The organism is Streptomyces sp. CNZ287, assembly GCF_007827615.1.
The window spans coordinates 57,672-113,368 of sequence record NZ_VISV01000025.1 but is presented as its reverse complement, the minus strand read 5'-3'; the positions used below and the strand labels follow the sequence as shown (position 1 = coordinate 113,368).

At 74.0% G+C, this 55,697-nt stretch carries 54 protein-coding genes (2 of these 54 cut by a window edge); 33 read left to right on the top strand and 21 right to left on the bottom strand.

The window, feature by feature from the left end; translation table 11 throughout:
* A protein-coding gene (locus tag FB457_RS32115) for an AfsR/SARP family transcriptional regulator (RefSeq protein ID WP_047019584.1) crosses the window boundary here: on the bottom strand, positions 1 to 978 show its 5' end (the start). 1,038 nt of this gene lie to the left of the window's left edge; the window shows 978 of its 2,016 coding nt (coding positions 1–978); its start codon is at positions 976 to 978; the stop codon falls past the left edge of the window.
* A gap of 47 nt (positions 979 to 1,025) precedes the next feature.
* Between FB457_RS32115 and FB457_RS32110 the strand changes: the two genes are divergently transcribed.
* Complete coding sequence (locus FB457_RS32110; protein WP_047019585.1) at positions 1,026 to 2,543, top strand: MFS transporter; 1,518 nt, start codon at positions 1,026 to 1,028, stop codon at positions 2,541 to 2,543.
* Between the two features lie 55 nt (positions 2,544 to 2,598).
* Here FB457_RS32110 and FB457_RS32105 read toward each other — a convergent pair whose 3' ends face one another.
* The gene (locus FB457_RS32105) at positions 2,599 to 2,982 is read right to left on the bottom strand and encodes a VOC family protein (protein ID WP_047019586.1); all 384 of its coding nucleotides are present in this window, start codon (positions 2,980 to 2,982) and stop codon (positions 2,599 to 2,601) included.
* 140 nt (positions 2,983 to 3,122) lie between these two features.
* Positions 3,123 to 4,295 (bottom strand): MFS transporter, encoded by a 1,173-nt coding sequence (locus tag FB457_RS32100; RefSeq protein ID WP_047019587.1) that lies wholly within the window; start codon positions 4,293 to 4,295, stop codon positions 3,123 to 3,125.
* Positions 4,296 to 4,348: 53 nt separating this feature from the next.
* Here FB457_RS32100 and FB457_RS32095 point away from each other — a divergent pair, with 53 nt between their 5' ends.
* Positions 4,349 to 5,107: an AraC family transcriptional regulator gene (locus FB457_RS32095; protein WP_047019588.1), complete on the top strand. Its 759-nt coding sequence runs from the start codon at positions 4,349 to 4,351 to the stop codon at positions 5,105 to 5,107.
* Positions 5,108 to 5,123: 16 nt separating this feature from the next.
* Here the strand turns inward: FB457_RS32095 and FB457_RS32090 are convergent, their stop codons facing one another.
* From FB457_RS32090 to FB457_RS32080, 3 genes are all read right to left on the bottom strand, one after another.
* Entirely contained in the window at positions 5,124 to 5,885 is a 762-nt protein-coding gene (locus tag FB457_RS32090) for an aminoglycoside adenylyltransferase family protein (protein WP_047019589.1), read from the bottom strand.
* Positions 5,886 to 5,922: 37 nt separating this feature from the next.
* Complete coding sequence (locus tag FB457_RS32085; protein ID WP_347614584.1) at positions 5,923 to 7,290, bottom strand: family 43 glycosylhydrolase; 1,368 nt, start codon at positions 7,288 to 7,290, stop codon at positions 5,923 to 5,925.
* A gap of 234 nt (positions 7,291 to 7,524) precedes the next feature.
* Entirely contained in the window at positions 7,525 to 10,815 is a 3,291-nt protein-coding gene (locus FB457_RS32080) for a family 78 glycoside hydrolase catalytic domain (RefSeq protein WP_145784126.1), read from the bottom strand.
* 241 nt (positions 10,816 to 11,056) lie between these two features.
* On the opposite strand from FB457_RS32080, the gene FB457_RS36590 reads away from it, so the two are divergent.
* The 3 genes from FB457_RS36590 (at position 11,057) to FB457_RS32060 (ending at position 12,397) form a co-directional block, all read left to right on the top strand.
* The gene (locus FB457_RS36590; protein WP_347614587.1) at positions 11,057 to 11,182 is read left to right on the top strand and encodes a 3-oxoacyl-[acyl-carrier-protein] synthase III C-terminal domain-containing protein; all 126 of its coding nucleotides are present in this window, start codon (positions 11,057 to 11,059) and stop codon (positions 11,180 to 11,182) included.
* Between the two features lie 400 nt (positions 11,183 to 11,582).
* Positions 11,583 to 11,963, top strand: a complete 381-nt coding sequence (locus tag FB457_RS32065; protein WP_047020662.1) for a hypothetical protein — start codon at positions 11,583 to 11,585, stop codon at positions 11,961 to 11,963.
* A gap of 23 nt (positions 11,964 to 11,986) precedes the next feature.
* Entirely contained in the window at positions 11,987 to 12,397 is a 411-nt protein-coding gene (locus tag FB457_RS32060; RefSeq protein WP_253911559.1) for a MarR family winged helix-turn-helix transcriptional regulator, read from the top strand.
* 96 nt (positions 12,398 to 12,493) lie between these two features.
* Here FB457_RS32060 and meaB read toward each other — a convergent pair whose 3' ends face one another.
* The 3 genes from meaB to FB457_RS32045 are packed head-to-tail and all read right to left on the bottom strand — an operon-like array spanning position 12,494 to position 17,472.
* Positions 12,494 to 13,471, bottom strand: coding sequence for a methylmalonyl Co-A mutase-associated GTPase MeaB (meaB, locus tag FB457_RS32055; RefSeq protein WP_047019594.1), 978 nt, complete (start codon positions 13,469 to 13,471; stop codon positions 12,494 to 12,496).
* Positions 13,472 to 13,483: 12 nt separating this feature from the next.
* Positions 13,484 to 15,661, bottom strand: coding sequence for a methylmalonyl-CoA mutase (gene scpA, locus FB457_RS32050; protein ID WP_145784125.1), 2,178 nt, complete (start codon positions 15,659 to 15,661; stop codon positions 13,484 to 13,486).
* On the bottom strand, positions 15,658 to 17,472 hold the full coding sequence (locus tag FB457_RS32045) for a methylmalonyl-CoA mutase family protein (RefSeq protein ID WP_145784123.1): 1,815 nt from the start codon (positions 17,470 to 17,472) through the stop codon (positions 15,658 to 15,660). Before FB457_RS32045 ends, scpA begins: the two co-directional genes overlap by 4 nt.
* Positions 17,473 to 17,622: 150 nt before the next feature.
* Here FB457_RS32045 and FB457_RS35530 point away from each other — a divergent pair, with 150 nt between their 5' ends.
* The gene (locus tag FB457_RS35530) at positions 17,623 to 17,775 is read left to right on the top strand and encodes a hypothetical protein (RefSeq protein ID WP_186462077.1); all 153 of its coding nucleotides are present in this window, start codon (positions 17,623 to 17,625) and stop codon (positions 17,773 to 17,775) included.
* A 9-nt stretch (positions 17,776 to 17,784) separates the two neighbouring features.
* On the opposite strand, the gene FB457_RS32040 is transcribed toward FB457_RS35530, so the two are convergent.
* Entirely contained in the window at positions 17,785 to 18,243 is a 459-nt protein-coding gene (locus FB457_RS32040) for an SRPBCC family protein (protein WP_145784121.1), read from the bottom strand.
* Between the two features lie 90 nt (positions 18,244 to 18,333).
* On the opposite strand from FB457_RS32040, the gene FB457_RS32035 reads away from it, so the two are divergent.
* Positions 18,334 to 18,729, top strand: a complete 396-nt coding sequence (locus tag FB457_RS32035) for a helix-turn-helix domain-containing protein (protein ID WP_347614592.1) — start codon at positions 18,334 to 18,336, stop codon at positions 18,727 to 18,729.
* Between the two features lie 226 nt (positions 18,730 to 18,955).
* On the opposite strand, the gene FB457_RS32030 is transcribed toward FB457_RS32035, so the two are convergent.
* The gene (locus FB457_RS32030; protein ID WP_047019598.1) at positions 18,956 to 19,615 is read right to left on the bottom strand and encodes a GNAT family N-acetyltransferase; all 660 of its coding nucleotides are present in this window, start codon (positions 19,613 to 19,615) and stop codon (positions 18,956 to 18,958) included.
* A gap of 310 nt (positions 19,616 to 19,925) precedes the next feature.
* Between FB457_RS32030 and FB457_RS32025 the strand changes: the two genes are divergently transcribed.
* A complete protein-coding gene (locus FB457_RS32025) occupies positions 19,926 to 20,813 on the top strand; it encodes a prenyltransferase/squalene oxidase repeat-containing protein (RefSeq protein WP_047019599.1) in 888 nt (295 codons plus the stop codon).
* Between the two features lie 15 nt (positions 20,814 to 20,828).
* Here the strand turns inward: FB457_RS32025 and FB457_RS32020 are convergent, their stop codons facing one another.
* Positions 20,829 to 21,809 carry a LysR family transcriptional regulator gene (locus FB457_RS32020; RefSeq protein WP_047019600.1) on the bottom strand — a complete coding sequence of 327 codons (981 nt, stop codon included), beginning with the start codon at positions 21,807 to 21,809 and terminating at the stop codon, positions 20,829 to 20,831.
* A gap of 83 nt (positions 21,810 to 21,892) precedes the next feature.
* Entirely contained in the window at positions 21,893 to 22,621 is a 729-nt protein-coding gene (locus tag FB457_RS32015; RefSeq protein WP_047019601.1) for an SDR family NAD(P)-dependent oxidoreductase, read from the bottom strand.
* A gap of 214 nt (positions 22,622 to 22,835) precedes the next feature.
* Here FB457_RS32015 and FB457_RS32010 point away from each other — a divergent pair, with 214 nt between their 5' ends.
* Positions 22,836 to 23,834, top strand: coding sequence for a GNAT family N-acetyltransferase (locus tag FB457_RS32010; RefSeq protein ID WP_253911560.1), 999 nt, complete (start codon positions 22,836 to 22,838; stop codon positions 23,832 to 23,834).
* 23 nt (positions 23,835 to 23,857) lie between these two features.
* Here the strand turns inward: FB457_RS32010 and FB457_RS32005 are convergent, their stop codons facing one another.
* Positions 23,858 to 24,691 carry a helix-turn-helix domain-containing protein gene (locus FB457_RS32005; RefSeq protein ID WP_047019603.1) on the bottom strand — a complete coding sequence of 278 codons (834 nt, stop codon included), beginning with the start codon at positions 24,689 to 24,691 and terminating at the stop codon, positions 23,858 to 23,860.
* A 103-nt stretch (positions 24,692 to 24,794) separates the two neighbouring features.
* On the opposite strand from FB457_RS32005, the gene FB457_RS32000 reads away from it, so the two are divergent.
* The 3 genes from FB457_RS32000 (at position 24,795) to FB457_RS31990 (ending at position 26,408) form a co-directional block, all read left to right on the top strand.
* The gene (locus FB457_RS32000) at positions 24,795 to 25,562 is read left to right on the top strand and encodes an SDR family oxidoreductase (RefSeq protein ID WP_047019604.1); all 768 of its coding nucleotides are present in this window, start codon (positions 24,795 to 24,797) and stop codon (positions 25,560 to 25,562) included.
* A gap of 58 nt (positions 25,563 to 25,620) precedes the next feature.
* The gene (locus tag FB457_RS31995) at positions 25,621 to 26,031 is read left to right on the top strand and encodes a GatB/YqeY domain-containing protein (RefSeq protein ID WP_047019605.1); all 411 of its coding nucleotides are present in this window, start codon (positions 25,621 to 25,623) and stop codon (positions 26,029 to 26,031) included.
* A 125-nt stretch (positions 26,032 to 26,156) separates the two neighbouring features.
* On the top strand, positions 26,157 to 26,408 hold the full coding sequence (locus FB457_RS31990) for a hypothetical protein (protein WP_145784119.1): 252 nt from the start codon (positions 26,157 to 26,159) through the stop codon (positions 26,406 to 26,408).
* Between the two features lie 17 nt (positions 26,409 to 26,425).
* Here the strand turns inward: FB457_RS31990 and FB457_RS31985 are convergent, their stop codons facing one another.
* Positions 26,426 to 27,985: a carboxylesterase/lipase family protein gene (locus FB457_RS31985; protein ID WP_047019607.1), complete on the bottom strand. Its 1,560-nt coding sequence runs from the start codon at positions 27,983 to 27,985 to the stop codon at positions 26,426 to 26,428.
* A 270-nt stretch (positions 27,986 to 28,255) separates the two neighbouring features.
* Between FB457_RS31985 and FB457_RS31980 the strand changes: the two genes are divergently transcribed.
* A complete protein-coding gene (locus FB457_RS31980) occupies positions 28,256 to 28,816 on the top strand; it encodes a hypothetical protein (RefSeq protein WP_047019608.1) in 561 nt (186 codons plus the stop codon).
* Between the two features lie 153 nt (positions 28,817 to 28,969).
* Here the strand turns inward: FB457_RS31980 and FB457_RS31975 are convergent, their stop codons facing one another.
* Positions 28,970 to 29,776, bottom strand: a complete 807-nt coding sequence (locus tag FB457_RS31975; protein ID WP_145784117.1) for a TrmH family RNA methyltransferase — start codon at positions 29,774 to 29,776, stop codon at positions 28,970 to 28,972.
* 247 nt (positions 29,777 to 30,023) lie between these two features.
* On the opposite strand from FB457_RS31975, the gene FB457_RS31970 reads away from it, so the two are divergent.
* The 4 genes from FB457_RS31970 (at position 30,024) to tpg (ending at position 33,869) form a co-directional block, all read left to right on the top strand.
* On the top strand, positions 30,024 to 30,239 hold the full coding sequence (locus FB457_RS31970) for a hypothetical protein (RefSeq protein ID WP_145784116.1): 216 nt from the start codon (positions 30,024 to 30,026) through the stop codon (positions 30,237 to 30,239).
* Between the two features lie 160 nt (positions 30,240 to 30,399).
* On the top strand, positions 30,400 to 31,056 hold the full coding sequence (locus FB457_RS31965) for a hypothetical protein (protein ID WP_047019611.1): 657 nt from the start codon (positions 30,400 to 30,402) through the stop codon (positions 31,054 to 31,056).
* Between the two features lie 167 nt (positions 31,057 to 31,223).
* Positions 31,224 to 33,308, top strand: a complete 2,085-nt coding sequence (gene tap / locus FB457_RS31960; RefSeq protein WP_078898582.1) for a telomere-associated protein Tap — start codon at positions 31,224 to 31,226, stop codon at positions 33,306 to 33,308.
* A gap of 3 nt (positions 33,309 to 33,311) precedes the next feature.
* On the top strand, positions 33,312 to 33,869 hold the full coding sequence (gene tpg, locus FB457_RS31955) for a telomere-protecting terminal protein Tpg (RefSeq protein ID WP_047019612.1): 558 nt from the start codon (positions 33,312 to 33,314) through the stop codon (positions 33,867 to 33,869).
* Between the two features lie 44 nt (positions 33,870 to 33,913).
* Here the strand turns inward: tpg and FB457_RS31950 are convergent, their stop codons facing one another.
* Positions 33,914 to 34,381 (bottom strand): MarR family winged helix-turn-helix transcriptional regulator, encoded by a 468-nt coding sequence (locus tag FB457_RS31950; RefSeq protein WP_047019613.1) that lies wholly within the window; start codon positions 34,379 to 34,381, stop codon positions 33,914 to 33,916.
* Positions 34,382 to 34,677: 296 nt separating this feature from the next.
* Between FB457_RS31950 and FB457_RS31945 the strand changes: the two genes are divergently transcribed.
* The 5 genes from FB457_RS31945 (at position 34,678) to FB457_RS31925 (ending at position 38,050) form a co-directional block, all read left to right on the top strand.
* Entirely contained in the window at positions 34,678 to 35,334 is a 657-nt protein-coding gene (locus FB457_RS31945) for a hydrolase (protein WP_047019614.1), read from the top strand.
* Positions 35,335 to 35,468: 134 nt separating this feature from the next.
* On the top strand, positions 35,469 to 35,777 hold the full coding sequence (locus tag FB457_RS31940) for a GNAT family N-acetyltransferase (RefSeq protein WP_047020665.1): 309 nt from the start codon (positions 35,469 to 35,471) through the stop codon (positions 35,775 to 35,777).
* Positions 35,778 to 35,806: 29 nt separating this feature from the next.
* Positions 35,807 to 36,229, top strand: coding sequence for a (4Fe-4S)-binding protein (locus FB457_RS31935; RefSeq protein WP_047019615.1), 423 nt, complete (start codon positions 35,807 to 35,809; stop codon positions 36,227 to 36,229).
* A gap of 93 nt (positions 36,230 to 36,322) precedes the next feature.
* On the top strand, positions 36,323 to 36,637 hold the full coding sequence (locus FB457_RS31930) for a Rossmann-fold NAD(P)-binding domain-containing protein (protein WP_486589213.1): 315 nt from the start codon (positions 36,323 to 36,325) through the stop codon (positions 36,635 to 36,637).
* 114 nt (positions 36,638 to 36,751) lie between these two features.
* Positions 36,752 to 38,050 carry a glutaminase gene (locus FB457_RS31925; protein WP_145784113.1) on the top strand — a complete coding sequence of 433 codons (1,299 nt, stop codon included), beginning with the start codon at positions 36,752 to 36,754 and terminating at the stop codon, positions 38,048 to 38,050.
* 12 nt (positions 38,051 to 38,062) lie between these two features.
* Here the strand turns inward: FB457_RS31925 and FB457_RS31920 are convergent, their stop codons facing one another.
* Together FB457_RS31920 and FB457_RS31915 are read right to left on the bottom strand one after the other, a co-directional pair.
* Positions 38,063 to 38,752 carry a hypothetical protein gene (locus FB457_RS31920; RefSeq protein ID WP_047019618.1) on the bottom strand — a complete coding sequence of 230 codons (690 nt, stop codon included), beginning with the start codon at positions 38,750 to 38,752 and terminating at the stop codon, positions 38,063 to 38,065.
* A gap of 109 nt (positions 38,753 to 38,861) precedes the next feature.
* Positions 38,862 to 39,875, bottom strand: coding sequence for an acetylxylan esterase (locus FB457_RS31915; RefSeq protein WP_486589214.1), 1,014 nt, complete (start codon positions 39,873 to 39,875; stop codon positions 38,862 to 38,864).
* A gap of 221 nt (positions 39,876 to 40,096) precedes the next feature.
* Between FB457_RS31915 and FB457_RS31910 the strand changes: the two genes are divergently transcribed.
* The 9 genes from FB457_RS31910 to FB457_RS31870 all read left to right on the top strand — a co-directional run bounded on the left by FB457_RS31910 (position 40,097) and on the right by FB457_RS31870 (position 52,742).
* On the top strand, positions 40,097 to 41,164 hold the full coding sequence (locus tag FB457_RS31910) for a LacI family DNA-binding transcriptional regulator (protein ID WP_047019619.1): 1,068 nt from the start codon (positions 40,097 to 40,099) through the stop codon (positions 41,162 to 41,164).
* Positions 41,161 to 42,762, top strand: coding sequence for an FAD-dependent oxidoreductase (locus tag FB457_RS31905; protein ID WP_222439528.1), 1,602 nt, complete (start codon positions 41,161 to 41,163; stop codon positions 42,760 to 42,762). The genes FB457_RS31910 and FB457_RS31905 overlap by 4 nt, the downstream gene beginning before the upstream one ends.
* 18 nt (positions 42,763 to 42,780) lie before the next feature.
* A complete protein-coding gene (locus FB457_RS31900) occupies positions 42,781 to 44,754 on the top strand; it encodes an ABC transporter substrate-binding protein (RefSeq protein ID WP_145784109.1) in 1,974 nt (657 codons plus the stop codon).
* A 30-nt stretch (positions 44,755 to 44,784) separates the two neighbouring features.
* Positions 44,785 to 45,777: an ABC transporter permease gene (locus FB457_RS31895; RefSeq protein WP_107086184.1), complete on the top strand. Its 993-nt coding sequence runs from the start codon at positions 44,785 to 44,787 to the stop codon at positions 45,775 to 45,777.
* A 9-nt stretch (positions 45,778 to 45,786) separates the two neighbouring features.
* Positions 45,787 to 46,890, top strand: a complete 1,104-nt coding sequence (locus tag FB457_RS31890) for an ABC transporter permease (RefSeq protein ID WP_047019623.1) — start codon at positions 45,787 to 45,789, stop codon at positions 46,888 to 46,890.
* Between the two features lie 12 nt (positions 46,891 to 46,902).
* Positions 46,903 to 48,021 carry an ABC transporter ATP-binding protein gene (locus FB457_RS31885; protein ID WP_145784108.1) on the top strand — a complete coding sequence of 373 codons (1,119 nt, stop codon included), beginning with the start codon at positions 46,903 to 46,905 and terminating at the stop codon, positions 48,019 to 48,021.
* Positions 48,018 to 49,115 (top strand): ABC transporter ATP-binding protein, encoded by a 1,098-nt coding sequence (locus FB457_RS31880; RefSeq protein ID WP_047019625.1) that lies wholly within the window; start codon positions 48,018 to 48,020, stop codon positions 49,113 to 49,115. Before FB457_RS31885 ends, FB457_RS31880 begins: the two co-directional genes overlap by 4 nt.
* Positions 49,112 to 51,571, top strand: a complete 2,460-nt coding sequence (locus FB457_RS31875; protein ID WP_145784106.1) for a glycoside hydrolase family 3 C-terminal domain-containing protein — start codon at positions 49,112 to 49,114, stop codon at positions 51,569 to 51,571. The genes FB457_RS31880 and FB457_RS31875 overlap by 4 nt, the downstream gene beginning before the upstream one ends.
* Positions 51,572 to 51,650: 79 nt before the next feature.
* Entirely contained in the window at positions 51,651 to 52,742 is a 1,092-nt protein-coding gene (locus FB457_RS31870) for a glycoside hydrolase family 5 protein (protein WP_145784104.1), read from the top strand.
* A gap of 195 nt (positions 52,743 to 52,937) precedes the next feature.
* On the opposite strand, the gene FB457_RS31865 is transcribed toward FB457_RS31870, so the two are convergent.
* Complete coding sequence (locus FB457_RS31865) at positions 52,938 to 54,113, bottom strand: sulfatase-like hydrolase/transferase (protein ID WP_186462076.1); 1,176 nt, start codon at positions 54,111 to 54,113, stop codon at positions 52,938 to 52,940.
* A 182-nt stretch (positions 54,114 to 54,295) separates the two neighbouring features.
* On the bottom strand, positions 54,296 to 54,682 hold the full coding sequence (locus FB457_RS31860) for a hypothetical protein (RefSeq protein ID WP_145784101.1): 387 nt from the start codon (positions 54,680 to 54,682) through the stop codon (positions 54,296 to 54,298).
* 194 nt (positions 54,683 to 54,876) lie between these two features.
* Between FB457_RS31860 and FB457_RS31855 the strand changes: the two genes are divergently transcribed.
* A complete protein-coding gene (locus FB457_RS31855) occupies positions 54,877 to 55,386 on the top strand; it encodes a SigE family RNA polymerase sigma factor (protein WP_047019630.1) in 510 nt (169 codons plus the stop codon).
* A gap of 8 nt (positions 55,387 to 55,394) precedes the next feature.
* Positions 55,395 to 55,697, top strand: the 5' portion of a protein-coding gene (locus tag FB457_RS31850) for a hypothetical protein (RefSeq protein ID WP_047019631.1). Its footprint extends 84 nt past the window's final position; the window shows 303 of its 387 coding nt (coding positions 1–303); the start codon lies at positions 55,395 to 55,397; the stop codon falls past the right edge of the window.

Sequence of the window (55,697 nt, the reverse complement as noted above, 5' to 3'; positions counted from 1 at the left end):
GACGCTCCCGCCGCCGGCGCCCGCCAGTTCCGCGACATAGCCCGGCTCGGGGCGCTCGCCCAGCAGGGCCAGTGCCAGCCGGGTCTTGCCCACGCCGCCGGGCCCGGTGAGCGTCACCAGCCGCTCCCCGCCGAGCAGCGGCCCGAGTTCCGCCAGCTCCGCCGCCCGGCCGACCAGCGGCGTCAGCGGCACGGGCAGCCGCGGCGGGCGCAGCCGCGGCACCGCGGGCCGCGCGGCGGCCAGCGCCTCGTCGCCCGCCAGGATCCGCTGCTGCAACCCGGCCAGCTCCGGCCCCGGGTCGAGCCCCGCCTCCTCGCGCAGCCGCACCCGCAGCGCGCGGTAGGCGGCCAGCGCCTCGCTCTGCCGGCCGGAGCCGTACAGCGCCCGCATCAGCAGCCCGGTCAGCCGCTCGCGCACCGGATGGGCGCCCACCAGGTCCGTCAACTCGGCCACCAGCGGCCCGTGTTCGCCCAGCTCCAGCCGGGCCCGCGCCAGCTCCTCCAGCGCGGTCAGCCGCTGCTCCTCCAGCCGCGCGGCGGTGGCGCGGGCGAAGGGCGCGTCCTCGTACGGGCTGAAGGCGGGCCCGCGCCACAGCGCCAGCGCCTCGGTGAGCAGGTCGGCGGCGCGCGCGGGACCGGGCGCCGTACGGGCCCGCCGGACCAGCTCCGCGAAGTCCCCGGCGTCGGTGGCGGCCTCCAGCACGTACCCCGAGGCGCCCGCGGCGACCAGCTCGCGCCCGCCCGGCTCGGCGTCGCCCAGCGCCCGGCGCAACTGGGAGACCTTCGCCCGGAGCGCGCCCGTCGGCTTCCCCGGCGGACGGGCGTCCCACAGGTCGTCGACCAGCCGCCACGGCGGCACCGGCCGCCCTTCGCGGGCGAGCAGCGCGGCCAGCAGCACGCGTACCTTCAGCTCCGGGACCCGCACCGGCCGTCCGTCGTCGGTCCAGACCCGCACGGGACCGAGCACTCCGAAGCGCATGACACCACCATAAGCAAACCCGAACACCGTGCGGCGACCGTGAACCCATGACCACGACCACCGCCACGAAGGCCGGGCCCCGGGCATGGCTCGGCCTGAGCGTCCTCGCCCTGCCCATGCTGCTCGCCTCGGTCGACAACAGCGTGCTCTACCTCGCGCTGCCGCATCTGACCGCGGATCTGGAGCCGTCCCCCACCCAAGTCCTGTGGATCATGGACGTCTACGGGTTCATGATGGCCGGCTTCCTCATCACCATGGGCACCCTCGGCGACCGGATCGGCCGGCGCCGGCTGCTCACCGTCGGCGCTGGGGCCTTCGGCGCCGCGTCGGTGCTCGCCGCGTACGCGGTGAGCGCGGAGATGCTCATCGCCGCCCGCATCCTGCTCGGCATCTCGGCCTCCGCGCTCGCGCCCTCGGCACTGGCCCTGGTCGGCACCATGTTCACCGACGCGCGCCAGCGCGCCCTGGCCATCGGCGTGTTCACCGCCTGCTTCATGGGCGGCGCGGCGCTCGGCCCGGTCGTCGGCGGGGTGATGCTGGAGAACTTCTGGTGGGGCTCGGTCTTCCTGCTCGGACTGCCGGTGGCGCTGCTGCTGGTGCTCACGGCCAGGCCGCTGCTGCCGGAGTCGGGCGGCGAGGACGGCGAGGGCGGCGGGCGGCTCGACCCGGCGAGCGTGGGGCTGTCGCTGCTGGCGGTCATCCCGCTCGTGTACGGGCTGAAGGAGCTGGCCGACGAGCCGGACGTGCGGGCGGCCGTGGCCATCGCCGCCGGGCTCGCCTTCGGCTACGCCTTCGCCCGCCGCCAGCTCCGGCTGGCCGAACCGCTGCTCGACCTGCGGCTCTTCCGCAACCGCTCGTTCTCCGCGGCGCTGGTGGTGCTGCTCTTCACGATGCTCGTGCAGGGCGGCTGCTACTTCTTCTTCAGCCAGCACCTCCAGTTGATCGAGGGCTTCTCGCCCCTGAAGGCCGGGTTCTGGATGGCGCCGCCTGCGCTGGCGCTGGTCGCCGGCTCCCTGCTGGCGCCGGTGATGGCGCGGACGGTGCGGCCCGCAGTCGTGGTCGGCGCGGGCCTGGCGTTCTCCGCGGCCGGGTTCCTCTACGTCGCCGTCAGCGACGACCTGGTACCGCTGGTGATCGGGTTCACGGTGGGCTTCCTCGGCGCCGCGCCGGTCGGCGCGCTGGGGCTGAACCTCATCGTGGGCAGCGCGCCCCGGGAGAAGGCCGGCTCCGCCTCGGCCACCGCGGAGAGCAGCGGCGAGATGGGCATCTCCCTGGGCATCGCCGTCTTCGGCAGCCTCGGCGCGGCCGTTTACACCGCCGGGTTCGACGGTCCGGCGGGGGCGCCGGAGCGGGCGGGGGAGTCCCTTGCCGACGCCGAGGCAGCGGCCGCCGGGCTGTCCGGGCGCCTCCGCGGCGAACTGCTCGACGCCGCCCACGCGGCCTTCGGCTCCGGGATGACCGCCGTCGCCGTGGCCGCCGCCCTGGTCTGCGCGGGCCTCGCGGTGCTGGCCGCCGTGCTGCTGCGGCACCTCCGCCCGATCGGCTCGGAGGACGACGGCGGCTGAGGCGCAGGGCTGGGGGTCAGGGCTGGGGGTCAGGACTGCGGATCGGGGCTGGGGGTCAGGGCTGCGTCGCTGCGCGCTCGGCGGCGCTGCGCAGCACGCAGAACTCGTTGCCCTCCGGATCGGCGAGGACGGCCCAGCCGGTGCCGTCCGGGTTGCGGTGGTCGGCGACGAAGGACGCGCCGAGGCGGAGCAGCCGCTCGACCTCCTCCTCGCGCCCCGTCTCCGGGCGCAGGCACAGATGGATCCGGTTCTTGCCGGTCTTCCGCTCCGGCACCTGGTTGAAGTGCAGCACCGGCCCCTCGGGCAGGAGCACCTGCGTCTCCGGCGAGCCCGGTCCGTCCTCCGGATGGACCGGGCTGCCGGTCACCTTGCTCCAGAAGAGCGACAGCCCGTAGGCGTCGGCACAGTCGATCGCGATGTTCTGCACCACCGAGGTCATGGACGCACCCTGCCTCAGCACCCCGCGCGCCGCCACCGTATTACGCCCCGGCGGCCCGCCGCCGTCAGGCGGACTCCGCCGCGGCCAGCAACTGGTCCTCCGTGGTCCCGCGGCCCGACTGCCCGGCGGACGGCGGCGGTTCAGCGCGGTGTCTCCGGCTCGCGCAGCGGCCCCAGGAGCAGCAGCCCCACCGCCGGCAGGGCGATCAGCGGGCTGAGCGCCGCGGTGAGCGACGTCGCGTCCGCGAGCACGCCGATGGCCGGGCTCGCCAGCCCGCCCGCGCTCACCGCGAGACCCAGCGTGACGCCGCCCGCGGTGCCGACGTGCCGGGGCAGGTAGTCCTGGCCGAGCGTGATGTGCAGCGAGAACGGCACGTACAGCCCGGCGGAGGTGAGGGCCACGAAGACGTAGACCGCGGGCCCCGGCACGAACACCAGCCCGGCGACCGCGGGGCAGGACAGCGCGTACGACCACCGCACCACCGGCAGCCGCCCGAACCGCGAGGCCAGCCGCCCGCCCGCCACCGTGCCCACCGCGCCGCCCAGATAGAGCACGAACAGCGCCGCCGTGCCCGCCGCCGTACCGCCCGCCGTGCGCCCGGGCACGTACAGCGAGACGAAGGCGCTCAGCCCCACGAACACCACGGAACGGCACACCACCGCCCCGGTCAGCCGCGCGAACGAGGCCCAGTCGTCCCGGCCCGCGGGTACGCCCGCCGGGCGGGTGCCGGCCGCCGGCCGCTCCGGCGCGTACGGCCGCAGCCCGCGCAGCGCCGCGGCGCACAGCGCCGCCCCCGCCAGCGCCGGGAACACCAGCAGCGGTGACGCCCGCAGCCCGCCGGCCGCGGCGACGGCGGCCACCAGCGGGGGAGCGGTGGCGAAGCCGAGGTTGCCGCCGAGGGAGAACCAGCCCATCGCCGTGTGGCTGCCCGCGCTCGCCCGCCGCGCCACCCGGGCGGCCTCCGGGTGGTACGCGGCCACCCCGATGCCCGACAGCGCGACCACCGCGAGCGTCACGGCGTACGAGCCGGAGACCCCGGCCAGCGCCACCCCCGCGCCGGCCGCCAGCGTGCTCACCGGCAGCAGCCACGGCAGCGGCCGCCGGTCGGTGAGCACCCCGAACAGCGGCTGCACCACCGACGACAGCAGCGAAGCCGCCAGCACGACCCCGGAGGCCGCGGCGTACGAGTACGCCCGCTCGGCGACGAGGAACGGCACCAGCGCCGCCACCGCCCCCTGGTACACGTCGACGCAGGCGTGCCCCACGGAGAGCAGGGTCAGCGGCCGGAAGCGGGCGGCGCGGGGCTCTGGCATCCCTCGATCGTCGCCGAGTCGCCCCTGGCGAACTTCCGATAAAGTGCCAATCGATGCCGGATATCCGCCACACCCCCGAGGCGCCCACCCGGGCCACGACCCTGGCCGCGGGCGCCCGCATCGACGCGCACCGGCACGACGACCACCAACTCGTCTACGCCGGCGCCGGGGTGCTCGCCGTCACCACCGACGCGGGCACCTGGTTCGCGCCCGGCACCCGCGCGCTGTGGGTACCCGCGGGCTGCGTCCACGCCCACCGGGCGTACGGCCACCTCGACCTGCACCTCGTCGGCGTGCCCGCCGCCACCGACCCCCTCGGGCTCGACGCGCCCGGCGTCCTGGCCGTCAGCCCGCTGCTGCGCGAGCTGATCCTCGCCTGCACCCGCGAACCGCACGACGGGACGCCCGAGCGGCAGCGGCTGCACACCGTCCTGCTGGACCGACTGCGCGCCGCCGCCGCGGCCGGCGCCGCCGGGCAGCCGGTGCCGCTGCCCGCGCCCGCGGACCCGCGGCTCGCGGCCGTCTGCGACCTGCTGTACGCCGACCCCGCCGACCAGCGCACGCTGGCCGTCCTGGGCCGGGCCGCGGGCGCGGGGGAGCGGACGCTCAGCCGCCTCTTCCGCCGCGAGACGGGGATGACGTTCCCGCAGTGGCGCACGCAGGTGCGCCTCTACCACGCGCTGCGGCTGCTCGCCGACGACGTACCGGTGACGACGGTCGCGCACCGCTGCGGCTGGTCCTCGGCGAGCGCCTTCATCGACGTCTACCGCCGCGCCTACGGCACCACCCCGGGCAGCAGCCGCCGGGGGTGAGCCGGCCCGGGGCCGGTCAGGTGCCGGACAGCTTCCCGATCCCGGCGACCACGTAGTCCGTGTGCGGACGCACCGCCGCCCTCAGCTCCGCGGTCCAGCTCTCCTCCGCGTACCGGCTGCCGAGGTACAGCTCCCGCGCGTGCTCCAGCACCGGCCGGTGCTCCGGCGGCAGCCGGTCCAGCGCCCACGCGGCGGCGGCGTCCTTGGGGCGGATCTCCCCGGTGGCCAGCGTGCTCCAGATCCGCGCCAGGGTGAGCAGCACGTTGCGGGTGTCGTCGGCCGCCTCGGCCAGCAGCTCGGGGATGCCGGCCGTCGCGGCCCGGGCCACGTCCTCGTACGGCACCGGATCCAGCAGCCGCCCGGGCGGCGGTCCCGCGAGCGCGTGGTCGCCGGCCAGCGTCATCGTGAGCACGATCGCCAGGTCCGGCATGGGCTCCGGCCGCGGCGGCCCGCCCGTCTCGAACTCCTCGCGCAGCCACTCCCCGTACAGGAAGTCGCCGGTCGGCGGGTAGCGCCACGGCCGGATCTCGGCCTCCACGACCACCGTCAGCTCCACCGGGCGCAGCCCGCCGGTGAAGCCGGACACCCGCAGCAGCCCGTCGAGGAGCGCCCGCCGCTCGCCGTCGGTGAGCGAGTGGCGGGCGACGACGAGGACGTCCAGGTCGCTGGCGGGGCGCAGCCCGCCGAGGACGGCGGAGCCGTGCAGGTAGGCGCCGGCAACCTCGGGGCCCAGCACGTCGTCGACCAGTGTCATGACCTTGCGCACCTGATCTCCCATCGGACCAGTGTGGGTCATGGGCGGCCGGCGCCGTGCCTCAGGTGATCTCGATGCTGTCGAGCTCGGCGTAGTACGTGCCGCGGGCGAGGCGGACGGTGTTCCAGCCCGCGTCGAGCCGTACCCGCTGGTCGACCGTGGCCCACTTCTCCCAGCCGGTGAACGGGTAGTCGACTCTTCCGGCCGCCTTGCCGCCGACCGTCAGCAGGTGCGACGACGTCACGGGGGCGGAGCCGGCCAGGGAGCCGTTGGCGTAGCGGACGGAGAGGGTGCGGTGGCCGGCGGCGGGGGCGAAGACGGAGAACTCCACGTAGCTGTTCGCGTAGTCGATGTGCCCGACGGCACCGCCGTCGTGCGCGCCGGCGGCGTCGCGGATCCGCGCGTTGTTCACGACGGCGTTCTCCGCCTGGTATAGGACCTTGCTGCCCTCCACCACCGGGCGGCCGCCCGCCCAGCCGATACCGGTCGCGTACATCGCGCGCCGCGAGCGGTCCGCGCTCCAGCCGTGGAAGAGGATCCGGTCGCGCCCGTCCGGGCCGGTGACGACGTCCTGGCCGCCGGGGCCGCGCACGGCGCCGCCGAAGGTGTCCGTGCTCAGCAGCGGATCGGCCACCTTGGTGTACGGGCCGGTGAGGCGGTCGGCGACGGCATAGCCCGTCTTGTAGCGGTTGCCGTCGTAGAAGGAGGCGGAGTACAGCAGGACGTACCTGCCGTTGCGCTTGACGAGCGTCGGCGCCTCGATGACGTTGCCCTCCCAGGCGCGGTCCTGGCGGATGAGCGGCGTGGGCCGGCCCCTGACGACGGTGCCGTCCGCGTTCATGGGCTGGACGTACAGCCAGGTGTCCGTGCTGCAGCAGTTGCCGTCGTTCTTCCAGAGCATGTAGCGCTGCCCGCCCTCGGTGTAGCTGGAGGCGTCGATGGCGCCGCCCTGGCGTTCGGGGCAGACCAGCGGGCCGCGGCCGGCGGGCTCGAAGGGCCCTCCCGGGGCGGTGGCCAGGGCGACGCCGATGCACTGCTTGTCGCTGGCGCGGTCGCGCGCCGTGTAGTGCATGGTGAACCCGGTGCCGTTGTCGAAGACTTCGGGCGCCCAGACCAGCCCCTGGTCGGGCACCGCCCAGTCGCCGAGCCGGGGCAGCACGTCGTCGCCGTCCAGCGACCAGGAGGCGAGGTCGGTGGAGGTGGCGTGCTGGATGTTCTTGCCGGCGCCGTTGGTGGCGTAGGCGTGGTACGTGCCGCCTGCCCTGACGATGTCGGGGTCGGGGAAGTTCACGTCGAGCACCGGCGGTCCGGGGGCGGCGGCGGGTGCGGGACCTGGTTCGGCGGCGGACGAGCCGGGGGCCGCGAAGGCGGCCAGGGCGGCGAGCACCGCCGCGGCGACGGTGACGGCTCTGAAGGGGCGCGGGGACACGGAAGCTCCTTCCGGTAGCGGACTCCGGGCGGCCGGCCGCAGGGCCGGCCGCCCGGTGAGGCGAGCTGCGCGCACTATTACATCGTTGTAATCGCCTGACACGGTAAGGAGCCGCACCTGAGGTGTCAACGACCCCCGCGGGGACGGGTGCTGCCGGGGCGGCGGCCCGTCGCGTGCCGCCGCCCCGCCCTACTGAATGGTTTCAATCGCCTCACACCGCGGGCGCCGCCGCGGTCACGGCTTCCCGGTGAACGTCCACGAGCCGTGCGGCACCCGGTACACCGCGAAGCCGGGCTCGGTCCGTACGAACTCCGCGCCCTCCGGCTCCCGTACGTCCCCGCGCGACCCGCTCGGCACGTGCACCTCCGCGGTCGACCCCACCGGGACCCGCACCGCCAGCCGCACCGTCTGGTCGATCCGCGACCACGACACGGCCGCCGGACCGCGCACCGTGTGCAACTCCGTACGCGCCCAGTCGACCCCGGTGCGCGCGTCCGGGCGCACGGCGAACGTGCGGTAGCCGGCGTCGCCCGGCCGCAGCCCGGCCACGTTCTCGTACAGCCACTGCACCACCGTGCCCTGGAAGTAGTGGTCCCGCGAGCGCGAGTCGAGCTGCCACATCTCCCACATGGTGTCGGCGCCGTTGTCGAACCAGTAGCCCCAGCTCGGGTACGTGCGCTGGGTCGCGATGGCGTGCGCGACGTCGGCGTGCCCCTCCGCGGTCAGCGCGCGCAGCAGCACGCTGGTGCCCAGCGCACCGGTGTTGAGGTGGTTGCCGCGCTTCTCGATGTCGCCGAGCAGCGACGCGGTGACGCTCGCCCGCGCTCCGGCCGGCACCAGGCCGAAGGCAAGCGGTATGCAGTTGTTCGTCTGCCGGTAGTCCGGGTCCTTCGCCGTGCGGTAGTGGCCCTCCGGCGCCAGGAACGCGGCGTTCAGCGCCTCCTTGAGGCCGTCGGCGGCGGCGAGGTACCGGTCCCGGGTGCCGGACTCGCCCGCCAGGTCCGCCATCGCGGCGGTGTCGGTGAGCGCCCGGTGCAGATACGAGGTGGCGGTGAGCCGGGTGTCCTCCGGCGGGTTGCCGCCGTAGCCGGGCGGCAGGTAGTCGCCGAGCGCGGTGACCGCCAGGCCGTCCACCAGCCGGTCCAGTTCCCAGTCCAGGTAGCGCGTGAGCGCCGGCAGATGGTCGCGTACGACACGCTCGTCGCCGTACACGCGGTACATCTCCCGGATCAGGAACGGATAGACCGTCGTCCACTCCGGCGAGGGGCCGAGGTCGCCGTAGCCCCAGCCGCCGCTGGGCACGATCACCGGCAACTGGCCCGCGGCGTTCTGGCTGTCGCGGATGTCGTCGAGCCACTTGCCGAGCATCCGCTGCATGCCCAGCGCGTACATCATCACGGGCGCGCCCACCTGCGCGTCGCCGGTCCAGCCGTTCTTCTCGTACATCGGGGTGTCGGTGGGGATGCCGTGCAGGTTGTTCTGCACGGTGCGGCGCATGGCGCGTTCCAACTGCTCGTAGAACGGCTCCGAGCAGCCGAACGTGCCCGTGTCGGCGACCGGCGTGTGCACGACCCGGCCGAGGACGTCGCCGGGCCCGGGCTTGGCGGGCAGCCCGCTGATCTGAACGTAACGGAAGCCCTTGTACGAGAACTTGGGCTCCCACACCTCCGCGGACCCGCCGCCCGCGCAGACGTACTCGTCGGTCTGGAAGCGGCCCGGCACATGCCCGGTCTCGGCGTGCACGCTGCCGTCGGCCTTCAGCTTCTCGCCGTGCATGAGCCGCACGACGGTGCCCGCCGGGGCCCGTACCGACAGCCGCGACCAGCCGGCCAGGGTGCGGCCCATGTCGACGATCCAGGTGTCGCCGTGGGCGGTGACGGCGACCGGCCGGACGGTGTCGATGACCCGGATCGCGTCGTGGGGCTGGGCGCGCAGGCTCCCCTTGGGCGGGTCCTGGCGGGCGGGGCGCGCCCAGCCGGTGTCGTCGAAGCCGGGCCGGGTCCAGCCCGCCGGGTGCTTGCGGGCGTCGTAGGTCTCGCCGGCGTAGAGGCAGTCGGAGCGGGTGGGGCCCTCGGTGATGCGCCAACTGCCGTCGGTGGCCACGGTGGTACGGGCGCCGCCCGGGTGCTCGATCTCCAACTGGGCCAGCAGCCGGGGCTCGCCGTGCCACGGCGGGGTGTGCCAGTTCCAGACGTTGGGCGTCGTCATGCCGAAGAAGCCGCGGCCCAGGGTGACGCCGATGGCGTTGGCCCCGCGCGTGACGAGGTCGGTGACGTCGTGGACGGCGTAGAGCACGGTCTCGTCGTAGTCGGTGAAGCCCGGGTCGAGGACCTGGCGGCCGACGCGGCGGCCGTTGATCTCGGCGTCGTAGTAGGCGAGCCCGCTGAGGTACAGCCGGGCGCGCCGCACCGGCCGGCCGACGCTGAACTCGCGGCGCAGCAGCGGCGCGGGCCGCACCTCGGCGGGCACCGCCGCACCGCTGCCCCAGGGGCCCTGGCCGTACGGCGCGAGCACCGTCGCCGCCGCCCACGCGCCGTCGTCGAAGCCGGGCTGCTGCCAGCCGTCCTGCTCCTGATCCGCGCACCGCCAGCCGGGCCCGGTGACCAGCTCGGTGACGTCGTCGCCGCGGTGCACCATGAGGCGTACGAGCAGACCGCCCGGGTTGACCGAGGCGCCGCCGCGGTTGGTGGCGCGTACGGCGACGACCACCCGGCCGTCCGCGGCGCGGACCGCGTCGGTGACGTCGGCCTGCCGGCCGGTGCGCCAGCCGTCCGTCTGCTGCGGGGCGTGCAGCACCTGGGTGCCGTCGAGGAAGAGGGTGAAGTCGTCGTCGGCGGTGGCCACGATCCGGGCCGCCGACACCTCGGCACCGGCGGGCAGTTCGAGCGCGGCGCGGAACCAGACCGGTCCCGCGGGAGCGTTCTGCGGGGTGGCGCCGGGCGCCCAGATCCACGACGCCCCGGCGAAGCCGGGCGGCGCGGGCGCGGCGTCGGCGCCGATCCAGTGGCCCTGCCAGTCGCCGTCCGCCAGCGCGGTCTCCCACCAGCTCCATCTGCTCCAGGCGGACGGCCGGCCCCGGCCGTCCCAGACCCGCACCTGCCAGTGGTAGCGGGTACGGGTCTCGAGTGCGGGTCCGCCGTAGGCGACGCCGACGGTCCGCGCCGAGGCGACCCGGCCCGAGTCCCACACCAGGGGACCGTCGCCCTCGGTGTCCGGTGCCACCCGGACCTGGTACGCACTCTGCCGCGCGCCGCTGCCCGGCGCGGACAGCTCCCAGCTCAGCCGGGGTGCGGCGATGTCGGTGCCGAGGAGGGAGGGCGCGTACTCGACGGTGGTGCGCTCGACGCGCAGCCCCTCCTCGCCGCCGTCCCCGCCGTCCCCGCCGCCCCGGCCGGCCGCGGCGGCGGGGACGGCGCCCTGGCCGAGGCCGATGACGCCGGCTGCCGCGCCGGCGGCGGCGGAGGTGCGCAGAAAGGCCCGCCGGTTCCATGCACTTCCGTTGTTCGTCTCGCGCTCGTGGCTCATCGCACGTCCCTTGGTTGAGGATGGCGTGTCCGATCGCATGGATTGAAACGTTTCAATCGGACTCTCCGAAAAGCCTAGATCGACGGGTCGCGCAGCTCAAGAGTCGTGCAGCGAAAGGCGGCAGGCGGCATCCCCGCCGCGACCGGGGCGGCGGGGGTGGATCCCGGCCGCGCGGAGGCGCCGGGGCAACGCGGAGGCCGAGGCGCGGGCGGGCGCCTCCTCGGGGCTGCGGTCCGGCCTCGTGCGGACGGACGCAGTAACGGCAGGCGAACTGAAGGAGGGGGAGCGTGTCGTCCTCGCCGCGTTCGGCGGCGGATTTTCGTGGGGACCGGTCGCGCTCACCTGGCCGGGAATCACCGCGGTTTGACCACGGAGCCGCGGTATACCGGGCACTGGCAAAGGCAGGTAAGCAAGAATGTACGGAAAAGGGGAGAACCTGTGACGTCGTCGACGCGGCAATCCGCGGAAGAACTTCTGGATCTGCTCACCACCGAATTCGGGGCAACCGAGGGAAGCACGGCGGAAACGCCCTTCGACATGATGGAGTTCGACTCGCTGGGTCCTCGTGGAAGTCGCCGTGGAACTGAGCCGGCGATTCGGCACGGAAGTCCCTCACGAGGAGGTCCAGGAGGCCGGAAACGTCACCGGCACCGTCGAGTTACTGAAATCGAAGGGCGTGGCCGTCTGAACCGCCTGGCTGTTGCGGGGCGGGAGGTTGACGTCAGCGCTCGCTGGTCGGATGTATGCGTATCGCATATACTTCCGGCATGGAATCCCGCCTCGAAGAAGCGATCAACGAGTGGCACGCGAGCGTCAACGCCGGTGACCTGCAACGGTCCGCGGGAGCGGTCGGTGATCCGGTCGTTGTCCTGGGCCCGAAGGGGGCGGGTCCGATCACGCCTGCGCAGTTCGCGGAGTGGGTGGAGCGTTCGGGGATCAAGCTGACCCCCCGGTCCTGGCACCCGGTCAGCGAGCGTCTGATGGTGGTCGAGCAGGACGCTACCTGGCCCAAGAGCACGCAGGTCACGCGGGTGGCGACAGTCTTCCGCGCTGCGGGCGGGAAGATCACGGCTGCGCTGAGGCTGCCGGACCTCAGGGCTGCGCTCGACCTGGCGTACATCTGCCGCGAGATGGCGGCAACCGAATGACGGACCGAGGTCCGGGACAGGTCATGTTCCACTTCGTCCGGTACTGGTCACGCCGACCCGTCGCGGCTGACATGGGCGGTGAGCAGGGCCGACTCGTGGTGGCCTGCGAGGCGGTCCATGCCCTTGCCCTGCGCGGGATCCCGGCAACGGTGAACGCGGTCGCGCACGAGATCGGGATCGACCAGAGCGGTGCTTCACGGTTGATCAAGAGCGTCGCAGCGGCCGGCTACCTGACCATGACGGCGTCCGCGGCCGACAGCCGGCGGCGTGAAGCATCGCTCACCCCGGCGGGCCGGTCCATGCTCGGGCAGGCGCATCGCTGGCAGGAGGAGGTCTTCGCCGAGCTGACCACAGGCTGGAGCGACGAGAAGCGCCGCGACTTCCAGCAGGCGATGACGGACCTGATGGAGCGTTCCCAAGCGATGGACGCATGAGCCCCGCCGATCGGCTCGCGCACCGGGGAGCCGGTGAGCTGCCACCGCGCCCGCGCCGGGCCGCCGGCCGCACCGTACCGCCGCCACCGGGGCCGCTCAGCCGCCGAACGCCTCCAGGATCCGCTCCGCCGCCCGCGTCGCCGTCAACTCGCCGTCCCTGACCTGCTGTTCCAGCCCGGGCGCCAGCGCGCCGACCGCCGGGTCGGCGCGCAGCCGGCCCAGCAGCTCGTCGCGCACCATCGTCCACGTCCAGTCCACCTGCTGATCGCGCCGCCGGCCGGCCAGCCGCCCGGTGCTCTCCAGCAGTTCGCGGTGGCGCTCCAGCCGGTCCCACACCGTGTCGAGCCCCGTCGCCTCGCGCGCGCTGCAGTGCAGCACCGGCGGCGTCCAGAACGCGCCCTTGCCGTGCATCAGCCGCAGCGCGCCCGCCAGTTCACGCGCCGCCGCCTTGGCGTCGCGCTCGTGCGGGCCGTCCGCCTTGTTGACGGCGATGACGTCCGCCAGCTCCAGCACGCCCTTCTTGATGCCCTGCAACTGGTCCCCGGTCCTGGCCAGCGTCAGCAGCAGGAAGGAGTCGACCATGTTCGCCACGGACGTCTCGGACTGGCCGACGCCGACGGTCTCCACCAGCACCACGTCGTAGCCGGCGGCCTCCATCACCACGATCGACTCCCGCGTCGCCTTCGCGACCCCGCCGAGCGTGCCCGCGGTGGGGGAGGGGCGCACGAATGCGGCCGGATCCACGGCCAGCCGCTCCATGCGGGTCTTGTCGCCCAGGATCGAGCCGCCGGTGCGGCTGGACGACGGGTCGACGGCCAGCACCGCCACCCGGTGGCCCAGCCCCGTCAGCATGCTGCCGAAGGCGTCGACGAACGTCGACTTGCCCACCCCCGGCACCCCGCTGACGCCGATACGCCGGGCCTTCCCGCTGTGCGGCAGCAACTCGGTCAGCAACTCCTGCGCCAGCGCCCGGTGCTGCGGCCGGGTGGACTCCACCAGCGTGATCGCGCGGGCGACGAGCGCGCGCCTGCCGTCGAGGACGCCCTTGACGTACGTGTCGAGATCGATGGCCACCGGTTCACCCGCTCACGCGGTGTCGTGCCCGAGACCGGCGGCCACCTGCGTCACCAGGTCGTACGCGGCGTCCGGGATCACCGTGCCCGGCGGGAAGACCGCCGTGGCGCCCGTCTCCAGCAGCGTCGCCACGTCCTGCGGCGGGATCACCCCGCCGACCACGACCATGATGTCGTCGCGTCCCTCCTCCGCCAGCGCCTCGCGCAGCGCCGGTACGAGCGTCAGGTGCCCGGCCGCCAGCGACGACACCCCCACGATGTGCACGTCCGCCTCCACGGCCTGCCGCGCCACCTCCGCCGGGGTCTGGAAGAGCGGGCCGACGTCCACGTCGAAGCCGAGGTCGGCGAAGGCCGTGGCGATCACCTTCTGCCCGCGGTCGTGCCCGTCCTGGCCCATCTTGGCGACCAGGATGCGCGGCCGCCGGCCCTCGGCCTCCGCGAATGCGCCCACCCGCGCCCTGGTCCGCTCCACCGACGGCGACTCGCCCGCCTCGTTCCGGTACACACCGGAGATCGTACGGATCTGCCCGGCGTGCCGCCCGTAGGTCTTCTCCAGGGCGTACGAGATCTCGCCCACCGTCGCCCGGGCGCGCGCGGCCCGTACCGCCAGCTCCAGCAGGTTGCCCTCGCCGCCTGCCGCCCGCATGAGGTCGTCCAGCGCGTCCCGGCATGCGGTCTCGTCGCGCTCCGCGCGCAGCCGCTCCAGCTTCGCGATCTGCTGCGCCCGCACCGCGGAGTTGTCGACCTTCAGCACCTCGATCTGCTCGTCGGAGGCCACCCGGTACTTGTTCACTCCGATCACCGGCTGCCGCCCCGAGTCGATACGGGCCTGGGTGCGCGCCGCCGCCTCCTCCACCCGCAGCTTCGGGATGCCCGCGTCGATCGCCTGCGCCATCCCGCCGGCCTGCTCGACCTCCTCGATGTGCTGCCAGGCCCGCCGCGCCAGGTCGTACGTCAGCCGCTCCACGTACGCGCTGCCGCCCCACGGGTCGATCACCCGGGTCGTGCCGGACTCCTGCTGGAGCAGCAACTGCGTGTTGCGGGCGATCCGCGCGGAGAAGTCCGTCGGCAGCGCCAGCGCCTCGTCCAGGGCGTTGGTGTGCAGCGACTGCGTGTGGCCCTGGGTGGCCGCCATCGCCTCGACGCACGTGCGCGTCACGTTGTTGTAGACGTCCTGCGCCGTCAGCGACCAGCCGGAGGTCTGCGAGTGGGTGCGCAGCGACAGCGACTTGGGATTCTGCGGATCGAAGCGCTTGACGAGCTTCGCCCACAGCAGGCGCGCGGCGCGCAGCTTCGCGATCTCCATGAAGAAGTTCATGCCGATCGCCCAGAAGAACGACAGCCGCGGCGCGAACGCGTCCACGTCCAGGCCCGCTTCCCGGCCCGCCCGGATGTACTCCACCCCGTCGGCGAGGGTGTACGCCAGCTCCAGGTCGGCCGTCGCACCCGCCTCCTGGATGTGGTAGCCGGAGATCGAGATCGAGTTGTAGCGCGGCATCTTCTGCGAGGTGAAGGCGAAGATGTCGGAGATGATCCGCATCGACGGCTTCGGCGGGTAGATGTAGGTGTTGCGGACCATGAACTCCTTGAGGATGTCGTTCTGGATGGTCCCCGCCAGCTTTTCCGGCGGCACCCCCTGCTCCTCGGCCGCCACGATGTACAGCGCCAGCACGGGCAGCACCGCGCCGTTCATCGTCATCGACACCGTCATCCGGTCCAGCGGGATGCCGTCGAAGAGCCGGCGCATGTCCAGGATCGAGTCGATCGCCACGCCCGCCATGCCGACGTCGCCCGTCACCCGCGGGTGGTCGCTGTCGTAGCCCCGGTGGGTGGGCAGGTCGAAGGCGACGGACAGGCCCTTCTGCCCGGCCGCGAGGTTGCGGCGGTAGAAGGCGTTGGACTCCTCGGCGGTGGAGAAGCCCGCGTACTGCCGGATCGTCCAGGGCTGGTTGACGTACATCGTCGGGTACGGGCCGCGCAGGTACGGCGCGATACCCGGGTAGGTGTCCAGGAAGTCCAGGTCCGCCAGGTCCTGCCCGGTGTACAGCGGCCGGACGGCGATGCCCTCGGGCGTCTCCCAGCCGAGGTCGCCGCCGTCGCCGCCGCGCTTGACCGCGGCGCGCCACTCGTCGGAGCCCGCCGCGGGGGCCGGGGTGCCCAGCTCGATGTCCGAGAAGTCGGGGACGGTCATCGGGCCACTCCCATGCGGTCGAGTGCGTCGGTCAGCACGGCCAGGGCGTCGCAGCCGGCGTGGACGTAGGTGTCGGCGCCGTCGTACGCGTCCGGGCGCCCGGCGAGGTATACATGCCGCGCCCCCGCGGCCCGCAGCTCCGCCGCCGCGGCGGCGCCCTGCTCGGCGTAGACCGTGTCGCCGGAGCAGAGGCACGCCTCGCGCGCCCCGCTCTCCGCGAAGGTGCCGCCGGTGACGGGCTCGACCCCGCCGGCCTGGAACAGGTTCGCGGCGAAGGTCAGCCGCGGCGTGTGCACGGCGGCCGGGCCCAGGGCGGCGAGGAAGACGCGCGGGCGGGCACCGGTCGCGGCCAGATGCGCGTCGGAGCGCGCCCGCAGCGCCTCGAACGCCTCGTCCCTGCGCACCCGCGGCAGCCCGCCGGACGGCGGCTCGGGCGCGGGCTCGCGGACGACGGGCTTCTCCGCCAGGTCGGGGAACTCGCTGACCCCGGTCACCGGCTCGCGGCGGGTGGCGAGCCTCCTGCCGCGCTCCGCCCAGGTCCGCGCCAGCCGCTCGCCGACCATCCCGGAGCGCAGCGCGGCCGCGTGGCCGCCGGCCCGCTCGATCTCCTGGAAGAACGCCCAGCCGGCGTGGGCGAGTTCGTCGGTGAGCCCCTCCACGTACCAGGAGCCGCCCGCCGGGTCGATGACCCGGGCCAGGTGGGACTCCTCGACGAGGATGGCCGAGGTGTTGCGGGCGATGCGCCGGGAGAACGTGTCCGGCAGGCCGATCGCGTGGTCGAAGGGGAGCACCGTCACCGCGTCCGCGCCACCGACCCCGGCGGCCAGGGTGGCGACCGTGGTGCGCAGCATGTTCACCCACGGGTCGCGGCGCGTCGCCATCACCGGCGAGGTCACCGCGTGCTGGAGTTGCGCGCCTGCGGCGGGCGCCCCGCAGACCTCCGCGACCCGCGCGAACAGCCGGCGCGCCGCCCGCAGCTTGGCGACCGTCAGGAACTGGTCGGCGGTGGCCGCGTAGCGGAACTCCAGCTGGGCACACGCCTGCGCGGTGCTCAGTCCGGCCGCGGTCAACTCCCGCAGATAGGCGACCGCGGTGGCCAGGGAGCAGCCCAGTTCCTGCGCCGCGGAGCCGCCGGCCTCGTGGTACGGCAGGGCGTCCACGGTGACGGCCCGCAGGCCCGGGTGGCGGTCGGCGCAGAGCCGGGCGAGTGCGGCCATGGCCCCGGGGTCCCCCGGCTGTCCGGTACGTGCCTCGTGGCCGAGCGGGTCGGCGCCCAGGCCGCCCCGGGCGGCACCGGCGTCGATGCCGCGCTCCTCGTACAGCCGCAGCAGCTCCCGCGCGGCCGCCTCGGTCTCGGCGCCGGCGTCCAGGACGACGGGCGCGAGGTCGAGGTAGACGTCCTTGAGAACATCCGCCAGCGCCGCCACGGGGATGCCGCCGGCGTCACCGGCGGCGAGCCACAGGGATGTGGCGCCGTTCTCCAGGTCGCCGAGCACGGCCTCCGCGTCGGGCACGGCGTGCCGCTGGCGCACGTCCCACCCGCCGGCGGCGTTCCCCTCGGGCCGGCCGCCGCGGACGAAGGGCGCGAAGCCGGGCAGGCCCGGGTCGGGCGCGCGGTCGCGCGCGGTGTAGAGCGGCGGGGTGCGCAACCCGTCCTCCACCGCGGTGGACAGCAGGGACTCCGCCTCGGCGCCGGAGACCTCCTTGCCGGACTTGCGCAGCACGCCGGCCACCAGGTGCTGCCACTCCTCGTGCGACGCGTCGGCGAACTCGGCCGCCAGGGAGAGCCCGTCATCGGGCAGGACAGTCATGGTCGGATGCTAACCAGGTCGGCTAAGGGATAGACGATGCCGGCCTTGGCTGTGACTTTCTTCTCGCCGGGGCCGCGCCCGGCCGCCCCCTCGCCGGCGCGCGGAGGCGGTCGGCGCGTCCCGGGCCGACGGGAACCGCCCCCGGCCGGCATGTACGCCACCGCCGCCACCGCCCTCGACCATCTCCCACAGCCACTCACCCGCACCACCGCCGCCTGCGCCCTGGCCGCCTGGACGGTGGTCACCGCGCTGCTCCCGTACCACCGCGCCACGGCACCCTCGCGCCTGGCGGTGGGCCCGTAGCCGGCCGGGTCAGGGCGCCCGCAGCAGACCGTCGAGGACGCGGCAGAAGACCCGGCGCGCGGTCCACGCCACCAGAGGATCCAGCGCCCGCGGCACACCCCGCACCCCCAGCTCCTCCCGCCACACCACCCGCACCGGCCCCGCGGTACCGTCACCCGCCTCCGGCCCGTACACCTCGATCTCGGCCCAACCGAGCACCACCTGCCCCCGCTTGACGAGCCGGCACCGCCCCACCGCGCGCCCCGCCTCCGGCGGGGACCACTCGACGACCTCCATCGGGTCGTCGAAGCCCACCCGGCCCACACCGGTACGCGCCGTGAACCGCGCCCCGGCACCCTCCGCGGGCACGGACACCCCGGTGATCCGGGTCAGCGGCACCCGCCCGCCGTGGGCCGGCCAGTCCGTCAGCCGCTCCCAGACCGCCACGGCCGGCGCCCGCACCGTACGCTCCACCTCGAACAGGGCCATGCCCTCAAGGCTAGGCCGCCGCCGGATACCCTGCTGGAGGCCGGAGGCGGGAGCGGCGCGGGCCGCCGCAGGCCGGAGAGGCGGGGGCGGGTGGCGGACGCGGTACGCCGGGTGGTGCTCGCCGCGTACGACGACGCGCCGATACTCGACATCGTCTGCCCCAGCGGCGCCCTGGACGCCGCGAACCGCTTCGGCGCGGCGCCTCCGTACGCCCTCGGACTCGCCACCGCCAGCGGACGCGGCGTGCTCAGCTCCGCCGTCATCGGCATCGGCATCGGCGGCGGGCAGCGCCTGGCCGAGGTGCCGGCGCGGCCGGACACCCTCATGGTCGTCGGCGGCATCGGGCACGAGCGGGCCGCCGTGGACGGGGAGTCGGTCAAGCAGGTTCGCAGGCCCGTCACCGGCGCCCGCCGCGTCTCACCCGTCACCTCGGCCGGCGCGGCGGCGTGCCCGACGGGCCCCGCACGAGCCGGTGCCCGGCGTTGACAACGCCCACGAAGGCGGCGGTCACGATGCCGACGAAGGGTGACGGCGACGCCCCGCCGGAGGAAGTCCCGGCGGGGCGTTCGTCGGCAAGGTGTCGTTTTCGTCGGCGAGGTGCCGGTGGTGTCGGCGGCATCGCCAGCCGTGTACGGATGGACGTGGCCGGTTCGTTGATGCACCCCGCAACGCCGGTTCCCGGATGGACGGTCCGGAGCGAGGGTGACCGGACTCAGGTGCGGGCGGTCAGATCTGCCCCCGGTCGCCTGCGTGCGAGGCCGCGGGCGATTCGCCGTTCGAGCCTCGCCCGGCAGTCCGGCCACTCCGCCGCGGTGATCGAGAAGATCGCGGAGTCACGGAGCCGGCCGTCCTCGCCCGGTGCCCAGGAACGTGACCAGTTCCGCAACACGCCCTCGAAGCGTGCGCCCGCCCCTTCGATCGCTGCCCTCGACCGGCTGTTGCGCGCGTCGGTCTTCAGGTCGACGCGCGCCACGTCCCAGTTCTCGAACGCGTGCCGGAACAACAAGTACTTGGCCTCGGTGTTCACGCCCGTGCCTTGGGCCGACGCCGCGAGCCAGGTGAAACCGACCTCGATCGCGCACAGACCACCCCTTGTCGGCCACAGCCGCGGATCCCAGTAGGCCGTGGCCCCGATCGCCCGTCCAGACGCCTCTTCCACCTGCGCGTACGGGGCCAGCTTCCCAGCCGCGGCACGGGCGAGCTGGGCATCGATGTACCCCTCGACCTCGGCTGCCGTGGGCACCCACGTGAACCGATAGGAGCTCCGGTCTTCCTCCGCCGCCACGGCCAAGTCCGCCGCATGGCGGTGATCCAGCGGCTCCAGGCGTACCAGAGTGCCTTCCAGAACCGGTCCCTCAAGCGTGAAACTCATTGATCACCCATCAAGTGCCAGCACAGATTGTTCGCACCCAGGCCGCAGGCCCCGGGCCCGTAGCGTTCCAGAGCCGTCCGCGTCATGTCGCGCGAATTCCGCACGGAAGAGATCGGCGCCCGGAACGCGGCGCACGCGGCGGCGCCGGCCACGACGGCGTTCACGGTCCGCGAGGGCGCCTGACCGGACGCGCCCGGGGGGAGCAGAGGAGGGGACGGTGCCGCGGCGGCCGTCCCCCGATCCGGTCCCGGCGGGCGGACACGTCCGAAACCTTCAAGACCGCCGCCCGTGCCGCTGCCATCGTGGGCGTATGACCGCAGATCTCTCCGCCGCCTCCTCCTTCATGGCCGCCCACGCGCGACTCCTCGACCGCCGCCGCTTCGAGCTGCTGCTCGGCGGGACCGACCCCGCCGCCGTGCTCGCCGCCGTCGACGGCTACCGCAACCCCGACGGCGGCTACGGCTGGGGTCTGGAGCCGGACCTGCGGGCGCCGGAGAGCCAGCCCGGCGGTGCGCTGCACGCCTTCGAGGCGTTCGTGGACGCCGCCCCGGCCACCACCCCGCACGCGGCGCGGCTCTGCGACTGGCTGCTGTCCGTCACGCTGCCCGACGGCGGGCTGCCCTTCGCGCTGCCCGTGGCGGACCCGACCGGCTGCGCGCCGTTCTGGACGCGGGCCGACCCGGCGGTCTCCGCCCTGCAGAGCACCGCGTTCGCCGCCGGCACCGCGCTGAGGCTGGCCGCGCACGACCCCGCCGTCGCCGCCCACCCCTGGCTGGAGCGGGCCACGCGCTACTGCCTGGACGCCATCGAGAACATCGGCGACCAGCCGCACGCCATCGAGCTGTCCTTCGCCATCCGCTTCCTCGACGCCGCCGCCGACACCCGCCCCCGGGCCACCGCCCTGCTGGAACGGCTGCGCGCGCTCATCCCCGGCGACGGGGTGCTGCCCGTCGCGGGCGGGTCGGAAGGCGAGGCGATCCGGCCGCTCGACGTCGCCCCCGAGCCCGGCCGCCCCGCGCGCACGCTGTACGCCCCGGAGGCCGTCGACGCCGACCTGCGCCGGCTGGCCGCGGGACAGCAGGAAGACGGCGGCTGGCTGGTCGACTTCGGCTCGTTCTCGCCGGCCGCGGCGCTCGAGTGGCGCGGCTACCGTACGGTCGGCGCGGTCGCGGTGCTGAAGCAGAACTCCCTGCTCTGAGCCGCCCGCACGTGCTCAGCCGCGGGCGGCCGCGGGCTGGGGAACGGCGGGCGCCGGCTCCGGGACCTGCGGCACCTGAGGTGCGCCCGTGCCGGGTGCCGCCTGCGCCGCCTCGGCGAGGGTGTCGACGGCGGACTGCACGAAGGCCCGTACCAGCGGCGTCTCGTGCGCCGTACGCCAGATCAGCCCCCAGACGCCCATCGGCTGCTCCGTGATCGGCACGTACGCGATGCCGGGGCGCGGGAAGTGCCGCGCCGCCTCGCCCTGCACCACGCACACCGCGTCCCCGGCCGCGACGACCGCCTGGGCCTCCTGGAACGTGGCGATCTTCGGCCCGTCCGCGGGGATCGGCCGCCCCGACGGCGTACGCGCCGGCATCAGGGCCTCCATCCAGTACGCCGGGACCGGGTTCACCGGCTGCGGGAACGAGCAGTCCGCGAGGTCTTCGAGGCTCACGGCCCCGCGGGCGGCGAAGGGGTGTCCCTCCGCGACCATCAGCACGTGCGGCTCGCGGGCCAGCACCGGGCCCACCGTCAGATCCGGCTCGCGCACCGGGAGCCAGGTGACCTCCAGGTCCACGTCGCCCGCCCGCAGCATCCCGAACGGGTCGCTGAAGACCACCTCGCGGAAGCGCAGCTCGACCCCCGGGTAGCGGTCCTTGAAGCGTGCGAGGATCGACGCCTGGTCGAACGCCTGGGCGCACATCAGCCCCAGCGTCAGCACCCCCGTCGTCCCGCGGGCCGCCGCGGCGGCGGATTCGATGCCGTCCTGGATCCGCTGGTAGCCCGCCTTCAGGTCGTCGTGGAGCCGCGCCCCGATGGCCGTCAGCTCCACCCGGCGGCTGGTGCGCTCGAAGAGCGGGGCGCCGATGCGGCGCTCCTGCTTGGCGATCGACTGGCTGACGCGCGCCTGCGAGACGTGCAGCCGCTCCGCGGTACGGCCGAAGTGCAGCTCCTCGGCGAGCGCGAGGAATATCTCTATGTCCCGCAGCTCCATCCCGCACCCCCGTATCGCCTGGCCGTGGCCGGAAACCGGCTCCGTCACCGGAGCGTATCCCGGCCGGCCCGCCCCCGTCACCCTCAGGCCGCCGCGCCGTGACCTGCGGCGGAAGCGGATGCGGAGGGGGAAGCGGGGTCGGGAGCGGGGGCGGTGGCGTCCCGGCGGCGGGCAGCGGCGCCGTCGACGAGGCGCAGCAGCGCCCCGGCGTCCGGACGGCCGCCGACGACGCTGATGTCGACGCCGGCGCGGGCCGCCTCGCCCGCCGCCGCCCGGCTCAGCGCCACCACCGCGCAGGTGGCGGCGCGGTCAAGAGCGGTGCCCGGGGCACCGGGCGGGGCGACGGAGCCGCAGAGCTGCAGCAGATGGCCGGAGCGCTGCGCGTACAGCAGCGGCAGGACGGCCTGCGCGACCCACAGCGGGCCGAAGAACGCCGACTCCATCCGCGCCCGCGCCGCCGGCTCGGGTATCCACCCGACCGGCGCGGCCGCGTCCCCGGCGGCGGTGCCGCCGGGGGAGGGGCGCGGCGGGCGGGCGTCGTTGACGATCGCGTCGAGGCGTCCGAACCGGTCGGCCGCCGCGCACACCGTGGCGTTCACCGACCAGTTGTCGGCCACGTCCAGCGCCCGTACGAACAGCCTGCGCCGGTGCTCCTCGTGCCGCGCCAGCAGCCGGTCCCTGGCGGCCTCGTCCGGTACGACGGCGGCGACGCGGTCGCCGCGGGCCAGCGCGGTCGCGGTGACGGCCCGGCCCGCGCCGTGTCCTGCCGTGGTGACGAACCAGACCCTGCCCGTACGTGCGGTGGCGGTCATGGACCTTGCGCCCCCTTCGGTGGCTGCGTGTGCTCCTGCTCTTCGTCTGCGTGGACCAGCCTCCGCCGGGCGCGCCGGGCGAACAACTGCCGATCCGGCAACGACGGATAACCCGTCGGTTATGAATCCCCCGCCCCCATCGATAACCGTCGGGTTATGGCACGTTCCGGGATCGGCCGTTGTTCGCGGGGCGGAGCGGGGCGAGGCTGGAGCCATGAGTTCACCGGTGGAGATCGCCGTCGTACGCGACGCCGCGCCGGCCGCCGCCGCGTGGCGCGCGGTCGTCGCCGCCGCGAGGGCGGCGGACCTGCCCGGCGTGCCCGCGCCGGTACGGGAAGAGGTCCTCGCCGGACTGCGGGGGGACGCCCACGCCGGCGGCACGATGCCGCCGGCGTGGGCGGCCACGGGGGCGGAGGGCGAGGTGACGGCCGTCGCGGGGGTGCGGCCGGCCTCGCCCGGCCCGGCCCGTACGGCCGCGGACCTCCAGCTCTACGTCCACCCCGCCGCCCGCCGCCGCGGCACCGGCACCCTGATGCTGGCGGCCGTCGCCGCCGCGGCCCGGGAGGGCGGCTGGTCCGCCCTGCGGGCGGCCGCCCCGGCGTGCACGCCCGCCGACGTCTTCTGCCTGCGCCACGGCTTCGTCCGCGAGCGCGTCGTCCACCATCTGCTGCTGCCGCTGGCCGAGGTGCACCGCGCCTGGCTGGCCGAACTGGTCTACGCCGACCACCCGGGCTACCGCCTCACCACCTGGTACGCCCCCGCCATCCCCGCGTCCGGCCCGCCCGAGCCCCGTACCGGAGGTGCGCCGGCCGCCGCCGAGGACCCCGGTGGGCTCGCCGCGGCCGTCCCCGGCTTCGCCTTCGGCACCGGCTCCGGCGTGCCGGAGCCCGGCAGCGGCCGGCTGCTGACGGTGGCCGCCCTGCACACCGGCACGGGCGCCGTCGCGGGCTACACCGAAGTGCTCATCCCGCCCGCCCCCGCTCCGCGTGCCCAGCACTGCCACCTGGCGGTCGTGCCCGCCCACCGCCGCCGCGGCCTGGGCCGCTGGATCACCGCCGAGCTGCTGCGCCGGCTGCACGCCGAGCATCCGCAGGTCAGCGAGGTGGAGACCGCGGCGGCCGACGGCGACGGCGCGATCCTCGCCCTCGGCGAGCAGCTCGGCTTCCGCCCGTACCGCCGCACCCACGACTACCGGCTGCACCTGCCCGGCTGAGCCAGGACCCGGTGCCGGACGGTTCAGCCGGGGCCGGGACCAGGGGCGGCGGCGAGCGAGCCGAGGAGCGCGAGCGCCTCGGCGCCGGGTGAGCCGGGCTCCGCGTGGTAGACGACCAGCTCCTGCCCCGGGGCGGCGCGTACGCCGAACGCCTGCATCGTCAGCGTCAGCGGACCCACGGCGGGGTGCGCGAAGCGCTTGTGCTCCAGCGCCTTGCCGCGGGCGTCGTGCCGCGCCCACAGCTCCGCGAACTCCGGGCTCGACTCCAGCAGTCCGGCGAGCACCTGCCGCACCCGCGGGTCGCCGGGGGCCGCGCCGTGCCCGAGGCGGAAGCCGGCGACGGAGTTGCGCGCCACGTCGTGCCAGTCGCGGTAGAAGGAGCGGGCCGCGGGGTCGGTGAACACGACCTCCATGAGGTTGCGCGAGTGGGACCAGCCGAGGAAGAGCGCGTCCGCGATGGCGTTCGAGGCGAGCACGTCATAGGCGCGGTTGTGGACGACCGCCGGGTTGTGCGGCCAGGCGTCCATGAGGGCAAGCAGGCTCGGCTCCACCCGGTCCGGCACCGCCGCGGCGCGGGCGCGCGGTCCGAGCCCCGCCAGCCGGAACAGGTGCAGCCTGCCGTCCTCGTCCAGCCGCAGCGCGGCGGCGAGCGCGTCGAGCACCTGCGCGGAGGGTGACCGCTCCCGGCCCTGCTCCAGCCGTACGTAGTAGTCGGCGCTCACCCCCGCCAGCAGGGCGACCTCCTCGCGCCGCAGCCCCGGCACCCGGCGTTCCCCCGTGACCGGGAGGTTCGCCGCGGCCGGGGTGACGCCGGCGCGGCGCGCGGTGAGGAAGGCGCCCAGCTCGGTACGTGCCATGCCGCCATGCTACGCACGGCGCCCGCCGGCGTGCCTGGGTGCGCCGCACCCAGGAGGACACCGCCTCTCCCGCAGGCGCCGCGGCCGGCCCAGCCTCGTAGCCATGACCACACAGCACGCAGAGCAGACCCCCGCCGTCCCGAAGACCGTCCTCGTCACCGGCGCCAGCAGCGGCATCGGCGAGGCCGTCGCCGCCCGGCTCGCCGCCGAGGGCCACCGGGTGGTGGCCGGCGCCCGCCGCACCGACCGCCTGAAGGCCCTGGCGGAGCGCACCGCCGCCGCCGCTGCCCGTACCGGCGGTGCGCTGGAGCCCGTACGGCTCGACGTGACGGACCGGGCGGACGTCGAGGACTTCGTCTCCGGCGCCCGCGCCCGCCACGGCCGCGTCGACGTGTTCGTCGCCAACGCCGGGGTGATGCCGCTGTCGCGGCTGGACTCCCTCCTCGTCGACGAGTGGGACCGCATGATCGACGTGAACGTCCGCGGGCTGCTCCACGGCATCGCCGCGGCGCTGCCCGTGTTCGGCGCCCAGGGCTCCGGGCACTTCGTCACGGTCGCCAGCGTCGGCGCCCACGAGGTCGTCCCCACCAGCGCCGTGTACTCCGCCACCAAGCACGCGGCCTGGGCGATCACCGAGGGCCTGCGGCAGGAGGCCGACCCCTCGGTACGGGTGACGACCGTCTCGCCCGGCGTCGTCACCTCCGAGCTCGCCGGCACCATCACCGACCCCGGCGCCGCCGAGGCCATGCGCACCTACCGCGCGCACGCGATCGCCCCGGACGCCATCGCCGCGGCCGTCTCGTACGCCCTGTCCCAGCCGCCGGAGGTGGACGTCAACGAGATCGTCGTGCGCCCGGCCCACCAGCGCTGACCGGGAGCCGATCCGGGGCAGGCCCGCCGGCCGGCGGGGGGACCGGTAGGTTGGGCACATGACAGCGGCAGCGGCGGGACCGCCCACGGACCCGGGGACGACCGAGGACGCGCAGGCACTGCGGTCCCTCATGCGCGCGGACCTCCGCGCCGCGATGAAGGCACGCAGGCGCGAAACCGTCTCCGCGCTGCGCACGGCGCTGGCCGCCATCGACAACGCCGAAGCCGTCGAGGCCCCCGCCGCCCCGGCGGACGAGGGGAGCGAGCACGTCGCCGGCGCCCGGTCCGGCGTCGGCTCGGCGGAGGCGGCCCGCCGGGTGCTCTCCGCAGGCGACGTACGCGCCCTGCTGCAGGCGCAGATCACCGAGCGCCGTGCCGAGGCCGGGGTCTACGAGAGCGCCGGCCGGGCCGAGGCCGCGGACCGGCTGCGCCGCGAAGCCGACGCGCTCGCCGCGTACCTGACCCCGTAGCAAGCCCGCCTCCGCCCTGCCCCGGGGACCAACGGGCCCCGGCGGCAGGGGAGTTCGGTTCGGCCGATGTCAGTGCCCCTCGGCAGAATGAGGGCGTACGACACGTCCGACGAACGGAGGCGACGATGGCGGACGACACCGCCGAGGTGACCGCGGCCCAGGCATACCGCCGGCTGGTGCGCAGCGTGCAGGCGGCGATGGCCGAGCCCGGCGGGTCCGGGCCGGCCGCGGCGGTGCTGGCGGGGCCGCTGGCCGACGCCGACCGGGCGCTGGCCGCGGCCGGCCTGGCCGGGAACGAGCCGCGGTTCTTCGCCGTCGTACGCAGCGTGACGGCGATCCCCGCCCCCGCCCCGGCGTCCGGCACCGCATCGACGTAGCACGCGGGCCGCGGAGGTCACCGGCCGTTCCAGAAGCCGCACCGGTGGTCGGCCGCGAACGGGGTGGGCGCGATGGCGCCGTCGGCCAGCCCGAGCACCGTGGTCCTGCCCTGCGCCCGTACCGGACGCCACCGGGGCAGACCGGCGCGGTTGGGGTCGCCGCGGTGGGCGAAGGCGGCCCAGTAGCCGGTCATCGCGGCGGTCAGGTCCTCGGGGCCGGGCTCCGCCCACGGCAGGCCGAACAGGTAGGGCAGATCAGAGCCGTGGTGCGCGCCGTAGGGGAAGCCGTCGACCACCGTGCCGCTGTCCTGGACCAGTTCGTACGCGTACACGGGCGCGTGCCGGGCGGCGGACGTGGCGGTGGCCAGCGTCGGGCAGGCACCGATCCGGGCGCCCCGGTCGGTCAGCAGCCGCGACAGCGCGAGCACCGGGCTCGGGTCGCCTGCGGCCGGGTAGCGCCGCAGCACGGCCGGGGCGTCGTCGCCGAACGTCCGGGTGACGACGTCGGCGTAGCCTCGCGCGGTGAGCGGGCGGCCGCCGAGGTCGTACGCGTCCGGGACGAAGGAACGCATCTCGTCACGGGTGCTGCCGATGAGCAGCGGGACCCCGGCCGCCGAGCCGCGCCGCAGCGCCGTCCCCGGCTGCCGCGGCAGGAACGGCGTGCCCGCGACCGGCCCCCAGGCGTCGTCGGTGGTCGTACCGGTGACCGGTGCCCTCATCTCCCCCAGCGCGGTGAGCAGGTCGGCGACCGGCGCGCGGCGCAGGCAGGCCGCGACGTCCGCGGCCCCGGCGCAGCCGGCGTCACGCGCCGCCCGCGCACCCCTGGCGTCGGCGGCGGCCTTGGTGAGGACCGGGTTGGCGCAGGCGCCGCTCTGCACGACCGCCCGCTGGAAGAGGCCGCGGGAGGCGGGCGCGGCCAGGTGTGCGCAGACGCTACGGGCACCGGCCGACTGCCCGGCCAGCGTGACGCGCCCGGGATCGCCGCCGAACGCCGCGGCGTTGGCCCGGACCCAGCCAAGCGCCCGGGACTGGTCCATCAGCCCGTGGTTGCCCGAGACGCCGCCCGGGTCGTCCAGCGCCGGATGGGAGAGGAACCCCAGCACGCCGAGGCGGTAGTTGACGCTCACCACGATCACATCGCCGGTGGCGGCGAGCCGGGCGGCGTCGTAGTCGGATCCGGCGCCGGTGGTCAGGCCGCCGCCGTGCAGCCAGACGATCACGGGCAGCGGCCCGGACCGCTCCGGCCGCAGCGGCGCGGTGACGTCGGCGTACAGGCAGTCCTCCCCGCCGCCGGAGGGCTGCGCGCACCGCTGCCCCGCCACGCCGGCGTCGCGGACACCGGACCACGGGCGCGGCGGCCGGGGCGCACGCCAGCGCAGTTCGCCGACCGGCGGCCGCGCGTACGGCACGCCCCGGAACCGCAGGACGCCGCCGTCGCGCACGCCGCGCAGCAGCCCTCCGTCCACCCGTACCAGAGCGGGATCGGGTGCTTCGGCGGCGGCGGCCGGAACGGCGACCGGGGAGAGCACGGAGACGACGGCCAGACAGAGCGAGGTGACACGGGCACGTGAGGACATGCCCCACAGCCTCGGCCGCGCCGCGCCCGCCCGCGTCCCCCGCCGGGCGTCTTCGCGGCTACTCCCCGTGGCGTAGCCGCCCGCCTGCGGGACCCCTCCCGGGCGCGGGGCCGCAGAGTAGGAGCCGGCAGGCCGCCGGGCGGCGCCCGTACGGGACCGGACCGCCGGCATCCCGCACCGCTCTCCGTGACCACGGCCTTCCGCTCACCCGGACGCCGCCTCCACCGCGGCCTGCGCCGACGACGTCGGCATCGAGGAAGGGACGGCACCATGAAGACGATCGCCCGTTTCGCCACGACGTCCGTGCTGGCGCTCATCGCGGTCCTCGGCCTCGCCGCCTGCGAGGACGACTCCAGCCGGGGCAAGGAGGACGCCGCCAAGCAGAGCAACTACGACGCCCTGGTGGCGAACCAGCCGGCGGGGAAGATGACCTACTCGCCGACCCGCGAGGCCATCAACGAGTGGGTGAAGACCTGGGGCAGGCGCGGCAAGCTGTCGTACGTCTACATCCAGAACGGCAAGGGCGAGTACGGGTACTTCGTCATGAAGGGCCTGCCCGTGCCCCGCTGCAAGAAGCTCACGCCGACCGAGGCGGTGGACTCCTCGTCGCACGGCAAGGTCGTGGTGGCGCAGCCCGGCATGGACGGCACGTACGACTCGGGCTCGGCGTGCAACGCCTACTTCGGCTTCGACGCGACGACGGGCGCTTACGTGGAGTTCACGGTCGGGATGAACCAGTCGTTCTTCCTCTTCGACCAGCCCATGAAGATGCCGGAGTACGCGGACGCCACGCAGCTCGGCCCGACGTCGGCGGAGGACGTCGAGGACTGACACGGGACGGGCACCCGAACCGCTCCGGCGCATCGTGAACCGATGGCCGGCCCGGCAACCTGATCCGGATCGCCGAGTACGGGTAGGCGGACGCCGCACCGGCCCGGGCGGCGGCCGGCCCGCGGCGTCCGGGCCGGAGCGCGGCGTCCGCGTTCACCCGTTCCCGCCGTGCCTGCGGGCCTCGTACAGCATGATCGACGCGGCCACCCCGATGTTCAGCGAGTCGACCGTGCCCACCATGGGAATGCGCACCCGCCGGGACGCCCGGGCCAGCAGGTCCTCCGGCAGCCCCTCCCGCTCGCTGCCGAGCAGGAACGCGAGCGGCGGATCGTACGCGGCGCTCCAGTGCTCCTCGTCCGCGGAACCCGACGTGGCCACCACGGCGACACCCTGCTCCTCGGCCCAGGAGAAGAACTCCCCGGCGTCGGGGGCGTGCACGACGTCGACGGCGAACAGAGATCCCATGCTGGCCTTGACGGCCGCCGGAGCGTACGGGTCCACGGTGTCCCCGATCAGGATCACCCCGGCCCCGCCCACCGCGTCCGCGGTGCGGATGATCGTGCCGAGATTGCCCGGGTTGGCGATGCGGTCCAGGGCGACGAAGACCGACCCGGGCCGCGTGCTCAGGCTGTCCAGCCCGCCGTCCCGGCTGCGCAGGACGGCGGCGATGCCACTGGGCCCGTCGCGGTCGACGAGCCGCCGGAACAGCTCCGCTTCCAGCCGGGCCACGGCCACACCCGCCCGCTCCTGCTCCTCCACCATGCGCAGCGCACCCTGATGCGTGAGCAATCCGGGCGCGACGAGCAGCGTCTCGACCTCCCACCCCGCCTCGACGGCGGACCACACCGGCTGCAGCCCCTCGACGACGAACGCCCCCTCACGCCGCCGGTGCTTACGGCCCGCGAGCAGCTTCACCCGCTTCGCGAGCGGGTTGGCGGCGCTGCTGATGGTGTCGGTCATGACGCTCTTTCGTGGTCGCGGGTCCGGGTGAGGGTACCGAAGCGGGCGGGAGGCGCCAAAACGGCCTCACGAGGAAAGTCCCGCGCCGGAATCCGGCCCTCTCACCTGCCTCTTCACGGCTGATTGCAGGGGAATAAGCGGGCACCCGCTTTCCCGGCCGGAACGCTTATCCGGCTGAACGCGGGCCCTTGTTCTTCTTGATTCAGCCAGGGCGGCACCGGGCCGCCCTCCGGATCCAGGAGGATTCATGCGCAGGACTGGTGCTCTCGCCGCCGCGCTGTCGTCGGCGGCGCTGCTCGGCTTCACCGCGCTCGCCGCCGCACCCGCGGCCGAGGGCAGGGGCGGTGACGAGATGCCGTACGGCGTGGACCTGCGGATGCACGACGACGGCTCGGTGTCGGTCGTGGCGCTGACGGAGGACGACATCGACGACGAGAGCGGCCACTGGCACTCCGTCGGATAGCCCTCCCGCCGAGCGGCCCCCGGCGCCCACCCGGCGCCGGGGGCCGCGCCCCGCCGGGAGGCCGAGTCGCCTGTCACACGGTGCGCACGCATCATGGAAAAGAGCATCCGTCCCGGTACCCGTACCCGGTACCCGCGGCCACCGGCAGCGAGGAGATGTCGTGCACGAGAAGCTGCTCCGCAGGGGAGGCGGCCGGCTCACCCATCGCCCCGACGACCGGCCCTCCGCAGCCGCCCCGGCCCGCCCGGTGGAACTCGTCCTCGACCCGGCGAAGGTACGTGGCCTCGGCGAAGGCACACTCGGCGCGCACGACGAGGCCGCACTCGCCCGGGAAGTGGCGGAGCTGCTGCCCCACGGCTGGGACCTGCCCTACAAGCTGAAGGCGGCGCTCCAGGACGTCATCGCACACCTCGGCAGCGAAGCCGACCTGATCAGATGGCTGGACACCTTCCCCGGCCGTCCCCGCGTGACGGCACGGATCTACGTCTTCCTCGGCCTGCTGGACCGGTACGGCGACGCGCCGGAGGTGGTCGAAGCCCTGCGGGAAGCCCGCATCCGGAAGCCGTACCCGGAAGGTCTGCGCGACGTCCTCGTGCCGCAGACCGACTCGGAGACCCTGCCCGACCTGGGCTACCGGGTCGAGGCGGCCCTCACGGACGGGAAGGTGGAGCGGGCCGCGGAACTGGCGCTCGCCATCGCCGGCTGGCTGCGCCGGTCGCTCACCGGCCCCGTAGCCGAACTGATGGGCCACGCCGGGGAGGACATCGCGCAGGCGGCCGGCGAGGCGGCGGCTCCCCGGAGTCCGGCGGGCCCGTGACGGCCGGTCAGGCCGTCCGTCCGCCCATGCAGAGTGCCGGGAAGCGCGGCCTGCGCGCGGTCCGGGAGCAGGCCGCGGCGTACGCACCCTGCCGCCCTGGACGGGCGCTGCATCGGCGTCCGCCGCATCGGCCGCCGGGGGAACGGCGTTCGTTCGCCGAACCGCGCATGTGGCGTACGCTGCCGGGCGTGAGTCAGGGAGACAAGGCCCGCTTCGACGCGGTGGACGCGCTGGTGGCGCGGTCGCGGGCGCTGCCGCCGCCGGGGGAGCGGCGCCGGCTGCGGATGGCGCACGGTCTGACGCAGCAGGAGGTCGCCGACGCGCTGGGCGTACGGCGGGCGACGGTGGGCGCGTGGGAGAGCGATGAACCCGGCCGCCGAACGGAACCGCGCCCGCCCGAACGCGACGCCTACGCCCGGCTCCTGGACCGGCTCGCCGAGCTGTACCCGCCGCCCGCCCCCGACGCGCCGACCGCACCGGAGTCTCCCGCCGCGCCCCCGGCACGCCGGACCGTCCCGGCGCCTCCCCGGCCCGCGGACTCCGCGGCTGCGGCGCCGCGGACGCGGCCGTCCGTACGGGAGCCCGCGCCCACCGCCGCGCCGGCGGGGGAGGGGCGCTACCCGTCCGGCCCGCTGGCCGTGCTCGACGGCGCCGGCCTCGCCCACCTCGCCGACGGCCGCACGGCGCCCTGCCCCGCCGGCTCGGTCGCGGAGCTGGTCGACTGGGCTCTGCGGGCCGGGCTCGGCGCCGAGCGCCTGCACCGGCACGGGCAGGACGCCGACCCCCTGGTCGTGCTCACCGAAGCCGCCGCCGAGCGGCTCGGGTTGCCGCCCCGGCTGGACAACCGCGCCTTCGACGACGGGATGCGCCTCGCGGAGGACCACCCGGTGGTACGCGAGATCCTGGCCGCCGGCTGGAAGCTGACCCGCCGCGGGTTCGGCCCGTGGCCGCGGATCTACCGCCCCGCCGAGCACGGCCGCCGCCGCTGCGTGCAACTCGCCGTCCTCGGCTGGGACGCGCTGGAGGACCGCGCCTGGCCCGGCGCAGGCCAGGTGCCCCCCGGCGAGCTGGCGCGGATGCTCGGCACGTACGCGGCCCGGGTGCTCACGCCCCGCGGCTCCACCGCGGTCACCGGTCTGGAGCTGATGACCGCGCTGCGCCCGCCGACCCGCCCCGTCCGCGACGGTGCCGCCTGGACCCCGGGACCCGTACCCGGATCGCTCACCGCCCCGGTCGACCCCGCCCCGCCGGAGGCCCCGGAGGAGCATCCGGTCGCCGAAGGCCGCCCGGCGGGGCAGGAACTGGACGAGGAGGCGTACGACTGGGTGCGCCCCTGCGGGTTCACCGACGCCGAGTGCGCGCTGCCGTACGTGCTCGGCCTGGACGTCAACATGGCGTTCGCCGCGGCGGCGAACCGGCTGACCGTGGGCCTGGGCGCCCCGGTCCACACCGACGGGCCCCGCTTCGACAAGAAGGTCCCCGGGGCCTGGTACGTCGACCTCTCCCACGTCGAGCTGGACCCCCGCCTGCCGTCGCCGTTCACCCCCAGCGGCGACCGTCCCTCCGGCCCCGCCTGGTACGCCACGCCCACCGTCGCCTACGCCGTCGAACTCGGCCACGACGTCGCGCCGCTGGAGGCGTGGCTGCGCCCGGAGGCCGGCGCGTACCTGGACCCCTGGTACGAGCGGCTGCGCGACGCGTACCTGGCCACGATGGCCGACCTCGGCGTGACCAAGGACCTCACCGAAGCCGGCTACCTGGCCGCGATGGCCGGCCACAAGGACGTCGACCCGGCCGCCGCCGCGGTCCTGTCCGCGATCAAGGCGACCGTCAAGGGCGGCATCGGCAAGCTCCGCGAACGCGCCCAGGGCAAGGCGAGGTTCCGTACGAACCAGCGGTGGCCCGCCCTGGAACGGCCGACCTGGCGGCCGGACATCCGGGCCGCGGTCATCGCCACCGCCCGGGTCAACATGCACCGCAAGATGCTCAAGATGGCCACCCACGGCCGCTACCCGGTCGCGGTCCTCTCCGACTGCGTCGTCTACCCCGCCCCCACCCCGTCACCGCTGGACCTGCTGCCCCGTACCCCCGACGGCAGGCCGGCCCCCGGCGTCTTCCGCCTGGGCGTCAGCCCCGGCATGACCAAGCTCGAAGGCGTACGGGACCTGTGGTGGGCCGCCGAGGTCATCGAAGAGCACTACAACCCGGCCCGGCACATCAAGGACGACCCCACCCGCGACGGGGAGGAGTGAGCGGTGGCGACGATCGGCGAGTCCCTCGAAGCGGCGCTTCAGGCCACCGCGACCCGCCCCATCCCGGTGAGCCCGCAGGCCCGGATGCGGTTCCTGGTACGCGCCGAGCGGGGCTCCACCCGCCGCGCCGCGCAGCGCCTCGGCTGCTCCCGGCGCCAGGTCGAGCGCTATCTCGCCGGGCAGGCCAAACGTCCCACCCCGCGCCTGGCCGCCGCGCTGGAGCGCGAGGTCCGCAAGAGCTGGCAGCCCCGCGTACGTGCCCGCGCGATCCGGCAGGCCGCCCAGCGCGGCGCCATCGTGGAGACCCGCGCCCGGTTCGGCTTCACCGCCGCCCCCGGCTCCACCGACGACCCCCGCATGCGCCGCATCACCGAACAGCTCCCCCCGGACATCACCGCCCGGCTCCTCGCCCAGCACGCCGCGGGCGCCGACGAGGCCGAACTGCGCGACCTCCTCGGCGCCGGCCTGGGCCACGCGTACTTCCAGGACCGCGGCCGCCGCGCGGCGGGCCTGGAGGTGACGGTCACCGACATCGACCACCTCGACGTCGACCTGAGCTGAGCCGAGCCTCCCGCCTCGTCGGCGGCAGCCGGCGGTCCGGCCCGTCAGCCGGGCTGCTTCTCCATATGGGCGAGGAGGCGGTCCGAGATCCGGGCGAGCGTGGCGAGTTCCTCCTCGGTGAGGGCGTTGATGAAGAGCCGGCGGACGTGTGCGACGTGTAGCGGTGCGGCTTCCTCGATCGCCTCGTAGCCCGCGGGGGTGGCGACGATGAACGCCCCGCGTCCGTCGTCGGGACAGTCCTCCTTGCTCACCAGGCCGCGTTTCATCATCCGCCCGACCTGGTGGGACATACGGCTCTTCTCCCACTCCACCAGCTTCGTCAGGTCCATGAAGCGCATCCGCCCCTCGCCGCTCTCGGTGAGCTTGACCAGCACGGTGTAGTCGGCGGCGGACATGCCGGAGTCGGCCTGTACCCGGCGGGAGAGCCGTCCGATGAGCTTCTCCTGCATCCGGATGAAACTCTCCCAGGCAGCGGTCTGCTCCGGGGTCAGCCAGCGAGGCGTTGCGTCCATGGGGGGAGCGTAACGAGGCCGCCGAGAGGTCTTCCATCCGGCGGACACGGCCCATTTCGCATCGATGCGCAGAACGTCCGGTGCGCCGCGAGCGCCGGCGTCTTGCAGTTCGCCTCGGCAACTTCCCGCGCCCCGGGCGAGGGTCGGCAAGTCGACTTCTCAGACGTTTAGTTGACGCCTCAACGATTAATCCCTAGCGTAGGTGATGCGTCAACCAAATGGGCGGAAGGCCGCCATCCGGTCGGCCCCCGTTCTGTCTGACGTCCGCGAACGCGCAGCTTCAGAGGGGAACTCCCATGAGCACCGAGAACAAGGCCGGACTCGACGCGCTGCTGACGCCCGAGGAGAGCGTCCTCGTGCTGATCGACCACCAGCCGTTCCAGTTCGCAAACCTGAACAGCCACGAGCCGACGATGGTCGTCAATAACGTCGTCGGCCTCGCCAAGGCCGCGAAGGTGTTCGGTGTCCCGACCATTCTGACCACCGTGCTGGAGGAGCGCGGCGGCCTTCTCCTCCAGGGTGTGCAGGACGTGTTCCCCGAGCAGAAGCCGGTCAACAGGACCTTCATCAACACCTGGCAGGACGAGCGCGTGGTGGAGGCCGTCAGGGCGACCGGGCGCAAGAAGCTGATCATCGCCGGGCTCTGGACGGAGATCTGCGTGGCGATGCCCGCCATACAGGCCGCTGGCGAGGGCTTCGAGGTCTTCGTCGTCACCGACGCCTCGGGCGGCGTCTCGAAGGAGGCGCACGACATGGCCGTGCGTCGCATGGTCCAGGCGGGCGTGGTGCCGATCACCTGGCTGGCCGTGATGGGAGAGTGGCAGCGCGACTGGGCCCGCGAGAAGACCGTCGCGGGTGCCGCCGAGGTCCAGGCGCAGCACGGCGGTGCCAGCGGCGTGGCCTTCGCCTGGGAGCTTCAGCTCCTCGCCACGCCCACCGGAAGCGAGGGCTGACGTCTGCGCGGCGGCCGTCGCCGCCGCGTGGTGGAGCCGGCGGGCGTTACACTCGCTCGTGATGCAAGTTGATGCATCAACTGGATGCGGTCCGTGCGGGCCACCGCCCGCGCGGAACGAACATGGAGGAACACGTGTCAGTGGAAGTGAGTGACGCCCCCGAGTCCAACCGGTACGAGGCCCGGGTCGACGGTGAGTCCGAGGTGGCGGGCGTCGCGGCCTACATCCGTACGCAGGAACTCATCGCGTTCGTGCACACCGAGGTCTCGCCGGAGTACGAGGGCAGGGGTGTCGGGTCGGCGCTGGCCCGCACCGCCCTCGACGAGGCGCGCGCCGCGAACCTGCGGGTGCTGGCCACCTGCCCGTTCTTCGCGGGGTGGATCGCCCGCCACCCCGAGTACAAGGACCTGCTGTATCAGTCCCGCAGCAGGGTCAGCGACTGAGCACCGGGCATGGCAGCGAGGGAGGCGGCATGAGCAGCAAGACCCAGAAGAGGGCCTACGAGGGCAAGTCGATCACCGTGACCTTCGAGGCCGGGCGCTGCCTGCACGCCGCCGAATGCGTCCGCGGCCTGCCGGAGGTCTTCGACCCGGACGCGCGCCCGTGGATCCGGCCGGACGGTGCCGGGGCCGAGCGGCTGGCCGAAGTGGTGCGGCGCTGTCCCTCGGGCGCGCTGCAGTACGACCTGGTGGACGGAGACGCGGAGGCCCCGGACCGGCCCACGCACGTCGCGCGCAACTCCGCCGGGCAGGTCCTCGTACGCGGCGAGCTGAGCCTGGACACCGCGGCGGGCCCGCGGGCGGAGACCAGGGCCGTTCTCTGTGGCTGCGGGCAGAGCGCTCATCAGCCCTACTGCGACCACGGTGGTCCCTGCGGCCGGACGGCAACGGACTGACTGCGCCCGTCCACACGCACCTACCCGGAACGACCGGGAGCCGGGCTGCCGGTGGCCGGAAAAGCCCGCAGGACCGACCCGGACGGAGCATCGATGGCAGAATCCTGGCGGGAACGTGACCTCGGCGAGGAGGTCGCGTACTACTTCGCCGTCAAGAAGGAAGCGGACATCGCGCTCAGCCGCAGTGGGCTGAACTGGCTGATTCTCCGTCCCTCACTCCTCGTCGACGGCCCGGGAACCGGCGCCGTGTCCCTCGGTCCTGCGGAGTTCCACGGCCGGATCCCCCGCGACGACGTCGCCGCCACCCTGGCCGAACTGCTTCACGAGCCCCGTATCGGCCGGCAGATCCTCGAACTCAACGAGGGTTCCACGCCGATCGAAGACGCGGTACGGGCGAATGTCCGCTGACCAGGCGGCCCTCCCACGCCGACGTGAGGCGTGGCGCACGGAGCGACGTGGTGGTTCGGTGAGACGCCGCAAGGTCACGGCGGAGAATTTCCCCATCGGCACGGAGGAGCACGCATGCGGTCAGTCATTCCCGACTATCTGACCGAGGCACTCGGAGACGTCGAGTCGGACACTTCCGGAGTGCAGGCGGGATACATCCCCGAACTCGCGGCGGCGGACCCCGAGCGCCTCGGCGCGGTCTTCGCCACCGTCGACGGCAAGGTCTACGGCGCCGGCGACGTCGATACCGAGTTCACGATCCAGTCGATCTCCAAGCCGTTCACGTACGCGCTGGCACTGGCCGATCGCGGCTTCGACCGGGTGCTCGCCAAGGTCGGCGTCGAGCCGTCGGGTGAGGCGTTCAACCAGATCTCCCTCGAAAGCGATACCGGGCGCCCGCTCAATCCCATGATCAACGCCGGTGCGATCACCACCCACGCGCTGGCCGGCGAGGAGGACATGGATCCGGCGGCGCGCGTGGAGCGCGTGGTCAGGGGGCTCTCGGCGTTCGCCGGCCGTCGGCTGCGGATCGACGAGGCCGTGTGCGTGTCGGAGATGGAGCACGCACACCGCAACCTCGCCATCGCCCACATGCTCCGCAGCCACGGCGTCCTGACCGAGGACCCGGACGCCGTCGTCGACGGCTACACCCGCCAGTGCGCCGTGCTCGTCACCGCGCGAGACCTGGCCATGATGGCGGCGACGCTGGCCAACCGCGGCGTGAATCCCCTCTCGGGTGAGCAGGTGGTCAGCGAACCGGTGGTGCGGCAGGTGCTGAGCGTCATGTTCACCTGCGGGATGTACGACGCGGCCGGTGACTGGGCGACCCAGGTCGGCATTCCGGCGAAGAGCGGCGTGGCCGGGGGCCTGATCGGCGCGCTCCCCGGCCAGATCGGCATCGCCACCTTCTCGCCACGACTGGACCAGCACGGGAACAGCGTGCGCGGGGTGTCGCTCTTCGAACGCTTCTCCTCCGACATGGGCATGCACGTGATGCAGGTCCCGCCCCCGGCGCGTGCGGTCGTGCGATCCAGCCACGTCGCCGGCAGCGGTCCGAGCGCGGTCCGGGTCCTCCAACTGCAAGGCGGGATCGGCTTCTCCGGAGCGGAGCGAGTCGTCAGGGAAACCGTGGACTCGCCACCCGCGGAGGCCGGAGTGGCCTTGGACCTCACGAGGGTCTACTCGATCGATGACGTGGCACGGCGCATGCTGCTGGAGATCGTGCGCCGGCTCACGCTGGACGGCCACGAGGTCTACCTCGTCGACCCGGAATCGGTCATGCCGGACCCCGACCCCGGAGACGGCGGCCGGGTCACCGTCGTGGGCACCGTGGACCAGGCCGTGATCTCACCGCACAGGGCAACCCGGCGCTGAACGCCCCGGGGATCAGCCGACGGGTCCGCCGACCGCGGTGAAGGCGTACGAGACCGCGAAGGGCCCGTACCCGTACGAGACCGTGATCCTGTCGCCGTGGCCCGCGTCCACCGCGCTCAGGTCGAGGGCCGCGCGGAACATCCTCGCGTTCCGCGCGGCCTGCGTCACGGTCAGCGGCACCACGGCCCGATCACCCACCCGAACCTCGACCGAGCCGCGGTCGGCGGAGGCCGCGTCCAGGTTCAGCGGTGCCCGCAGCTCCACCGTCACCTTCGCGTGCCGGGGCACCACCCGGGCGGCGGCGCCACCGCGGGTACGGACCTCGATGCCGGTCTGATCGGCGGCGCGCCAGGCGAGCGAGGCGTTCCAGGCGCTGTTGAACGCCACCCAGCCCTCGGTGTGGCCGATGTTCCCCTGGTCCGGGTTGAAGGGGTAGTGGCCGTTCTTGGGGCTGCCGTCGAGGACGCCGGGCAGATCCTCCAGCAGTCCCGCACCGCCGCGGTACTCGGAGAACCAGCCGCGCTCCACGCCCTCGAAGCCGGCAGTGCCGCTGGGCGCGTCGTACGAGGCATGCCGCCCGGTGGGGTTGCGGCCGAAGATGTTGTCGACGTGCGCCGCCGCGATCTCGCGCAACCGCCCGGCCAGCGGGTCGTCGCCGAGCAGCCGGGCCGCGGCGAGCGCCGGCGCGGCGAAGCCGGCCACGTTGCCGGTCTCGTTGGGGTCGTCGGCGATATGCGCTGCCGCGCTCGGCCGCCGTCCGCGCGGGCGCGCCGAACCCGGCCGGCTCGGACAGGGGTCTCCGGCCGGAGCGTCAGGCCCGCGCCAGGAACCGGCGCTGGGCGGCGAGGAGGTCCGCTTCCTCCGCCGCCTCGCCGGGGTGCGGGAAGTGGCCCGCGGTGAGCACGTGCAGCTCCTTCGGCCCCGGCAGGGCGTTGTACACGGCGAACTGTCCCGGCGGCGGGACGGCCGGGTCGAAGAGCGCGGCTGCGACGTGGACCGGAATGCCGATGTGCCGCGCCGCGGTGGCGGCGTCGAAGTACGCCAGCACCCCCGCGACCTCCGGATGCGCGGCATGGTGCCGCCGGACCGACTCGCCGCTCCCGGTGCACGGCAGCGTCAGCCGCAGCGGATGGTTGCCGAAACTGGGCACGGTCAGCACGGCGGCCGCGAACCGCTCGTCCCACGGCAGCGCCAGCGCCCCGATGCCGCCGCCGAAGCTCGCCCCCGCGTACGTGAGCCGCCGCATCGACGCGGGTACGAGTTCCGCGAGCGCCGTCGCCGCGCACCACACGTCGGCGGCGCAGCCTCCGTGCACGTACGACCGCCGGGAACCGATGCCGTGCAGGACGTGCGCGGCGGCGCCGGACGGCAGGTCCGGCTGCCGGCTGCGTGCGCCCTGGCCGCGCAGGCACGGCCAGATGGCCGCCGTGCCCGGCGGCAGCAACTCCGGCTCGGGGCCCTCCCGGCCGCCGTAGCCGTGCGTCACGACGCAGCCCTGGCGCACCTGCCCGTCCGCCGGCAGCGTCACCCAGCCGCCGATGCGGCGCCCGCCGAGCGAGGTGTACGCGACCTCGTGCACCGCCACCGCTTGCGCTCCGCCGGTGGTCGCCGTGCGGCTACGGAGCCGGGGCGCGACCCGCGTGCCGCGGGCCTCGGCGTACAGGGCGCGCCAGAACTCCCCGAAGCCGGAGGGGGCTTCGGGGGCGGGCACGGAGAGCAGCCGGTCCAGGTCGTAGCCGTACGCGGGGTCGAAGGGGAAGTCGTGTGCCAGGCCGGCCGCCTGCTCGCGCGGGCGGTGGCCGCGACCGCCGCCGTCCGTCCCCACCACCCACGCCTCCCGCCCGGCACCGCCGTTCGCCCCAAGGTACCCGGGCGATCCGCACCGGCGAGGGGCGCGGTCCTCAAATCCGGGAAACCTCCCGGAAATTCGTTCGCCACCGCCTGTTGACGGGGTCATGTCCCGCTCCTATGGTCGCTGCTACGAAACAGCAAGAGGGGCTCAAGTCCTGCTAATCCGCTGCTGATACGTAACAGCAAGGGGTTCCTTTGTCAGTCAAACGCCGTCGCGGGGCACCGACCCAGGCAGACGTCGCCCGCCGTGCGGGCGTGTCGCAGGCGACCGTCTCCGCCGTCGTGAACGGTCGTGCCACCGACCACCGGATACCCGTCGAGACGGAGGAACTGGTCCGCCAGGCCGTCCGCGACCTCGGCTACGCGGCCAATCCCGCCGCCCGCAGCCTCAAGGGCAAGCGCAACCGGATGATCGGGGTGCACACCTTCGAGTCGGTTTTCCCGATCGCCAGCCGCGACTTCTACCACGAGTTCCTGGTCGGAGTGGAGGAACAGGCCGTCGCCGAGGGCCACGACCTGGTGCTGTTCACCTCCACGGAGGGCCCCGACGGTCAGCGTCAGCTCTACAGCGACGGCTCGAACCGGCTCAACGTCGCCGACGGCAGCGTGCTGCTCGGCGTCGCGCACGACCACTCCGACCTCGCCCGCCTCAGCCGGGAGGGCTACCCCTTCGTCCATATCGGCCGCCGCGACGTGCCGGGCGCCGACATCGCCTGGGTCAGCGCCGACTACGCCGAGGCGACCCGCGACGCCGTCGCCCGGCTGGTCTCGCTGGGCCACCGCCGGGTCGGCTACCTCGGCATCACACACAGGGTCGAGGCCGTCGTCGACCGCGAGGCCGGCTACCGCACGGCCTGCGCGGACGCCGGCATCCCGCAGCTCCCGGTGCTGATGAACGCCGGGGACCTCACGCAGGAGTGGTTCGACCTCGCCCTGGCATCCGGGATGACCGCGTTCGTCGCCGAGGACGAGTCGTTCGCCGGCCGCATCGCCGGCTTCGCCGCCGCCCGGGACCTGGCGATACCCGCGCGGCTCTCGCTCGTCGTGCTCCGCGGTACGGAGACGGGCCCGTACCCCGGGACCGGCTGGAGCTGCGTGGAGATCCCCCGCCGGGAGATCGGCCGCGAGGCCGTGCGGCTGCTCCTGCGCCTGCTCGACACCCCCGACGCGCCGCGAGAGGACCAGATCCTGCTCTCCTGCACGCCGCCCGGCGGGGAGACCGTCGCCGTGGCCCCGGCGGGCGCTCCGGGAGGAGAGGCATGACGGAGCTGCGCACCGACATAGCCGTCGTCGGGGGTGGGCTCGGCGGCGTGGCCGCCGCCCTGGCCGCCGCCCGCTCGGGCCTCAGGGTCCTCCTCACCGAGGAGTACGACTGGGTCGGCGGCCAGTTGACCGTCCAGGGCACGCCGCCCGACGAGCACCCCTGGATCGAGCAGTTCGGCTGCACCGCGAGTTACCGCCGGCTCCGGGACGGGATCCGCGACTACTACCGGCACTGGTACCCGCTGTCGGCGGCGGCGCGCCGGCGACCGGCCCTCAACCCCGGCGCCGGCCGGGTGAGCGCGCTGTGCGCGGAGCCGAGCGCGGCGCACGCCGTGCTGCGGGCCATGCTCGCGCCGCACCGGGCGAGCGGCCTGCTGGACCTGCGGCTCGGGCACCGCCCCGTCGCGGCGACCACCGACGGCGACGCCGTCACCAGCGTGACGCTGCGCGACCTCGGCTCCGGCGAGGACGTCACGGTGACCGCCGCGTACTTCCTGGACGCCACGGAGACCGGCGAACTGCTGCCGCTCACCGGCACCGAGTACGTCACGGGGTTCGAGTCGCAGGCCGACACCGGGGAGCCCAGCGCCCCCGCGCGGCGGCAGCCGCTCAACATGCAGGCCGCCTCCTGGTGCTTCGCCGTCGAGCACCGGGCCGGTGAGGACCATACCATCGACAAGCCCGACGACTACGGCTTCTGGCGCGACTACCGCCCCCCGTACTGGCCCGACCGGATGTTCAGCATGGTCGCGCCCAAGCCGCAGACGCTGCGGCCGGCGACCCGCGTGCTGATCCCCGACCCCGCGCCGGGCGAACCCGCCCTGCAGGGCCTGGCGGGCGACCTCGACCTGTGGGCCTTCCGCCGCGTCCTCGCCCGCTCCTCGTTCGAGGACGGCGCGCTCGCCGGCGACGTCGTCATCGTCAACTGGCCGATGATCGACTACGTCGAGGGGCCGCTGTACGAGGTCGAGCCCGCGGCGGCCGCGCGCCACCTGGCCGGCGCACGGCAGATGAGCCTCTCCTTCCTCTACTGGATGCAGACGGAGATGCCGCGCCCCGACGGGAGTACCGGGCTGCCCGGACTGCGGCTGCGCGGCGACGTCGTGGGCACGGCGGACGGGCTGTGCATGGGCCCGTACATCCGCGAATCCCGGCGCATCCGGGCCGTGTACACGGTGACGGAGCAGGACGTGTCCCTCGCGATACGGGGTGATCGCGGGGCGGTCGCGTACGAGGACTCGGTCGGCATCGGGTCGTACCGCATCGACCTGCACCCCTCCACCGGCGGCGACAACTACATCGACGTGGCCTCCTCGCCCTTCCGTATCCCGCTGGGCGCCCTGCTGCCCGAGCGGATGTGCAACCTGCTGCCCGCCGCCAAGAACATCGGCACCACCCACCTCACCAACGGCTGCTACCGGCTGCATCCGGTCGAGTGGAACGCCGGCGAGGCCGCGGGACTCCTCGCCGCGTACTGCCTGCGCCACCGCACCACCCCGCACCAGGTCCGCGCCCAGCCCGCCCGACTCGCGGACTACCAGAGCGCGTTGACCGGCCACGGCGTCGAGATCGCCTGGCCCGACATCCGCGGTTACTGAACCCGAGGGAGCGAGAAGATGACGGGACGCATCGACAGGAGAAGGCTGCTGATGGCCGGCGGGTCACTGGTGGCGGCCGGGGCCGTCGGCGGACTCACGCTGAACGGCTGCGACTTCAGCACGGATCCGGCGGGCGGCGCGGACACGGCGCCGGTCGAGGGCAAGGGGCAGGCGCCCGAGCTGCAGCGGCTGGTCGACGAGGGGAAGCTGCCCGCGCTGCCGAAGCGGCTGCCGGCGGAGCCGCTCGTGGTCCGCCCGGTCGACCGGGCGGCGGCCTACGGCGGCACCTGGCGCAACGCGCTCATCGGCGCGGGCGACGCCGGCCGCCTCGGCTACGCCTTCGCGTACGAGAACCTGGTCCGCTGGGACCGCGACTGGAAGAAGATCATCCCCAACGTCGCGGAGTCGTTCAGCGAGAGCGAGGACGCCACGCGGGTGACGTTCAGGCTCCGCAAGGGCCTGAGGTGGTCCGACGGCGAGCCGTTCACCGCGGACGACATCGAGTTCGCCTTCCGGGACCTGATCATGAACAAGGAGATCATCCCGGACACGCCGGGCCAGTACACCGTCGGCGGCGGCCCGGCGAAGCTGCGGAAGATCGACGCGTACACCGTGGAGTTCACCTTCGCCGGGCCCAACGCCCTCTATCTGACGGGCATGGCGAACGAGGTCTACGACATGCTGACCCGGCTGCCCAAGCACTACCTCGGCCAGTTCCACCCCGACCTCAGCCCGGACGCCGAGAAGGCGGCCATTGAGCTGGACTACGCGGGCCCGATGGAACTGCTCCAGGACGCGCTCTACGCCGGCATGCTCTGGAAGGACCCGCGGCTGCCCCGGCTGCACGCCTGGCTGCCCGACGACGCCATCGGCGGCGGCACGCGCATGCGGTTCACCCGCAACCCCTACTACTTCAAGGTCGATCCGGAGGGCAACCAACTGCCCTACCTCGACGGCGTCGACTTCGCCATGGCCCAGGACGCCGAAGTGGTGCTGCTCAACGTGCTCCGGGGCGACATCGACATGATCGAGCGCAACGTCACCACCACCAAGAACAAGCCGGTGCTGGCCCGGGACCGGGCCAAGGGGCACTACCGCTTCTTCGACCTGGCGTCGGACAAGCTCAACACCCTGACGATCATGCTCAACCTCACCTGCAAGGACGAGGCGAAGCGGGAGGTCTTCGGCAGCCGCGACTTCCGCATCGGCCTCTCGTACGCCATCGACCGCCGGAAGGTCATCAAGGCGGTGCACGCCCGGCAGGGCGAGCCCTGGCAGGTCGCCCCCGCGCGCGACTCCGGCTTCTTCGACGAGGAGATGGCCAAGCAGTACACCGAGTACGACCCGGACAAGGCGAACGAGCACCTCGACCGGGCCGGTCTGCGGCGGGACGGCGACGGGCCGCGGCGCGGCCCGGACGGCGAGCCGTTCTCCTTCCGCATCCTGGTCAGCGCCGGTGCCGGGAAGCCCGAGCTGGCCGACGCGCTGGAGATCATCAAGCCCATGTGGGAGGCCGTCGGCGTACGGATGAGCGTGCAGGCGGAGGACGAGACCCTGCGCATGCAGCTCATCCAGGGCAACGGCCACGAGGCGCTCGCCTGGGACGGGGACGGCGCCCTGGACCCCGTCAGCACCCCCGCCTTCTTCATGCCGGAGTGGGGCGAGAACAACGCCTTCTGCCCCGAGTGGTTCACCTGGCTGGCCACCGGAGGACGGGAGGGCATGGAGCCGCCGGCCCACGCCAAGGAGCAGTACCGCCTCTACCACGAGGAGATCGCGGCCGAGACGGACGGGAAGCGGCGCGCGGCGACGATGAAGCAGATCCTCGCCATCGCGAAGGAGCAGTTCTACACCATCGGGATCAGCACCCCGCTGCCCGGCTACGGCGTCGTCGGCGAGACCTTCCGCAACGTGCCCGAGAAGAGCTTCTTCGCCGCCAAGTTCCCCATGCCGGGGGCCATGAACCCCGAGCAGTTCGCCATCGGCGCGTAACCGGCACACGGCTGACGGGACGGTCGAGCAGTGTTGAGCTACCTGGCACGTCGGTGCCTCTACATGATCCCCACGCTCTTCGGGATCTCCGTGGTGGCCTTCGCCATCATCCAGTTGCCCCCGGGCGACTTCCTCACCACCCTCGCCGCCCGGCTGGAGAACCAGGGCGACCGGATGGACGAGGCGCAGATGTCCGCGCTGCGCGAGCGCTACGGGCTCGGCGAGCCGGTCTACGAGCAGTACGGGAAGTGGGTCTCCGCGATCGTGCTGCACGGCGACTTCGGGGAGTCCTTCGAGTACGGGAAGTCCGTGTCCAGCCTGGTCATGGACCGGCTGCCGCTCACCGTGGTGCTCGCCGTCTCGACCCTCCTGGCGACCTGGCTGCTGGCGTTCCCCGTGGGCCTGTACTCGGCGGTGCGGCAGTACTCGGTCGGCGACTACGTGGCCACCACGGTCGGGTTCCTGGGCCTCGCCATCCCCAACTTCATGATCGCGCTGGTGCTGATGTACCTGGGCCACAGCGTCTTCGGGATGAGCGTCGGGGGGCTCTACTCGCCCGAATACGAGGACGCGGCCTGGAACCTGGGCAAGTTCCTCGACCTCCTCAGCCATCTGTGGGTGCCCGTGCTGGTACTGGGCGCGGCGGGCACCGCCGGCCTGGTGCGGGTGCTGCGCGCCAACCTCCTGGACGAACTGCGCAAGCCGTACGTCGTCGCCGCCCGGGCGCGCGGCATGCCGGAGCGCAGGCTGGTGCTGAAGTATCCGCTGCGGGTCGCGCTCAACCCGTTCGTCTCCAACGTCGGCTACGTGCTGCCGGCGCTGGTGTCGGGCGAGGTCATCGTCTCCCAGGTGCTGTCGCTGCCCACCACCGGGCCGCTGCTGCTGGGCGCGCTGCGCAGCCAGGACATGTACCTGGCCAGCTCCATCATTCTCATCGTCAGCCTGCTGACCGTGATCGGCACCCTGCTCTCCGACGTACTGCTGGCCTGGCTGGACCCACGGGTCCGGCTGGCCCAGGGATGAGGGACGACCATGCGCATACGCACCCGGCCCGCGCCGCCAGCAGCACCGGCAAGACACGGCGCCTCCCAATGGCGGCTCGTCTGGCGCCGGTTCCGCAGGCACAAGCTCGCCATGGCCGGCCTGATCGTCACGCTCGCCTTCTACTTCGTCGCGCTCTTCGCGGAGTTCCTGGCGCCCTACGGCACGGACTACCTCGACGACGACTACCCGTACGCCCCGCCCCAGACGGTCCGGTTCAGCGGCGGCCTGCACGTCGACGGCTACACGACGACCGTGGACGACGACACGTACGAGCAGACCTTCACCACCGACCCGTCTGCGGACGTCCCCATCGGCTTCTTCGTCAAGGGCGACGAATACCACCTCTTCGGCCTCATCCCCTGGGACCGCCACCTCATCGGCCCCGAGGAACCCGGCGCCGCGATGTTCCTGCTGGGGGCCGACCGCAACGGACACGACCTGCTCTCCGAACTCATCCACGGCACCCGGGTGTCGATGACCATCGGACTGGTGGGCGTCGTGGTGGCGTTCCTCCTCGGCGTGACGCTCGGCGGGATCTCCGGCTACCTGGGCGGCAGAACCGACACCGCGATCCAGCGGCTCGTCGAGTTCTTCATGTCCCTGCCCCACCTGCCCCTCTGGCTGGGCCTGGCGGCGGCCCTGCCACCCGACTGGGGGCCGCTGCGGCGGTACTTCGCCATCACGGTGGTGCTGGCCATGATCGGCTGGACCCATCTGGCCCGGGAGGTACGCGGCCGCTTCCTCGCCCTGCGCCAGGAGGAGTTCGTCACCGCGGCCCGCCTGGACGGCTGCACCCGCGGCCGGGTGATCTTCCGGCACCTGCTGCCGTCCACCAGCAGCCACCTCATCGCCCAGCTCTCGCTCTCCATCCCGGCGATGATCCTGGCCGAGACCGCGCTGAGCTTCCTCGGCCTGGGTCTCCAGGCACCCGTCGTGAGCTGGGGCGTGCTGCTGCAGGACGCGCAGAACATCCGCGTGCTCTCCTCCGCCCCGTGGCTGATGCTCCCCGGCCTCGCCGTCGTCACCGCGGTACTGGCCCTCAACTTCGCCGGCGACGGGTTGCGCGACGCCGCGGACCCCTACAGGAAGTGACGGAACGAGACGATGGCCCCTGAACCGGACCCCCCGTTGCTCGACATCATCGATCTGAAGACGCACTTCGACACCGAGGAGGGCACCGTCCGCGCCGTGGACGGGGTGAGCTTCACCGTCCCGCGCGGCAGGATCGTCTGCGTCGTGGGGGAGTCGGGCTGCGGCAAGAGCGTGACCGCGCGCTCCGTCCTCGGCCTGGTCGAGGAGCCGGGCCGGATCGTCGGCGGCTCGATCCGTTTCTACGCCCCGGCCGCCGCGGACGCCGGCGCTCCCGCGGACGGCGCCGCGGCCGAGGACACCGCGGACACTGCCCAGGCCCGGTCCCTCGACCTGGCCGCGCTCGACCCGCGGGGCGAGGAGATCCGCGCGGTCCGCGGCGGCCGGATCGCGATGGTCTTCCAGGAACCGATGGCCGCCCTCTCGCCCATGTACACCGTCGGCGACCAGCTCGTCGAGGCCATCCGGCTGCACCTGCCGCTGAGCCGGGAAGCGGCCCGCACGCGGGCCGTGCAACTGCTGGAGCGGGTGGGCATCCCCGGCGCCGAGCGGCGGATGGACGCGTACTCCTTCCAGCTCTCCGGCGGCATGTGCCAGCGCGTGATGATCGCCATCGCGCTCTCCTGCGACCCCGAACTGCTCATCGCCGACGAGCCGACCACCGCGCTGGACGTCACCACCCAGGCCCGGATCCTGGACCTGCTGACCGGGATCCAGGCGGACACCGGCATGTCGGTCCTCTTCATCACGCACGACCTCGGCGTGGTCGCCGAGATCGCGGACGAGGTGGTGGTGATGTATCTCGGCACGGTGGTCGAGCAGGGCCCCGTGGACGCCATCTTCCACGACCCCGCCCACCCCTACACCCGGGCCCTCCTCGGCTCCGTACCCCGCATGGGCGCCGGTGCCCGGCAGCGGCTCGCCTCCATCCGCGGGAACGTCCCGCACCCCTCCGAGCGCCCCGCAGGCTGCCCGTTCCACCCGCGCTGCGCCAGCGCGGTCGCCGGGGTCTGCGACACGGCGGAGCCGCCCGAGACGGCGCTCTCCGAGGACCGCAGGGTCCGCTGCGTGCTGCACGGAGACGCGCCGCCGGCCGTCCCCGCGGCGGCCACTTCCGAAGGAGCCACGGCATGACCGGCACCGCCCTCCCGGACGCCGCCGCGGCCGCACGCACGGCCCCGGCCCTCGAAGTCCGCGGCCTGCGCACGCACTTCCCCGTCAAGCGCGGCTTCCTCGGCCGCACCGTCGGCCACGTCCGCGCCGTCGACGGCGTCGACCTCTCCGTCCGGCCCGGTGAAACCCTCGGCCTGGTGGGGGAGTCGGGCTGCGGCAAGACCACCCTGGGCCGCAGCGTCGCCCGGATCCTCCGGCCCACCTCGGGCCGGATCTCCTACCGGCCGGAGGCAGGGGCGGAGCCGGTGGACGTCGCCGCCCTGTCCGGCCGCGGGCTGCGCGCGTACCAGCGGCAGGTCCGGGTCGTCTTCCAGGACCCGTTCTCCTCGCTCAACCCCCGGATGACGCTGCTGCAGATCGTCGGTGAGCCGCTGCGCTCGTACGGAATCGCCACCGGGGCGGAGCTGGAGGACCGGGTGGCGGCCATGCTCACCCGCGTCGGTCTTTCGCCGAAGTACCTGCACCGCTACCCGCACGCCTTCTCCGGCGGTGAGCGGCAGCGCGTCAGCATCGCCCGCGCGCTGATCGTGGACCCGAAACTGGTCGTCGCCGACGAGCCGGTCTCCGCGCTCGACGTGTCCGTCCGCGCCCAGATCCTGAACCTGCTCCGCGACCTCCAGGAGGAGTTCGCGCTCACCTACCTGTTCATCTCCCACGACCTGTCGGTCGTGGAGAGCGTCTGCGACCGCGTCGCCGTCATGTACCTCGGCAGGATCGTCGAACTGGCCGGGACCGACGAGCTGTACGCCCGCCCCCGCCACCCCTACACCGAGGCGCTGCTGTCCGCCGTGCCCCGCCCGGACCCGCGGCTGCGCGGCGGCGCCCGCCGCATCCGGCTCTCCGACGACCTGCCCGACCCGGCGCACCCGCCGGCCGGCTGCCCGTTCCGCACCCGCTGCCGCTTCGCCCGCCCCGGCCTCTGCGACGTACCGGAAAAGCCCCCCGCGCTGGTCCCCGCCACCGGCGGTACCGACCCGGGGCACCGGGTCGCCTGCCACCTCGCCGGCGAACTCACGCTGACCGGAGTCCACGAAACCCCTGGAGCGACCGCATGACCGACAGGACCGCCACGGAGCCCGCCACCGCAGCACTGCGGTCCCTCGTCGGCAAGCTCACCCTGGAGCAGAAGGTACGGCTCCTCACCGGCGCCGACAACTGGGCCCTGCACGCCGAACCCGCCGTCGGCCTGCGCCGGATCGTCCTGTCCGACGGACCCAGCGGGGTGCGCGGCGAGAGCTGGGACGGCCGCTTCACGGCCCTCAACCTGCCCTCCGCCACCGCACTGGCCGCCACCTGGGACCCCCGGATCGCCTACCGCTACGGCGCCGTCATCGCCTGCGAAGCCCGCCGCATGGGCGTCGACGTCGTCCTCGGCCCCACCATCAACCTGCACCGCAGCCCCCTGGGCGGCCGGCACTTCGAGGCGTACTCCGAGGACCCGCTGCTCACCTCCCGGCTCGCCGCCGCGTTCGTCCGCGGGGTGCAGGACGGCGGCGTCGGCGCCACACCCAAGCACTACGTCGCCAACGACGCGGAGACCGACCGCTTCACCGTCGACAACCGCATCGGCGCGCGCGCCCTGCGCGAGCTGTACCTCGCCGCCTTCGAGGACACCGTGACCGGCGAGCGGCCCTGGATGATGATGTCCGCCTACAACTCCGTCAACGGCACCACGATGAGCGAGCATCCGCTGCTCGCCGAGCCGCTCTGCGGGGAGTGGGGCTTCGACGGCGTCGTGGTCTCCGACTGGTGGGCCGTCCGCAGCACCGAGCCCGCGGCGCTGGCGCGCCAGGACCTGGTGATGCCGGGGCCGGAAGGCCCCTGGGGCGGCAAGCTGACCGCTGCCGTGCGGGACGGGCGGGTGCCGGAGGAGGCCGTCGACGAGAAGGTGCTGCGGATCCTTCGCCTCGCGGTCCGTGTGGGTGCGCTGGAGGGTTTCGCGCCGGCCGTCGCCGCACCGCCGGCCGGGGAGGACGGGCCCGCGCTCGCGCGGGAGGTGGCCGCCGCCGGCACCGTGCTCGTACGTAACAGCGGTGAGCTGCCCTGGTCGGCGGACGGCCTGCGCTCCGTCGCCGTCATCGGGCACCTCGGCTTCCTGCCCCGCACCCAGGGCGGCGGCAGCGCCACCGTCGAGCCCGCCCGGGCCGTCTCGCCGCTGGAGGGTCTACGGGCCGCGCTGCCCGCCACCCGCGTCGACTGGCACCTCGGCGCGCTCGCCCAGCGCGGCATCGCCCCCTTCGCGGGCAGCGACCTCACCGATCCGGTCAGCGGCCGGCCGGGCGTGCGCCTCGTGTGCCGAGGCGCCGACGGCACCGTGATCCTCGACGAGCACCGGCGCGACGCCAACCTGGCCCGCCTGGGCTCGGCCAGGCTGGCCCACACCGCGACCGTGGAGGTCACCACGCGCTATCTGCCCGCGCGCTCCGGTCCGGTACGGATCGGTGTCGCGGGCGCCGGAACCCTCCGGCTGCTCGTCGACGGCACCGAACTCCTGCGGGAAGAACTCGTCCACACCGGCGAGGAGTTCGGCGGCGGGCTCGTCTCCCCGCCGCACGCGAGCGCGCCCGTCGAACTCGACGCCGGCCGGCCGGTGGACATCGCCGTCCGCCTCGACCTGCCGCCGCGGCGGGGCCCGGACTCCGGCGTCACCCTCGTCGCCGGGCTCGACCTGGACACCGGCGCACCCGACGCCGAGATCGCCGCGGCGGCCGCGGCGGCACGCGACGCCGACGCCGCGCTCGTCGTCGTCGGCACCGGTCCCGAGGTGGAGAGCGAGGGCTTCGACCGCACCACCCTCGCCCTCCCCGGCCGGCAGGACGACCTGGTCCGCGCGGTCGCCGCGGCCAATCCCCGCACGGTGGTCGCCGTGAACGCGGGCGCGCCGGTGCTGCTGCCGTGGCGGGACGACGTCGCCGCCGTGCTGCTCACCTGGTTCGGCGGCCAGGAGTTCGGGCACGCGCTCGCCGACGTGCTGCTCGGCACGGTGGAGCCCGGCGGCCGGCTGCCCACGACCTGGCCGGTGGACGAGGCGGACGTACCCGTGCTGTCCACCACGCCGGCGGCGGGACGGCTGCCGTACGACGAGGGCATCCGGATCGGCTACCGCGCCTGGCTGGAGTCCGGCACCGAGCCCGCGTACCCGTTCGGACACGGCCTCGGATACACCACCTGGGCCCCGCCGGCGGCCGGGATCCCCGGCGAACTCGCCGCCGGTGACGATCTGCTGCTCACCGTCGCCCTGCGCAACACCGGAGAGCGCCGCGGCAAGCAGGTGGTCCAGGCGTACCTGTCCCGCCCCGCCGGCGCCGTCGACCGGCCGGTGCGCTGGCTGGCCGGCCACGCGACCGTGACCGCGGGCCCGGGGCAGACCGCCACCGCCGACCTGCGGATCCCGGCCCGCGCGTTCCAGCACTGGGACGGCGCCTGGCGCACCGAACCGGGCGACTTCCAGGTGCACCTCGGCTTCAGCTCGGCGGATCTCGCGGTCACCGGCACCGTACGGATCCACTGAGACCACCCCGCACCGGAGAGGAGGACCGCAACCGCATCGGCACCACCCCCCACCGAACCTTCGTTCCCAGGAGAGCCGCATGCACAGAAAAGCACGAAAGCTCCTGCTCGCCTTCCTCGCCGCGGTGGCGGTGCTCGTCACCGTCATCGCCCCGGGACAGGCCACCGCCGGACCGGCGCCCGAAGGCGCCGCGCCCGCGGACGCCGCACCCGAGGCGGCCGTGCCGTGGCTGAAGACCGAGGGCAACCGCATCAAGGACGCGGCGGGCAACCCCGTCACGCTCCGCGGCGTATCGATGATCGGGCCGCGCCACAACAACGAGTGCAGCTCATGCAACCCCAAGCCGATGGCGGAGCTCATCAACCGGGCCACCGACCCCGCCCTGGGCTGGCACTCTAAGGTGATCCGGCTGCCCGTCACCGAATGGGCGCCCGACGACTCGCTCAGCCTGGAGGAGAACTTCCGCCAGCACATCGACCCGTACGTCCAGCAGGCCGTCGCCCGCGGTGTCTACATCATCGTGGACCTGCACAAGGTGCAGGACTACGGCGGCACGAGCGGGATGCCGCAACAGCGCGTCCTCGACTTCTGGTCGTACGTCGCACCGAAGTACAAGGACATCCCGAACGTCATCTTCGAGGTCTACAACGAGCCCATCAACCCCGACTCCTGGGCGACCTGGAAGAGCTACATCCAGCCCGTCGTGAACAGGGTCCGCGCCGCCGCCCCGAAGAACCTCATCCTCATGGGCGGCCCGCAGTGGAGCACCCGCGTCAACCAGGCCGCCGCCGACCCCGTCAGCGGCGGGAACATCGCGTACGTCTACCACCTCTACCCCAACCAGGGCGCGGCGACCGCCGCCAACCTCGACGCGAAGTTCGGCAACGCCGCGAAGAAGATCCCGGTGATCCTCACCGAGTTCGGCTGGAACCCGGAAGGCCCCTGGTCCGACCCGGTCACCAAGGGCACCACCTCGGGCTGGGGCACGCCGCTGCGCCAGTACCTGGACGCACGCCCGGAGATCAGCTGGGTGGCGTGGGCGTACAGCAACTACTGGAAGCCCATGATGTACGACCACGACTGGAACCTGCTCGGCGGTGAGCACCAGGGCCAGTTCATCAAGAAGTGGCTGGCCGAAAAGAAGACCGCCAACCAGCCTGCACACGGCTGACCCGGCACACCGGCTCCGCCGCCCCCCGCGGCGGAGCCCGCCCGCGGGGGGACCGCTGTTACGGTCGAGTCGCCGCGAAGCGAAGCCCGGGGCCCTCGGGGATACAGCCGGCCCGCAGGCTTCGGCTCCCGTCTTCTCCGCCGCCAGGTCCGGCGTCAGCTCCGCCGGCTTTCGCTGTCCCGCCCGGCTCCCCGGTCAGGTGGTGAAGCGGTACGTGCCCGCCGTCGCGCGGTAGACGGCGTAGCGCTCGCCGCCCGGGTGGTCTCGTGCCGCAGGAAGCGGACTTCGAAGGGAGCGGATCGCGGTGCCGCGGACCGGTATGCAGACCTCCGCGGTGGTGTGGTAAGGCACGGTGACCTCCATGCCGGTACGCCCGTCCGCCTGCCGGCGCCACGGCGAAGCCACCGTGCCGCGGACCGTCTCCAGGCGGGCCGCCACGTCTCGCGCGACGACAGCCCGTTGGTGTGGTCGGGGAAGAGCACGGTCGCGAGGTTCACGCGCGGCGCGTAGCAGCCGGTCCAGCAGCGAGGCGCGGGACGGGGTGCAGGTGGGAGCGCCCGCGTAGAAGTCGGCGAGACGCATACCGCGGCGCGCCATGCCGTCGATGACGGGCGTTGTCACCAGTGGTGAGCCGTGGCAACCGGGGTCGCCGTAGCCGAGATCGTCGCAGTAGACGATCACCAGCGTCCGGCGCGTCAGTCTCCTGCGGTCGAGGTGGCGCAGGAGCACGCCGAGGTAGTGGTCGAGCTGCTCGACCAGGTCGCCGTAGGCGCCGGCGGCCGACGCGCCGTGGAAGCGGGGCTCGACCCGGTAGGGGGCGTGCGGTCCGAGGTGGGAGAGGACGGCGAGGAACGGGCCGTCGCGGTGGTCCTCGACGAAGTCGAGGGCGGCGTCGGTGAGGCGGCGCGCGGCCGTCGCCGGGTCGGCGTCGTCCACGACGGCCTTCCGGCCCTCGTACCGGGCCAGCGGCATGACGTCGGTGCCATACAGGGTGCCCTCGAAGCGGCCGAAGCCGTGATCGAGCGGGTGCCGGCCCGGCCCCGCGCCGAGCCGCCCCTGACCGAACAGCCCGGTGGCGTAGCCCGCGCTCCCGAGCAGCTTCGCGACGGTGACCGCGTCCGGCGGCAGGCCGGCGTCGGTGCCGGGGGCGGTGGAGGCGGGCAGGCCGTAACGCGCCCCGTAGCGCCCGGTGAGCAGGCCGGCGCGGGACGGCGTGCCGGTCGGGGCGGCGGCGTACATCGCCTCGCAGACGACGCCGTCGGCCGCAAGCCGGGTCATCGCGAGCGTACGGACGAGGCGTGAGCCGGAAGGGCCGAGATCACCGATGCCCAGGTCGTCCGCCAGAACCACGACAACGTTCGGTGGCATCATGCCCCCGCCTCTTTCCCATGGCAGGAACATGTCGACCATAGAAGCCCTCTGTCAGGCAGCCGCCTTTGGCGACGGGAGGGCGGACCTTCTCCACTGTGAGGCGAAAGTGGTCCCGCTTCAGCGTCCCCGGTGCCCGGTGCCGTCCGGTCACCGGGGACGCGGCGGTCACCGCAGGGCCGGCTCTACCACTGAGGGGAAGGTTCGCCGGGCGCGAGCGGTGTGGGGGTGCCGGTCTCCTCGGGGACGGGGGTCGGCTCTCCCGGCTCCTCGCCCGGCGTGCCGGGCACCGAGGGAACGGGGGTCGGCTCTTCCTGCGGCTCGCTCGGAGTGCCAGGCGCCGAGGGGACGGCGGTCGGCTCGCTGGGCGGGCCGGACTCCGAGGGGACGGGAGTCGGCTCGCCGGGCACCTCGCTCGGAGTGGCGGACTCCTGCGGGCCGGAGCCGCCTGCCGGCTTCTCGGCGCCGGTGGTGGCGTGGGCGAGGGCGCCCAGGCCGCCGACGGTCAGGACGCCCGCGGCGGTGGCAGCGAGGATCAGGCGGCGCGGACGCCTGCGGTGAGGGGTCGTCAAGGTGACTCCTGATGCGTGGTGGTGGACCGGCCCCGGCGGTCGCCGGGGCCCCTGCATGAGAGGAGTACGGACCCGGGGATGCCCCGGGTTGCATCGCCTGTCCACGGGAATTTCCGCCCGGCTGCGTGCAACCTCCCGCCGCCCGCTCACGTAGAGACTGTGAGAAGCGGTGTGTGAGCCGAAGGGCTGGGTGGGTGAGGGAAGCGGTACGGGAGCGGGAGTTCCGGGAGTTCGCCGAGGCGCGGCAGGCGGACCTCAGACGCAGCGCGTACCTGCTCTGCGGTGACTGGCACCAGGCCCAGGACCTGACCCAGACCACGCTGATGAAGCTCTACGCGGCCTGGGGGCGGGTCCGCCGGGACGGCAATGTGGACGCGTACGCCCGTACCATCCTCACCCGCGTCTTCATCGACCAGCTCCGCCGCCGCACCTGGCGCGAGGAACTCGTGGAGGAGGTGCCCGAGGCGCAGCCGGCGCCCCCGGCCACCCGGGAACTGCGGCTGGTGATGCAATCCGCTTTGAGGGAACTGCCGCCCAGGTACCGGGCGGTGCTGGTGCTGCGGTTCTGGGAGGACTGGAGTGTGGAGCAGACCGCGGAGGCGCTCCGGGTGAGCCCGGGAACGGTCAAGAGCCAGAGCGCGCGGGGACTGCGCCGGCTGCGTCAGCTCCTCGGAACGCTCGCCCAGGAGGTGAACGGAAGGTGAGGCGGGAGATGGACGAGTACGAGTCCGCCGACCTGCACCGCGCCTTCGCGGCGATGGCGGACGATCCCACGGCGCCGCCGATGCCCAGCGTCACCGACGCGGCCGTCGACGGCGGACGCCGTATCCGCCGCCGCCGCGCAAGCGCAGCCGCCGGCAGCGCGCTGGCGGTCGTCGCCCTTGCCGTCGGCCTCGCGGCGGGCCTGCCCGGTCCGGGTGCCGAGGACCGTTCCAGGCCCGCCACCCCGCCGCCCAGTGGTCCACCGGCGTCGCCAGCGCCGTCCACGCCTCCGTCGGAGGTCCCCAGCGGGGTT

Bases quoted from the DNA above. Each gene is read 5' to 3' on its own strand.
- FB457_RS32110 (WP_047019585.1), top strand. From the start codon at position 1,026: ATGACCACGACCACCGCCACGAAGGCCGGGCCCCGGGCATGGCTCGGC.
- FB457_RS32105 (WP_047019586.1), bottom strand. From the start codon at position 2,982: ATGACCTCGGTGGTGCAGAACATCGCGATCGACTGTGCCGACGCCTAC.
- FB457_RS32100 (WP_047019587.1), bottom strand. From the start codon at position 4,295: ATGCCAGAGCCCCGCGCCGCCCGCTTCCGGCCGCTGACCCTGCTCTCC.
- FB457_RS32095 (WP_047019588.1), top strand. From the start codon at position 4,349: ATGCCGGATATCCGCCACACCCCCGAGGCGCCCACCCGGGCCACGACC.
- FB457_RS32090 (WP_047019589.1), bottom strand. From the start codon at position 5,885: ATGGGAGATCAGGTGCGCAAGGTCATGACACTGGTCGACGACGTGCTG.
- FB457_RS32080 (WP_145784126.1), bottom strand. From the start codon at position 10,815: ATGAGCCACGAGCGCGAGACGAACAACGGAAGTGCATGGAACCGGCGG.
- FB457_RS32065 (WP_047020662.1), top strand. From the start codon at position 11,583: ATGGAATCCCGCCTCGAAGAAGCGATCAACGAGTGGCACGCGAGCGTC.
- FB457_RS32060 (WP_253911559.1), top strand. From the start codon at position 11,987: ATGTTCCACTTCGTCCGGTACTGGTCACGCCGACCCGTCGCGGCTGAC.
- scpA (WP_145784125.1), bottom strand. From the start codon at position 15,661: ATGACCGTCCCCGACTTCTCGGACATCGAGCTGGGCACCCCGGCCCCC.
- FB457_RS32045 (WP_145784123.1), bottom strand. From the start codon at position 17,472: ATGACTGTCCTGCCCGATGACGGGCTCTCCCTGGCGGCCGAGTTCGCC.
- FB457_RS35530 (WP_186462077.1), top strand. From the start codon at position 17,623: ATGTACGCCACCGCCGCCACCGCCCTCGACCATCTCCCACAGCCACTC.
- FB457_RS32040 (WP_145784121.1), bottom strand. From the start codon at position 18,243: ATGGCCCTGTTCGAGGTGGAGCGTACGGTGCGGGCGCCGGCCGTGGCG.
- FB457_RS32030 (WP_047019598.1), bottom strand. From the start codon at position 19,615: ATGAGTTTCACGCTTGAGGGACCGGTTCTGGAAGGCACTCTGGTACGC.
- FB457_RS32025 (WP_047019599.1), top strand. From the start codon at position 19,926: ATGACCGCAGATCTCTCCGCCGCCTCCTCCTTCATGGCCGCCCACGCG.
- FB457_RS32020 (WP_047019600.1), bottom strand. From the start codon at position 21,809: ATGGAGCTGCGGGACATAGAGATATTCCTCGCGCTCGCCGAGGAGCTG.
- FB457_RS32015 (WP_047019601.1), bottom strand. From the start codon at position 22,621: ATGACCGCCACCGCACGTACGGGCAGGGTCTGGTTCGTCACCACGGCA.
- FB457_RS32010 (WP_253911560.1), top strand. From the start codon at position 22,836: ATGAGTTCACCGGTGGAGATCGCCGTCGTACGCGACGCCGCGCCGGCC.
- FB457_RS32005 (WP_047019603.1), bottom strand. From the start codon at position 24,691: ATGGCACGTACCGAGCTGGGCGCCTTCCTCACCGCGCGCCGCGCCGGC.
- FB457_RS32000 (WP_047019604.1), top strand. From the start codon at position 24,795: ATGACCACACAGCACGCAGAGCAGACCCCCGCCGTCCCGAAGACCGTC.
- FB457_RS31995 (WP_047019605.1), top strand. From the start codon at position 25,621: ATGACAGCGGCAGCGGCGGGACCGCCCACGGACCCGGGGACGACCGAG.
- FB457_RS31990 (WP_145784119.1), top strand. From the start codon at position 26,157: ATGGCGGACGACACCGCCGAGGTGACCGCGGCCCAGGCATACCGCCGG.
- FB457_RS31985 (WP_047019607.1), bottom strand. From the start codon at position 27,985: ATGTCCTCACGTGCCCGTGTCACCTCGCTCTGTCTGGCCGTCGTCTCC.
- FB457_RS31980 (WP_047019608.1), top strand. From the start codon at position 28,256: ATGAAGACGATCGCCCGTTTCGCCACGACGTCCGTGCTGGCGCTCATC.
- FB457_RS31975 (WP_145784117.1), bottom strand. From the start codon at position 29,776: ATGACCGACACCATCAGCAGCGCCGCCAACCCGCTCGCGAAGCGGGTG.
- FB457_RS31970 (WP_145784116.1), top strand. From the start codon at position 30,024: ATGCGCAGGACTGGTGCTCTCGCCGCCGCGCTGTCGTCGGCGGCGCTG.
- tap (WP_078898582.1), top strand. From the start codon at position 31,224: ATGTGGCGTACGCTGCCGGGCGTGAGTCAGGGAGACAAGGCCCGCTTC.
- FB457_RS31950 (WP_047019613.1), bottom strand. From the start codon at position 34,381: ATGGACGCAACGCCTCGCTGGCTGACCCCGGAGCAGACCGCTGCCTGG.
- FB457_RS31945 (WP_047019614.1), top strand. From the start codon at position 34,678: ATGAGCACCGAGAACAAGGCCGGACTCGACGCGCTGCTGACGCCCGAG.
- FB457_RS31935 (WP_047019615.1), top strand. From the start codon at position 35,807: ATGAGCAGCAAGACCCAGAAGAGGGCCTACGAGGGCAAGTCGATCACC.
- FB457_RS31930 (WP_486589213.1), top strand. From the start codon at position 36,323: ATGGCAGAATCCTGGCGGGAACGTGACCTCGGCGAGGAGGTCGCGTAC.
- FB457_RS31925 (WP_145784113.1), top strand. From the start codon at position 36,752: ATGCGGTCAGTCATTCCCGACTATCTGACCGAGGCACTCGGAGACGTC.
- FB457_RS31905 (WP_222439528.1), top strand. From the start codon at position 41,161: ATGACGGAGCTGCGCACCGACATAGCCGTCGTCGGGGGTGGGCTCGGC.
- FB457_RS31900 (WP_145784109.1), top strand. From the start codon at position 42,781: ATGACGGGACGCATCGACAGGAGAAGGCTGCTGATGGCCGGCGGGTCA.
- FB457_RS31890 (WP_047019623.1), top strand. From the start codon at position 45,787: ATGCGCATACGCACCCGGCCCGCGCCGCCAGCAGCACCGGCAAGACAC.
- FB457_RS31885 (WP_145784108.1), top strand. From the start codon at position 46,903: ATGGCCCCTGAACCGGACCCCCCGTTGCTCGACATCATCGATCTGAAG.
- FB457_RS31880 (WP_047019625.1), top strand. From the start codon at position 48,018: ATGACCGGCACCGCCCTCCCGGACGCCGCCGCGGCCGCACGCACGGCC.
- FB457_RS31875 (WP_145784106.1), top strand. From the start codon at position 49,112: ATGACCGACAGGACCGCCACGGAGCCCGCCACCGCAGCACTGCGGTCC.
- FB457_RS31870 (WP_145784104.1), top strand. From the start codon at position 51,651: ATGCACAGAAAAGCACGAAAGCTCCTGCTCGCCTTCCTCGCCGCGGTG.
- FB457_RS31865 (WP_186462076.1), bottom strand. From the start codon at position 54,113: ATGATGCCACCGAACGTTGTCGTGGTTCTGGCGGACGACCTGGGCATC.